General features: G+C 49.6%; 45 protein-coding genes, 1 tRNA gene and 2 pseudogenes. 16 read left to right on the forward strand and 32 right to left on the reverse strand.

Translation table 11 applies throughout. The annotated features are described in order from the left end of the window. Nucleotides 1-100: 100 nt before the first annotated feature. Complete coding sequence (locus tag RCO25_RS17925) at nucleotides 101-511, reverse strand: hypothetical protein (RefSeq protein ID WP_308997516.1); 411 nt, start codon at nucleotides 509-511, stop codon at nucleotides 101-103. Nucleotides 512-1,047: 536 nt separating this feature from the next. Here RCO25_RS17925 and RCO25_RS17930 point away from each other — a divergent pair. Next, nucleotides 1,048-1,314, forward strand: coding sequence for a hypothetical protein (locus RCO25_RS17930; protein ID WP_308997517.1), 267 nt, complete (start codon nucleotides 1,048-1,050; stop codon nucleotides 1,312-1,314). Here the strand turns inward: RCO25_RS17930 and RCO25_RS17935 are convergent. The 7 genes from RCO25_RS17935 to RCO25_RS17965 form a co-directional block, all read right to left on the reverse strand. Then, complete coding sequence (locus RCO25_RS17935; RefSeq protein ID WP_308997518.1) at nucleotides 1,311-3,020, reverse strand: ABC transporter ATP-binding protein; 1,710 nt, start codon at nucleotides 3,018-3,020, stop codon at nucleotides 1,311-1,313. The two genes, RCO25_RS17930 and RCO25_RS17935, sit on opposite strands and share 4 nt — an antisense overlap. Then, nucleotides 3,007-4,818, reverse strand: coding sequence for an ABC transporter ATP-binding protein (locus tag RCO25_RS17940; RefSeq protein WP_308997519.1), 1,812 nt, complete (start codon nucleotides 4,816-4,818; stop codon nucleotides 3,007-3,009). The genes RCO25_RS17935 and RCO25_RS17940 overlap by 14 nt, the downstream gene beginning before the upstream one ends. Before the next feature lie 246 nt (nucleotides 4,819-5,064). After that, nucleotides 5,065-6,078, reverse strand: a complete 1,014-nt coding sequence (locus RCO25_RS17945) for a zinc-binding alcohol dehydrogenase family protein (RefSeq protein ID WP_308997520.1) — start codon at nucleotides 6,076-6,078, stop codon at nucleotides 5,065-5,067. Between the two features lie 15 nt (nucleotides 6,079-6,093). Beyond that, entirely contained in the window at nucleotides 6,094-7,038 is a 945-nt protein-coding gene (locus RCO25_RS17950; RefSeq protein WP_308997521.1) for an aldo/keto reductase, read from the reverse strand. A 58-nt stretch (nucleotides 7,039-7,096) separates the two neighbouring features. Beyond that, on the reverse strand, nucleotides 7,097-8,596 hold the full coding sequence (locus tag RCO25_RS17955) for a UxaA family hydrolase (protein ID WP_308997522.1): 1,500 nt from the start codon (nucleotides 8,594-8,596) through the stop codon (nucleotides 7,097-7,099). Beyond that, nucleotides 8,589-10,085, reverse strand: a complete 1,497-nt coding sequence (locus RCO25_RS17960) for a tagaturonate reductase (RefSeq protein ID WP_308997523.1) — start codon at nucleotides 10,083-10,085, stop codon at nucleotides 8,589-8,591. Before RCO25_RS17960 ends, RCO25_RS17955 begins: the two co-directional genes overlap by 8 nt. Further along, the gene (locus RCO25_RS17965; protein WP_308997524.1) at nucleotides 10,082-10,912 is read right to left on the reverse strand and encodes an amidohydrolase family protein; all 831 of its coding nucleotides are present in this window, start codon (nucleotides 10,910-10,912) and stop codon (nucleotides 10,082-10,084) included. Before RCO25_RS17965 ends, RCO25_RS17960 begins: the two co-directional genes overlap by 4 nt. Nucleotides 10,913-11,060: 148 nt before the next feature. On the opposite strand from RCO25_RS17965, the gene RCO25_RS17970 reads away from it, so the two are divergent. The 3 genes from RCO25_RS17970 to RCO25_RS17980 all read left to right on the forward strand — a co-directional run bounded on the left by RCO25_RS17970 (nucleotide 11,061) and on the right by RCO25_RS17980 (nucleotide 12,404). Next, nucleotides 11,061-11,927: an AraC family transcriptional regulator gene (locus RCO25_RS17970; protein ID WP_308997525.1), complete on the forward strand. Its 867-nt coding sequence runs from the start codon at nucleotides 11,061-11,063 to the stop codon at nucleotides 11,925-11,927. A gap of 93 nt (nucleotides 11,928-12,020) precedes the next feature. Next, nucleotides 12,021-12,182, forward strand: a complete 162-nt coding sequence (locus RCO25_RS17975; RefSeq protein ID WP_308997526.1) for a hypothetical protein — start codon at nucleotides 12,021-12,023, stop codon at nucleotides 12,180-12,182. A 54-nt stretch (nucleotides 12,183-12,236) separates the two neighbouring features. Then, the gene (locus tag RCO25_RS17980; RefSeq protein WP_308997527.1) at nucleotides 12,237-12,404 is read left to right on the forward strand and encodes a hypothetical protein; all 168 of its coding nucleotides are present in this window, start codon (nucleotides 12,237-12,239) and stop codon (nucleotides 12,402-12,404) included. Between the two features lie 107 nt (nucleotides 12,405-12,511). Here RCO25_RS17980 and RCO25_RS17985 read toward each other — a convergent pair whose 3' ends face one another. Further along, a complete protein-coding gene (locus RCO25_RS17985; RefSeq protein ID WP_308997528.1) occupies nucleotides 12,512-13,462 on the reverse strand; it encodes an EamA family transporter in 951 nt (316 codons plus the stop codon). Nucleotides 13,463-13,765: 303 nt separating this feature from the next. On the opposite strand from RCO25_RS17985, the gene RCO25_RS17990 reads away from it, so the two are divergent. Both RCO25_RS17990 and RCO25_RS17995 read left to right on the forward strand, forming a co-directional pair. After that, nucleotides 13,766-14,956 (forward strand): acyltransferase, encoded by a 1,191-nt coding sequence (locus tag RCO25_RS17990; RefSeq protein WP_308997529.1) that lies wholly within the window; start codon nucleotides 13,766-13,768, stop codon nucleotides 14,954-14,956. A 278-nt stretch (nucleotides 14,957-15,234) separates the two neighbouring features. Next, nucleotides 15,235-16,107, forward strand: coding sequence for a VOC family protein (locus tag RCO25_RS17995; RefSeq protein ID WP_308997530.1), 873 nt, complete (start codon nucleotides 15,235-15,237; stop codon nucleotides 16,105-16,107). Here RCO25_RS17995 and RCO25_RS18000 read toward each other — a convergent pair. Next, entirely contained in the window at nucleotides 16,104-16,958 is an 855-nt protein-coding gene (locus RCO25_RS18000) for a helix-turn-helix transcriptional regulator (protein WP_308997531.1), read from the reverse strand. The two genes, RCO25_RS17995 and RCO25_RS18000, sit on opposite strands and share 4 nt — an antisense overlap. Before the next feature lie 158 nt (nucleotides 16,959-17,116). Here RCO25_RS18000 and RCO25_RS18005 point away from each other — a divergent pair, with 158 nt between their 5' ends. Then, nucleotides 17,117-19,171 carry a beta-galactosidase gene (locus RCO25_RS18005; RefSeq protein WP_308997532.1) on the forward strand — a complete coding sequence of 685 codons (2,055 nt, stop codon included), beginning with the start codon at nucleotides 17,117-17,119 and terminating at the stop codon, nucleotides 19,169-19,171. Nucleotides 19,172-19,230: 59 nt separating this feature from the next. On the opposite strand, the pseudogene RCO25_RS18010 reads toward RCO25_RS18005, so the two are convergent. From RCO25_RS18010 to RCO25_RS18065, 12 genes and pseudogenes are all read right to left on the reverse strand, one after another. Further along, nucleotides 19,231-19,726, reverse strand: a pseudogene (locus RCO25_RS18010) (DMT family transporter). A gap of 351 nt (nucleotides 19,727-20,077) precedes the next feature. Next, on the reverse strand, nucleotides 20,078-22,501 hold the full coding sequence (locus tag RCO25_RS18015) for a glycosyl hydrolase family 95 catalytic domain-containing protein (RefSeq protein ID WP_308997533.1): 2,424 nt from the start codon (nucleotides 22,499-22,501) through the stop codon (nucleotides 20,078-20,080). 42 nt (nucleotides 22,502-22,543) lie between these two features. Then, complete coding sequence (locus tag RCO25_RS18020; RefSeq protein ID WP_308997534.1) at nucleotides 22,544-23,695, reverse strand: glycoside hydrolase family 88/105 protein; 1,152 nt, start codon at nucleotides 23,693-23,695, stop codon at nucleotides 22,544-22,546. A 19-nt stretch (nucleotides 23,696-23,714) separates the two neighbouring features. Continuing rightward, nucleotides 23,715-24,857: an oligogalacturonate lyase family protein gene (locus RCO25_RS18025; RefSeq protein WP_308997535.1), complete on the reverse strand. Its 1,143-nt coding sequence runs from the start codon at nucleotides 24,855-24,857 to the stop codon at nucleotides 23,715-23,717. A gap of 36 nt (nucleotides 24,858-24,893) precedes the next feature. Next, complete coding sequence (locus RCO25_RS18030; protein WP_308997536.1) at nucleotides 24,894-26,969, reverse strand: glycoside hydrolase family 65; 2,076 nt, start codon at nucleotides 26,967-26,969, stop codon at nucleotides 24,894-24,896. A 45-nt stretch (nucleotides 26,970-27,014) separates the two neighbouring features. Next, nucleotides 27,015-28,454, reverse strand: coding sequence for a helix-turn-helix transcriptional regulator (locus RCO25_RS18035; protein ID WP_308997537.1), 1,440 nt, complete (start codon nucleotides 28,452-28,454; stop codon nucleotides 27,015-27,017). 107 nt (nucleotides 28,455-28,561) lie between these two features. Then, nucleotides 28,562-29,293 (reverse strand): hypothetical protein, encoded by a 732-nt coding sequence (locus RCO25_RS18040; RefSeq protein ID WP_308997538.1) that lies wholly within the window; start codon nucleotides 29,291-29,293, stop codon nucleotides 28,562-28,564. Nucleotides 29,294-29,391: 98 nt separating this feature from the next. Next, complete coding sequence (locus RCO25_RS18045; RefSeq protein ID WP_308997539.1) at nucleotides 29,392-31,587, reverse strand: glycoside hydrolase family 88/105 protein; 2,196 nt, start codon at nucleotides 31,585-31,587, stop codon at nucleotides 29,392-29,394. Then, nucleotides 31,587-32,945, reverse strand: coding sequence for a Gfo/Idh/MocA family protein (locus RCO25_RS18050; RefSeq protein WP_308997540.1), 1,359 nt, complete (start codon nucleotides 32,943-32,945; stop codon nucleotides 31,587-31,589). The genes RCO25_RS18045 and RCO25_RS18050 overlap by 1 nt, the downstream gene beginning before the upstream one ends. A gap of 52 nt (nucleotides 32,946-32,997) precedes the next feature. After that, nucleotides 32,998-34,542, reverse strand: coding sequence for an extracellular solute-binding protein (locus RCO25_RS18055; RefSeq protein WP_308997541.1), 1,545 nt, complete (start codon nucleotides 34,540-34,542; stop codon nucleotides 32,998-33,000). Nucleotides 34,543-34,631: 89 nt separating this feature from the next. Next, nucleotides 34,632-35,501, reverse strand: coding sequence for a carbohydrate ABC transporter permease (locus RCO25_RS18060; protein WP_308997542.1), 870 nt, complete (start codon nucleotides 35,499-35,501; stop codon nucleotides 34,632-34,634). Next, nucleotides 35,501-36,403, reverse strand: a complete 903-nt coding sequence (locus RCO25_RS18065) for an ABC transporter permease (RefSeq protein ID WP_308997599.1) — start codon at nucleotides 36,401-36,403, stop codon at nucleotides 35,501-35,503. Before RCO25_RS18065 ends, RCO25_RS18060 begins: the two co-directional genes overlap by 1 nt. 125 nt (nucleotides 36,404-36,528) lie before the next feature. On the opposite strand from RCO25_RS18065, the gene RCO25_RS18070 reads away from it, so the two are divergent. Then, a complete protein-coding gene (locus RCO25_RS18070) occupies nucleotides 36,529-36,831 on the forward strand; it encodes a hypothetical protein (protein ID WP_308997543.1) in 303 nt (100 codons plus the stop codon). 43 nt (nucleotides 36,832-36,874) lie between these two features. Here RCO25_RS18070 and RCO25_RS18075 read toward each other — a convergent pair whose 3' ends face one another. Both RCO25_RS18075 and RCO25_RS18080 read right to left on the reverse strand, forming a co-directional pair. Then, nucleotides 36,875-41,065, reverse strand: coding sequence for an S-layer homology domain-containing protein (locus RCO25_RS18075; protein WP_308997544.1), 4,191 nt, complete (start codon nucleotides 41,063-41,065; stop codon nucleotides 36,875-36,877). Between the two features lie 280 nt (nucleotides 41,066-41,345). Next, nucleotides 41,346-41,489, reverse strand: a complete 144-nt coding sequence (locus RCO25_RS18080; RefSeq protein ID WP_308997545.1) for a hypothetical protein — start codon at nucleotides 41,487-41,489, stop codon at nucleotides 41,346-41,348. 173 nt (nucleotides 41,490-41,662) lie between these two features. Between RCO25_RS18080 and RCO25_RS18085 the strand changes: the two genes are divergently transcribed. The 3 genes from RCO25_RS18085 (at nucleotide 41,663) to RCO25_RS18095 (ending at nucleotide 45,551) form a co-directional block, all read left to right on the forward strand. Beyond that, on the forward strand, nucleotides 41,663-42,724 hold the full coding sequence (locus tag RCO25_RS18085; RefSeq protein ID WP_308997546.1) for an S-layer homology domain-containing protein: 1,062 nt from the start codon (nucleotides 41,663-41,665) through the stop codon (nucleotides 42,722-42,724). A gap of 171 nt (nucleotides 42,725-42,895) precedes the next feature. After that, entirely contained in the window at nucleotides 42,896-44,374 is a 1,479-nt protein-coding gene (locus RCO25_RS18090) for a CehA/McbA family metallohydrolase domain-containing protein (RefSeq protein WP_308997547.1), read from the forward strand. 94 nt (nucleotides 44,375-44,468) lie between these two features. Beyond that, nucleotides 44,469-45,551, forward strand: coding sequence for a HupE/UreJ family protein (locus tag RCO25_RS18095; protein ID WP_308997548.1), 1,083 nt, complete (start codon nucleotides 44,469-44,471; stop codon nucleotides 45,549-45,551). Between the two features lie 10 nt (nucleotides 45,552-45,561). On the opposite strand, the gene RCO25_RS18100 is transcribed toward RCO25_RS18095, so the two are convergent. The 4 genes from RCO25_RS18100 to RCO25_RS18115 all read right to left on the reverse strand — a co-directional run bounded on the left by RCO25_RS18100 (nucleotide 45,562) and on the right by RCO25_RS18115 (nucleotide 49,777). Then, entirely contained in the window at nucleotides 45,562-46,206 is a 645-nt protein-coding gene (locus RCO25_RS18100) for a ThuA domain-containing protein (RefSeq protein ID WP_308997549.1), read from the reverse strand. Between the two features lie 12 nt (nucleotides 46,207-46,218). Beyond that, nucleotides 46,219-47,679 carry a GMC family oxidoreductase gene (locus RCO25_RS18105; protein ID WP_308997550.1) on the reverse strand — a complete coding sequence of 487 codons (1,461 nt, stop codon included), beginning with the start codon at nucleotides 47,677-47,679 and terminating at the stop codon, nucleotides 46,219-46,221. Between the two features lie 483 nt (nucleotides 47,680-48,162). Beyond that, nucleotides 48,163-48,678 carry an SF0329 family protein gene (locus RCO25_RS18110; RefSeq protein WP_308997551.1) on the reverse strand — a complete coding sequence of 172 codons (516 nt, stop codon included), beginning with the start codon at nucleotides 48,676-48,678 and terminating at the stop codon, nucleotides 48,163-48,165. A gap of 118 nt (nucleotides 48,679-48,796) precedes the next feature. Continuing rightward, on the reverse strand, nucleotides 48,797-49,777 hold the full coding sequence (locus RCO25_RS18115) for a phosphotransferase (protein WP_308997552.1): 981 nt from the start codon (nucleotides 49,775-49,777) through the stop codon (nucleotides 48,797-48,799). An 857-nt stretch (nucleotides 49,778-50,634) separates the two neighbouring features. On the opposite strand from RCO25_RS18115, the gene RCO25_RS18120 reads away from it, so the two are divergent. The 4 genes from RCO25_RS18120 (at nucleotide 50,635) to RCO25_RS18135 (ending at nucleotide 54,654) form a co-directional block, all read left to right on the forward strand. Next, nucleotides 50,635-52,305, forward strand: a complete 1,671-nt coding sequence (locus RCO25_RS18120) for a GMC oxidoreductase (RefSeq protein ID WP_308997600.1) — start codon at nucleotides 50,635-50,637, stop codon at nucleotides 52,303-52,305. 38 nt (nucleotides 52,306-52,343) lie between these two features. Continuing rightward, on the forward strand, nucleotides 52,344-53,126 hold the full coding sequence (locus RCO25_RS18125; RefSeq protein ID WP_308997553.1) for a hydroxypyruvate isomerase family protein: 783 nt from the start codon (nucleotides 52,344-52,346) through the stop codon (nucleotides 53,124-53,126). Between the two features lie 366 nt (nucleotides 53,127-53,492). Then, nucleotides 53,493-53,873 (forward strand): DUF6960 family protein, encoded by a 381-nt coding sequence (locus RCO25_RS18130; protein ID WP_308997554.1) that lies wholly within the window; start codon nucleotides 53,493-53,495, stop codon nucleotides 53,871-53,873. 223 nt (nucleotides 53,874-54,096) lie between these two features. After that, the gene (locus tag RCO25_RS18135; RefSeq protein ID WP_308997555.1) at nucleotides 54,097-54,654 is read left to right on the forward strand and encodes a VanZ family protein; all 558 of its coding nucleotides are present in this window, start codon (nucleotides 54,097-54,099) and stop codon (nucleotides 54,652-54,654) included. A gap of 428 nt (nucleotides 54,655-55,082) precedes the next feature. Here the strand turns inward: RCO25_RS18135 and RCO25_RS35110 are convergent. From RCO25_RS35110 to RCO25_RS18155, 4 genes and pseudogenes are all read right to left on the reverse strand, one after another. After that, a pseudogene (locus RCO25_RS35110) lies at nucleotides 55,083-55,235 on the reverse strand (IS110 family RNA-guided transposase); the annotation flags it as partial. A 178-nt stretch (nucleotides 55,236-55,413) separates the two neighbouring features. After that, nucleotides 55,414-55,785, reverse strand: a complete 372-nt coding sequence (locus RCO25_RS18145; RefSeq protein WP_308997556.1) for a hypothetical protein — start codon at nucleotides 55,783-55,785, stop codon at nucleotides 55,414-55,416. Between the two features lie 14 nt (nucleotides 55,786-55,799). Then, nucleotides 55,800-56,819, reverse strand: a complete 1,020-nt coding sequence (locus RCO25_RS18150; protein WP_308997557.1) for an HNH endonuclease — start codon at nucleotides 56,817-56,819, stop codon at nucleotides 55,800-55,802. A 303-nt stretch (nucleotides 56,820-57,122) separates the two neighbouring features. Next, nucleotides 57,123-57,196 (reverse strand) — tRNA-Pro (locus tag RCO25_RS18155). A gap of 83 nt (nucleotides 57,197-57,279) precedes the next feature. Here RCO25_RS18155 and RCO25_RS18160 point away from each other — a divergent pair. Beyond that, nucleotides 57,280-57,540, forward strand: a complete 261-nt coding sequence (locus tag RCO25_RS18160) for a hypothetical protein (protein WP_483874713.1) — start codon at nucleotides 57,280-57,282, stop codon at nucleotides 57,538-57,540. Nucleotides 57,541-57,671 lie beyond the last annotated feature (131 nt).

Genomic DNA, 57,671 nt, shown 5'->3' on the forward strand with positions numbered 1-57,671 from the left:
CGCTACGAAAGCTGGAAAGAAGATCACAAAGCTAATTCAGAGTCAACTCCAGTATTGGATTGCAGGTTTGCCTAATTACATCAAGGCTTATCTGTCAATTTCAAGCTGCGAAAGTTGAGATATTAAGGCCAACAAGACCAACGCCGATTGTAGAACTACCAAATCCAACGAGACTAACTGTATCGATTGCTCCCGTTAATAGCGATACTAATTCGACCGAAGCTATTCCTGATGCGTAAGCGACAATTGCGCCGCCTGCCGCTAGACCTGGATCGTCAGCCGCCGCTCCTGGCGCGCCAGTTAGTCCTCTTAATCCTCTCAGTCCTCGTGGGCCTGTCAGTCCACGCGGTCCTCGCGGTCCTCGCGGTCCTACAGATCCGCGGCTGCCATTTGCTCCTTTTTGAGCATCGACAATAATTTTGGGAGCGTTGATTTGCTTATTGACGATAATTGGGCAGCAAGCTTTAACTGGTTTTTTAACACAACGCTTTTTACAAGATTTGTAATTCATGTAAAGCACCTCCTTGTTATTTGTCTTATGATATGTTGTCCCTCTAGTTGTTGAGTGGATTAATAGTTGATATTTTCATAGACTATGAACTATATTTATGAAATTGTACTTTTGTATGCTATGAATTCGTCTACAAAGTCACCTTGTTTGTTTCGGAGAGATTGAAAGAAGGGAGTGATATTTTCGATGAATATCGGCCGTTGGCAGCCTAAACCGTTCGGAATCTCATCTTTAAAATATGAAATGAATCAACAATCGGATAAGTCTGTCCAATTAAGGGTAGCCCAAGGGGTTTATGTCACAAAGGATATCCGACCATTACCCGACCGAAAATCTCCTCGTCCCGGGAACTCCTTAGTGAGAATTTTCGATGCTTTTACATCCCTTCCATTTCCATTTTGGAGGCTCTTTTAGTTGCTTATGCTGTCGCCTTCAAACTGAAAGGGTGCTTTTTGAACAGCCTCTTTTAATAGAATCGGAATGAACTTTTCTTTTTAGAGGATGGACATTTCTATACGGCTTGGAGGTGCGACAGGTTGATGAACGGCGGCGCGGTTGACGGAATCGGGCAGCTCACAGGCGAGTGCTTTGGGCCTGATAGCAGCGGTAGGAGTAGCGGCTTGTCTGTCCGCAACATACATGGGATGGCAGTCAGCTTTCATGTTGCGCTGACAGGTAACGTTAACCAAACAAAACAAAACAGCGGCAGCCCGGGACGCACTATCCATGTCCCGTCTGCCGCTCGCAACTATAAAAAGGTTTCAAGAGGTTTCTTTATCGATTGGTTTGAGCTGCAATGCTAATGCTGCGCCATAAGCAGCTGCTGATAAACCCTGCCCCTAGACAGAAGCTCGTTATGCGTGCCCGTTTCCGCTAAAGCACCTTGATCCATTACAAATATGACGTCCGCATTCTCAATCGTAGACAGACGGTGCGCGATCATGATCGTTGTCAGCCCTTCCCGCCTTGCCTCCAGCGCGGCAAGCAGCTGGCGCTCCGTCTCCAGATCAAGCGCCGAGGTTGCTTCATCCAGCACTAGTATCTCCGGGTTGGTGACGATAGCGCGTGCTATGGCGATGCGCTGGCGCTGTCCGCCGGAGAGCTTAATCCCTCTTTCCCCGATATTGGTGGCATAACCACCCTGCATCCCTAGAATAAAGTCATGGATCTGCGCAATGCGGCAGGCTTCCTCGATATCCGCTTCCGTCACCCCGTCGCGGCCGAGCATCAGATTCTCGCGAATCGTATCCGAGAACATATACGGGTCTTGAAACACAATCGCTATCTTCCGGGCCCATTGTTCGCGGTTATAGGTATGGGCATCCCGTTCATTCAGCTTGAAGCTTCCCATCGGCACATCATAAAAGCGTACCAAGAGCTGGGCAATCGTCGATTTCCCGCCGCCGCTCGTCCCTACGAACGCAATTTTTCGTCCGATAGGCAAATCTGCGGTAAAGCCGCGGATAACCTCCGGAAGCTCTGGCGAATAGCGAAAGCTCGTATCGTGAAAGGATAAATGCTCGATTTTGCGCTCCATACCCTGTGAACCAGGATCATTCTGCTCCAGCTCCAAAATACGCTGTACCCTGTCCACATTCGCAAGCTGTGACGACATACTCATGATGAACTGAAACAAATTGTAAAAGGAATCCGACATTTGCGTTGAAAACTGAAACAAAATAACGAATGTTCCGATCGACATCTGATCATGAATAAGCTGTATGCCGCAGTAGCCCAGCACGAGAATGCCAATGCCCCATTTCATCGGATCGCTGTAACGAATTTGCCGATTAACGAGCTTGCCTTCTATCATGACCTGGTCGAAATATTCCGCAAACATTTTGTTATACAGCTTCTCTTCCCATTTTAACCGGTGGTATGCGACCACCTCGCGCGTAGATGCGACGCCTTCCTCGATTTGGATCAGAAGCGCGGTGCGTTTCTCCGCTACCTGTCTGGCCTGCGCTTTCAGCTTTGGCGTGAAATAATAACCGATCAATACATAAATCGTACATAGTCCTACGATCATTAGCAGCAGGATGGGGCTCGAGAAGCCGATGATCGCCATCAAAATGCATAGGTTCAGCGTCTCCTGCATCCCCCGCGGGATCTGCCAGCCGATTACGCTCGCCGATATGTACAGATCCTGCGTGAACGAATAGACGTATTTGCCGGTTCTTTCATTTTGAAACCGCTCGACCGGGACATTTTCAAGCCGCTTCAGCATACGGGAGAGCAGCGAGCGGCTGACCGCAAATTCATTGCGCACAAGGCTCCGGCTCGTCATCGTAAACATGAGCGAGTACACGATGCCCGCAATCGCAAAGATTCCGATTACCACGGGCATCAGCTCATAGTTCCCTTTCGTAAACACATCGTCGATTAAAATCTTTTGAACATAGACAAGTGTGTAATTGGATACCGATTCCAGCGCAAGATAGAGCAGCACAATCAGATAAGTGCCCTTTAGCAGAACCGAATTGGTCCAAAAGATTTTAAGATACTTCATGCGCAACCCTTCCTTCCGCTGCTTCCGATAGTCCGCTTTCCAGCTCATACAGCAGCCCTTTCCGGTCGAGCAGCTCCTCGTAGCTGCCTGCCTCCGCGACGCGGCCCTCATGAATGACGACGATTTTGTCAAAATGCTTTACCGTCGACAGACGATGCGCAATCGCGATCGTCGTTCGGTTCACAAGCACCTCATCCAGCGCCCGCTGCACCTCATACTCGCTCACATTATCAAGCGAAGAGGTCGCTTCATCGAGCAAAATAATAGCCGGCTGCTTCACGAACATGCGCGCAATCGATATGCGCTGCTTCTGTCCGCCTGACAGCTTAATGCCCCGCTCGCCGACAAGCGTGTCGTAGCCCTCCGGCAGCTGCATTATAAAATCATGCGCGTACGCGGCTTTTGCGGCCGCGATGACCTCTTCGTCGCTCGCTTCCGGCTTGCCGAAGCGAATGTTTTCTTTGACCGAGGATCCGAACAAATATGTCTCTTGAAACACGTAACCGATGGACTCGCGCAAACGCTCCAGCGTCATTTGCTGAATCGGCACGCCGTCGAGCTTGATGGTCCCCGCGGTCGGATCATAAAACCGTCCGATCATTTTGAACATCGTCGTTTTGCCGTTTCCGCTCGCCCCTACAAATGCCACCTTCTCGCCAGGCTTAATCGTTAGCGTGAAGCCGTTAATGACCGGAGGCTGCCCCGGATATTGGAAATGAACATTATGGAATACAAGTCCCCCGCGCACCTTTTCGAGAGTAATCGGCTCGGCCGGATCATCAATTTCAATCGGCTTATGCATGAACCGGAACAGCGGAATCGTCTGGTGGATAATGAGCTTCTGCTCGGTCAGCTGCGTGACGAGCAGGGTAAGGCGGAACATCGTTGTCATGTAGAGGAGGGTAAAGGCGATAAAACCGCCTAACGTAATCCACTGATTTTGCAAAGCGTAGTAGCCGGTAATAAACAAAGCGATTGCGCCCAAATAAAAGGTAAACCGCCGAAAGCTTCCTCTGCCGAAGCTGTACGTTGCGGCGAGCAAATAATAATGGGACCAGTTTTTGTGTTTCCCGAGCGTCCGCTCATGGTACCAGGGCTGGGAGCCAAAGGCGCGGAATTCGCGCAAGCCGGAAATGCTCTCGTATACCGCTTGATTATAGTCGATTCGGGATTGGCCGGATTGCCTGCCGTACAAAGCTGCTTTGCGCTCAAAATAAGGACCAAATAAATAATAAAGCCCGAATGTCGGCAGCATGATTAGACATAACCAGCCGCTGATGCTGAGCAGCAGCACGATTGCCACCGCTATGAAAAGTAAATTTTCGATGACGCTCGGCAGGACGTTACGGTAAATTTTCTGAACGGAAGCGACCTCGGAGTTGAACATCGACAGCGTCTCACCCGCCGGATGCCGTTCATAATGAGCAAACCCGAGCTTGCGCAGATGCTTGAAGATTGCCGTCTGCATATCGCGCGAGGCCAGCTCCCCAATCGTCCGCTGCAGCAGGTTGCGGTAGTTCTTGGCGATGAGCATGAGCAAATTGATGACGGTAAGCCCAGCTAAAATAGTGATAAACAATGACGTATCTTTGTTAACTACGACATGATCAATGACGTATTGGATCATCTTGGGCGTCAGCGTTTCTCCCGCGACCGCCATCGTGCCGCATGCCGCAAGCGCTGCGATTTGCTTCTTATAGGGCAGCAGAAACCGGAGCGCCCACACATAAGACCGCCTCGATTCGTCCAGCTCCGCTTTTTGCTTTGCTTTGCCTGCTTGCTTCTCTGTATTTAACATCGTTATCCCCCCTTATTCCTTCATCCGAATGTTTTTTACAATACCTAAATATTGGAAGTCAGCTTCCAATCATAATTCCGCCCGCCCTTTTTTGTCAACGTACTAATTTAGTATAAAAATTCTCTACCTGGTCATAGCAAATGCCCCTGATTCAAGGCCGCACTGACGGATAAACGCGTAGAAAGCCCGGCACAAGGCTGGATCGCCTTTTTTGCCGGACCTTCTATAATAGTGGCTATGCCTTGGCTATAATTCCACCATCGCTTTAATTACCTTCGATTCCGGCTTCAGCCAGCTGTCGAAATGGTTGATCATATCGGCAAAAGGAACACGGTGCGTGATGAAGCTGTTCACGTCTATGCTTCCGCTTGCCACAGCTTCCTGCACGGCGGCAAAATCCTCGATCGTCGCGTTGCGGCTGCCCATTAACGTCATTTCTCTTTTATGGAACTCCGGATCATTGAAGGACAGCTCCGCCTTGACGAGCCCTACGTAAACCAGCCTTCCGCCGTGTGCCACGAAGCCGAACGCATCCGCCATGGAGCGTGCATTGCCGGTAGCATCAAACACTGCCGTCGGATACTCGCCGTTCGTTAATTCGGCAAGCTTCTCCTTCGCGCCCTGCAATGCGTTTACCGTATCATCCACTTTAGCCCACTGCTTGCAAAAGGCAAGCCGTTCGTCTTGAATATCCATGGCGATGACGCGTGCCCCTCGGTGCTTAGCAAAAGCCATGACACCAAGCCCAATCGGCCCCGAGCCAATGACGAGCACCGTCTCTCCGGCTTGAAGCGCAGCCCGTCGAACGGCATGTGCGCCAATGCTCAGCGGCTCAAGCACAGCCGCCTGATCCAGCGTCAGCCCGTTTGCTGCGAGCAAATGCGTAACGGGAACGACAATGAGCTCCCGCATGCCTCCATCGATATGAACGCCAAGCACCTTCATATCCGTACAGCAGTTCGTCTTCCCGTTCCGGCAAGCAATGCATTCGCCGCAGTGCATATAGGGGATGATGCTTACCTGGTCGCCGGCATGAATCCTGCCATGCGGATCATCGATTTGTTCTACGACTCCTGCCAGCTCGTGTCCCAGCACGCGCGGGTAGGAGAAAAAAGGCTGGTTCCCCTTATACGCATGCAGATCGGTGCCGCATATGCCGATTCTGCGAATTCGAACGACAGCCGTTCCCGGCAGCAATGCCGGCTTTTCCTGCTCCACCAGTTTAAGCTGATCCACTTGCTCACATACGATTGCTCTCACCCTGCAGCTCTCCCTTTATACGACAATGCCCGTATTGTATTCTTCTCTGCCGCTTTCCCAGCTCCGGTTGTGAATCGGCGCCAGAATCGCAAGCACCTCTGCCAACAGCTCTTCATGGATCGGCTCGTCCGTCCATTCGATATTCTTGCGGATATTATCCGGGTTAGCCGTACTCACGAGCGTTGTCGGGATTCGCTCGTTAGCGGTGGCATATTGCACCGCAAGCTTAGCGATGTCCTCTCCTTTGGCCGCGCAGTATGCGGCAGCTTCTTGGCATGCAGCCCGTACCTCGGCGCCAGCGGGATGCCAATCGGCGAGGGCGCGATTGCCAAGCAAGCCCATCGAAAGCGGGGATGCGCTGATCAAGCCGACCTGCTGCCGCTCCAGCAGAGGCAGGATGTCCAGCAGGGACGTGTCATTCAACGAATAATGGCAATAAGAAAGCACGGCATCGAGCTCCGTGTAGGCGAGTGATTTCTCAAATACAGTCAGCGGCAGCCCCGATACGCCTGAAAATCTTATTTTCCCCGCCTGCTTCAGCTTCTCAAGCGCAAGGAACGCACCCTCGGCTACCTGCTCGAACGGCACAAATTCAATATCATGCAGAAACAAGATGTCGATGTAGTCCGTTTGCAGGCGCTGCAGGCTCTCGTCCACACTGCTGATGATGCGCTGCTCGGAAAAGTCGAACTTATCGGCGCCGTACCGGCCAGCTTTCGTCGTCAAAACAAAACGGTCTCGCTTCATCTCCGCTATCGCCTTGCCCAGCACCCTCTCCGCCTTCGTTAAGCCGTAATAGGGCGAAACGTCAATTAGATTAATGCCCATATCCACTGCAGTATGCACCGTACGCACGCTTTCCGCATCATCCGTCTCCCTAAACACAGACCCAAGCGATGATGCTCCAAAGCTGAGCGCCGACACCTCCAAACCCGTCTTGCCGAGCTTGCGGTATTTCATCTCTATCCACTCCTATTATGAGAATCCTTCCAGCTAATTTCTGCGCATGAGCATGCCTCTACAAAATAACGCCGTCCTTGAAAATGGCGATTTCCTTAAAGCCGTTGCGCTCATTGTTCGTTTGAGACTCACCCGATGCAAGGCTGATCAATTGCTCCCACAGCTCAGCGGTCAGCATTTCCATGCTCTTGTTTTCAAGCAGCTGTCCTGCATTAAAATCGATCCAGTTCTTCTTGCGTCCAGCCAGCTCGCTGTTCGTCGCAATCTTCACCGTCGGCACGGGTCCGCCAAACGGCGTTCCTCTTCCTGTCGTGAACAGCACGATATGCGCGCCTCCCGCGGATAACGCCGTAACCGAAACAAGGTCATTGCCCGGCGCCTCCAGCAGGTTGAGTCCGCTACTCGTTATGCGCTCCCCGTAAGGCACAACATCCCGCACGATCGCATGGCCGCCCTTTTGCGTGCAGCCGAGCGACTTCTCCTCCAGCGTGCTGATTCCTCCATCCTTGTTCCCAGGTGACGGATTCTCGTAAATCTCTTGGTCATGCTTAATGAAATATTGTTTAAAATCATTGATTAAATGAACGATTTTATGAAAAACCTGCTCGTCCGCGGCACGGCTCATGAGTATTGTCTCCGCGCCAAACATCTCCGGCACCTCGGTCAAAATCGCCGTTCCGCCCGCTGCGATCAAACGGTCGGATACCGCACCGACAAGCGGATTAGCCGTGATGCCCGACAGTCCGTCCGAGCCTCCGCATTTGAGACCCAGCTTCAGCTTCGACACCGGAACCGGTTCGCGCTTGAAGCGCTCGGCGTATCCCACCAGCTCTTCAACTAGCTCCAGCGCATCTTCGATTTCATCCTCCGCATCCTGCGACTTCAGAAATTTCACCCGCTCCGGGCTATGCTCGCCAATCGCCCGCTTGAAAGCATCAATCTGGTTATTCTCGCAGCCGAGTCCGATCACCAGCACGCCTGCCGCGTTCGGATGGTTCGCCAGCGAGGCAAGCAGCTTCTGCGTATGCACTAGGTCATCGCCAAGCTGCGAGCAGCCAAACGGATGCGCAAAATGATAAACGCCGTCCACCCGGCCTTCATACCTTGCATTCGCTTTTCTCGCTACGATTTCACAGGTTTTATTGATGCAGCCCACTGTGTTGATAATCCAAATTTCGTTGCGGATGCCGACATCTCCATTTTCGCGGATAAAGCCTTGGAAGGTGCGGCCTGCATCAAGCGACGGCGCCTTTATCTGCTCAGCAGCAGTCGGCTCAAAGGAGTAATCGAGAAAGCCCTTTAGGCCGGTGCCCATATTATGCGTATGCACCCAGCTCCCCGGCATGAGATCTTCCTTCGCCACGCCAATGGAATAACCGAATTTCAGCACATGCTCGCCTTTGCGGACAACGCTCGTCAGCACCTTATGTCCCTTTGGCACCGCATCCTGCAGCTCAAGCATAGCCCCGTTCTCAAGCGTAAGCTTATCCCCTTTGGCAAAAGGCTGAAGGGCAATCACGACATGATCCTGCTCATGCAACCTAACCCAGTTATTCATTGGCGTATCGCTCCATTTCTATTATTTTCGCGCTAAGCGCGGCTGTCAGATCCGGCCATTCGGCCGCCAAGTCGCGTCCCCAGACATTCGTTAGGCCAAGCAGCCTCATGGTTGTTTTCTCCTGCGGCCAATGCTGCTCCAGCGCCTCCGCCCATACTTCCGCAATCGACGCCAGCAGGCTGGCATCATCCCGCACCGTATAGGATACACCGCTCAAGGATCGGCCCTCGAAACCAGCTTCGGTCTTGCTCACCTTGTAATACCGCAGCAAGCCGGCAAACCCAGCGGCAAGACCGCTTGGCACCGCCTTGCCGCCTTCCGCATAATGCAGCAAGGACGGCAGCAGCCTCACTTTGAATTTACTCAGACTGTTCATTGCGATATCAGTCAGTCTATGACGGATGAACGGATTCAGGAAACGCTCATATACATCGCCAGCGTATGCCTTCAGCTCCGCCTCGGCGATGGACAGCGAAGGAATGATTTCCGACTCCACGGTATTCCGTACGAGCGGGCCAAGCACGGAATGCTCCATGGCCTCTCTCACCTGCTCGATATCATAAAGAAGTCCAAGCGGCGTCATAAGCGTGTGTGCGCCGTTTAGGATGCGGACCTTCCGAAGCTGAAACGGCTTCAGGTCCTTCACCCAATGAACATTCAGCCCCGCCTTGCGCAGCGGCAGCACCTCTTCAAGCTCCGGCTCCGCCTCGATAGCCCATAGATGATAAGGCTCCGCCGTGGTCAGCATCGGATCGGAATAGCCCCATTCGCCAAACCAGGCTTCAGCTTGCGCATCATCCGGGTAACCGGTTACGATTCGGTCCACCAGCGAATTCAAAAACCGGTTATGCTTGACGACCCAATCCTTAAAGGCTTCCGAATAACCCCAATCCTCGCTGTAACGCAAAATGCAGCTGCGAAGCTCGTCGCCGTTACGCTCAAGCAGCTCGCAAGGCAAGCAAATCAATCCGCGCTCCGGATCGCCGTTGAAATGGGTGAACCTGCGGTAAAGCAGCTGCGTCAGCTTGCCGGGAAACGACTGTATCGGCTGTCCTTCCACAAGCTCCTCAGGCCGGTATACAAGCCCCGCCTCTGTCGTATTCGATACGACAACCCGAAGATCGGCGTTTTCAGCCAAGGCAAGATAGCTCTCCCATTCGGAATAAGGGTCGAACACGCTGCCAAATACGGAGATGACTTCGGTCCGCTCCACGCTTTCTCCGTTCTCCAAGCCCCGGATGACCAGCGTATATAATCCGTCTTGGCCCGCTAGCGCGTCAATCTTCGGCTTCCCGCCAGGGCGCGGCTGCGTTACCGCAATACTGCCCTCATATAATCCTTGCTTCCTGCATTCATGCAGCATCCAGTCAAAAAAGCCGCGCAGAAAGTTACCCTCTCCGATCTGCAGCACCGTTATCTTCGCTTGCTTCATTTCGTCGTATAAGACGGCTTGCTCCTCGTTTAGCTGTTGATGATTTAAAGTTGTCATATGCGGTAGAACTCCTTTGCATTTAGTCCGAACAGCCGCTCACGATCCGCTTCCGTCCATGTCTCCGGCAATGCTTGTCCTAGCACAGAAACCACCTCGTCGTAGCTTGCTGCGAGCAAGCTGACCGGCCAGTCGCTGCCATACATCACTCGCCCGGGTCCGAATACGTCCAGCACATGCTCGATGTATGGCTTGAACGCAGCCGGCTCCCAGTTATTGTGGTCCGCCTCGGTCACCATGCCGGAAAGCTTGCAATAAATCCGAGGATGGGCCGCTATTTGGCTCATTTGCTCTTTCCATGGCTCCAGCACTCCGTCTTTTATTCGCGGCTTAGCGATATGGTCAATAACGGCATGCAGGTGAGGCACCTGATCCAGCAGCTTCACTAATGGCTCCAGCTGGTGTGATACAACCAGTAAATCAACAGGCACGCCCTTCTCCGCAAAAAAAGTGAGCGCTTCCACATAGGTCGGCGCTAGTATCGCGTTTGCGTCCGGCATCTCCTGTATCATCAATCGAAAGCCTACGAATTTAGGATGCTTCGCAAACCGTTCATAGTGAATCCGGTAGTCAGGGTCTGTTAAATCCAGCCATGCCACGACGCCTGCTATCGTTGGCTCAGTCTCGCTCAAAGCCAGCAAAAAATCGGTCTCAGCGAGCGTCGCCGCCGCTTGTACCACAATTGTTCCGTCAAGCTGATGTTTATTTAGAAGGGGCTCCAAATGCTGCGGCAAAAAATCCCGGTACAGCACCGGTAATGCCGGTGTAATCCAGCCGTAATCCCCTCGTTCTATGCTCCAATAATGCTGATGCGCATCCAATCTCATCTCTTCCGCCTCTTTTCTAGCAGATTAGGTTCCTCTTTATTATAAAAAACAATATCGATGTCTGAAATAATCAATTATCGCATATTTGTACTCTTTTTTGATATTTGCTACAATCAGGCTGACAAATGACATAAAGTGAGGTAAGCCCATGAATCCATATCGGAAAAGGTTCGACGCCATGACCCCGTTTCCATTCGAGTGCGTCTATCGGGATACCAAAAGCGCACAAAACGAGCTGCCCGACCATTTTCACGATTGGTATGAGCTTGTCTATATTTATAGCGGAAAAGGAACCTTTTTTATCGATCAAACTTTTTATGACGCTGTACCCGGCGACGTGTTCCTTATTCCCGGCAATACGATTCACCGTTCCTTTCCGGATCCGGATGATCCAAAAACTTCAACCGCGCTGTTTTTTAACGCATCGCTCGTCCATAGTCCGCCGCTCGGTGACGCCTTCTCCTATTTACGCTGCTTCGAGCAAGCCAAACGCCGGAAAGCCTATAAGCTTCCGGCTGCAGCTGCAGGCGATAAACAGCAGATGATCTCCTTAATCGATCGCATCCATTACGAGGAAACGGAGAAGCTTCCAGGCTATCGCCAGGCTGTTCTTCTTCATCTTCAGCAAATCTTGCTGCTGCTCGGCCGCACCCTTCACCCGGCAGAAGAAGGCCAAACCGCCGTATCCTCCTCCGCACCCGGCTGGATGACAGCGATTCTGACCTATATCGACGGGCATCCAGGCAGCCCTCTCGGTCTGTCGCAGCTAGCTAAACGCGCATCCGTTACGCCGGCGCATTTCTCCCGTGTCTTTAAGAAGCTGACCGGGATGAACGTTACGGAATATGTCACGACCAAACGAATTATTCGCGCCAAGGAGCTGCTGGTCGAGAGCGACACCAATATCGCCGGCATTGCGGAGCAATGCGGCTTCGAGAGCCTTCCGCATTTTCACCGCATGTTCAAGAAACTAACAGGCATGACTCCCTCGCATTACAAAAGGAACGATAATTGATAGATTTGACGGTTATCATTAGCGGATACAAGCGGTTTCCTTCTCTCATATAGTATCTAGCAAAGAGAAACTTGCCGGCAGGGAGGGAAACTAATGGTTCGTTCGAGTGTCAAAACCGTCAAGTACCGCGTAGGAAAAAACAATTACCTGATTATTAATATTTATCAAACCGCTGAAGCAAGCGCCCAGCAAGGCAACGTGCTTGCCAGCAATGCAGCTACCGTACAAATTTTCAAGAAACCCAAACGCCGCTAATTTTTCCCCCGTGCAATGCAGCATGGCGCCTTTCACTTGAAGGGGGGTGAGCAAATGTCACGTAAACATTCCAAACAAGGCAACTCGGTCAAAAAAGACAATGGCAAAACCTTCGTCAACGTCAAACAAGGCGCTAATGCATCCATCAATCAAGGCGGCAATGCATTCGCAATCAATGCAACAGACATCGGCGTCGTTCGTATTCGTCCTGGCCAGCAATAATTTGAAATCGCAGCAGCCCGCCCTTATCCTATTCTTCTAACTAACCGCACCGAAACGAAAAGGACTCACCCTGGGGTCAATGACCTTAAGGTGAGTCCTTTTTACCGTTACGCTCCGAACAGCCTCATCAGCAAAATACCCGCGAACGCAAGCGAGATCCCCGTGACCTCCGCCGGCGTAAACCGTTCCTTCACGACAAAGCGCGTATAAAGCAGTACGATCAGCACATTAAGCGCGGTCACCGCCGATACGAGTCCGGCTTTGCCGAGATCAAATGCCGTCAGAATAAACATCATGCCAACCGCATTCGTAATGCCCACAGCCAGACCAACGAGGTATGTACGTTTGCCGCTCCATGCCGCTCCATATGCAGCCGCTTTGCCTGCGCCGATTGAGGAAACCTGAGAAACCCGTACCTCGCCTCCTGCCATGCCCGAGCTTTGAACCGCCAGCGATCGGCTGCCCTGCTCGCTTTGCAAATCCCGCAGCCACCATAAACCAAAACAAACCGTTCCCGTTACGAACATAAAAAACATCGTTGGGAATATATCCGCCTCCATCAGCGTGGACCATTTGCCCGACAAATCATTTGCCGCGAACAGCAGCATCGCCAGCAGCCCCCACTGGGCTCCCTGCAAATTGCGAAGCGAGATGTCGTTAGATAAGCGAACCAGCAGCACGCCTCCTATAATCACGACAAAGGCAATGAGCTGCATAGCATGAAGCTTCTCCTGCCAAAGCCCAAAAGCAACGATGACGACTACTACGGACGGCAGCGCCGTTAATATTGCCACTAACGATGCCTTGCCAACCGCAAAGCCCTTGAACATGCTCGCATTCGCACCGAAGGAGAACAGTCCCATTTGTATTCCGATTAAAGCCGCTATTGTCCAATCTGACGAGAAGACGAGCGCGCAAATCCCATTTACGATGGCTCCCATGCTAAAAGTGCCGCATAACAGAAGATTTCGATTAAGCGGCTTTTGACTTGACCAATGATACAGAATGCCTCGTAAACCAAAAAAAATGGCGGCAAACACCGAATAAGTAAGCCACATTTGGGCAAAACGCTCCTTTCCTGCAAGCGTAAACTGCTGACGCCGTCCATAGCCATAGCGGCAAAAGCTCGTTTCGCGGTGAATTATAAGCATCATATAAGGTTAAAGTGTCACGAACATAATAGCACCTATCATATCAAGCTAAACCTCATTTGTCTTTACCTAATGCTAGCAATAGGCCTTAAGCCAACCAGTTAAAATAAAAGTATTGGCTGAAATTAACACTAAACGTATAATATCGATAGAGGCTGGTCCTTGACCTCAAGCAAGCGTTTGCATCTTATAAAAAATAAGGGGATTTTAATGGCACAAGCAGCAAAAAGACCGTATCTGCCCGAGCTCGATATCGTTAGAGCAATTGGCATACTCGCGGTCATCATGATTCATGCCACATCAGCGATCGTAGCGACCTACGATCACCATGCTACGCTTTATCCGCTTTACGTATTTCTAAACACCGTTACCAAATTCGCGGTTCCCGTTTTTATTTTTTTAAGCGGCTTCGTGCTATTTTACAACTACAATGACAAGCCTTTTACGGCAAAAACAATCGGACAGTTTTACAAGAAACGGATGTCCAAAATTTTAATCCCCTTTCTGCTATTCTCTTTATTTTATTTTGGCTTTACGAGATATGCGCAGTTTGGGTTTATTGACCTGCAAACCTTTATCGGTTATTTTACGACGGAGAAATTTCTTAAGATGCTCGTCTTCGGAAAAACATACACGCATCTCTATTTCGTCGTTATTATTATTCAATTTTATGCGCTCTCGCCGCTCATGCTTTATGCAATCAAACGGTTCCCGGCGCTCAGCAAGCATATTGCCTGGATAGGACTTCTTGTGCAGTGGCTGTTTATTTATAAGGTGATCGGTGAATTCCATATTAAAAGCCCCGGAAGCTATTGCTTTACATACATGTTTTATTTTACGGCAGGCGCGTTTATCGGCATCCACTATATGAAGCTCTCGTCATGGATCAACCTGGCCAGAACAAATGTTACGCCGCAAAAAATAGCGGCTTCAATTGCGCTATGGGTTCTGTTCCTATCCTCAAGCCTGATTTTGTTCTATTTTTATTACGAGAACCGGCTGTACAATACAAAGGTCATCAATACGAATCTTCTGGAGATCATTGATGAGATTCGCTGCGTTACGGCAGGCATCCTGCTGCTCCAGATTGCTTACTGGATTTATTCGATTTGGAACAAAACGATTGTGAAGGCGCTTCTGCATATCGGCGCCACCTCCTTCGGGATCTACCTGGTCCATCCGTTTATCTTGTTTTTATACCGTAAAACGAGCCTATCCGGCGATCCGCTTCTGTACCACGCTTGGGCGGCAGGAGGTTTCTTCATCGCACTTCTTATTCCATGGGCAATAGTATCGTTTAGCGCAAGGTTCAAATGGCACTGGCTTCTGTTTGGTCCGCTTCCTGCGAAGAAAAAACAGCCCGCTGCTCCCATTCAGCCGAAGCCGGGTATCGAGGCCTAAAGCAAAGGGCCGTCCGATCGCTTTCGATAGCGCGGACGGCTCTTTTCAAGCGTAAACGGCTGACGCCGTACTTGGCGGCAAAAGCTCGTTTCGCGATAAGTTAATTACTTTTAATAAGTTACTTTGTTTTAATAAATAAATATGATACGATAAATCCATGTATTCTCGATTAGTTTTTTCCCAGTCTTTTGTACATCATATAAACATTAGGTGTTTCTATTGAGGCTTAAAGCTTACGGAGCAAGCCTGCTTTACACTTATATAGAGGAGGAGTTACCATGTCGGCAGTACTAGATCCGCATATTTCGCTGGGCGAAGTGAAGCTGAAGGTTAGTCAATTGGAGAAATCGATTCAATTTTACGAGGAAATCGTCGGATTAAAGGTGCTTCAGCTGGATGAGGCTAAACGCGAGGTTTCTTTCACGGCTGACGGGAAGCAAACGCTGCTTGTGCTGGAGGAAATACCAAATGCCGTCGTGCCGCAAAGACGGTCTAACGCGGGACTTTACCATTTTGCCATATTGCTGCCGGATCGCCCATCTTTATCGCTAGCTTTGCGAAACTTGATTCGCAGCGGCATTCATATCGGACAAGCTGACCATCTCGTCAGCGAGGCGCTTTATATTGCCGATCCGGATAATAACGGAATTGAAATTTACAGGGACCGTCCGCGCGGTCAGTGGAAGCAGGATGCCAGCGGCAACTACGTGATGGCATCCGATCCGCTGGATTGGGAGAGCTTACTCGCAGAGAGCGAAGGACAAGAATGGAGCGGCCTGCCGGCAGGTACGGTCATTGGGCATATCCATCTTCATGTAGGCGATCTTCGTACATCGAGAGCTTTCTACGAGGGCAAGCTCGGCTTTGACGTGGTTGGGGACTATGCGCAGATGTCTGCCGTATTTGTCTCGGCCGGCGGCTACCACCATCATATCGGAATGAACATTTGGGCAGGCGTCGGCGCTGTTTTGCCGCCGGCTAATACGGTGGGCCTGTCTTATTACACAATCGTGTTTCCGACATCTGCTTCTCGTGAAGCATGGCTGGAGCAGCTGCGCAGCGAAGGCGTTGAGGCCGCAGAGCATGGAGATGCTTTTGTGGTTCATGACCCATCCGGCATTGCCATTCACGCGGCCGTTAAAGCCGGTTAATGCAGCGTCGCCCCTTGTCCATAAATGGTGCGGTACATTTTCGGCGATACACCTTCGGCTAAACGAAATACGCGTATAAAATAACTCGCTTGCGCGAACCCGCAACGCGCCGCAACTTCTGTCACGGATAATGCCGTTGTCGCCAGCAGCAGCTTCGCCGCATCGATGCGGCATTCCGTGACATAATGATTCGGCGTTTTTCCCATGACCTGCTGAAACAATCTTAGAAAGTGATAATGGCTGTAGCCTGCCAGCGCTGCCATTCGCTCCAAGCTCCAAGACTCCGCGCATCTGTGCCGTATCTGATCGGCAGCTACCCTTATCGCATTTTGTTTCTCCAGAGCGGAAGATCCCTCCAGCCGTTCGGAATGCTGCACAAGCTCCACCAAGATTTCATAAAGCAAAGCGGATAAACGCGGCTCATTGCCGGTCTCGAAAGGGCTGCAAAGCGCGTACATCTCCTCCGTCAGCTCCTTGAACCTCTTGCGGTTGGAGAACGTAAATAGCCACCCCCCGGTTTCATCCGCCTCTCTAAGCATCGGCAGCGGAATTTGCGTTTCAAAATGAATCCACCGCACATCCCAAGGATCATCCTCGCTCGAGCCGTACTGCTGGAAAGCATGCTTCGGAAACAAAAATCCGTCACCTGCCCGCAGCTGCAGCCGCTCACCGCCGCTTCCATTGATCAAATAGCCGCTTCCCTCATAAATAAGATGCAAATTATAATGCTTCAACTGCCCCTGCTCTCTCCGCTCCGCATGCTGCGGAAACGCATTGTATCGCCCAAATAGATCAGGGTAACATACATACTGGGAAAAAGCTGGACTCGGCACAATATAATGCTGACGCATCACTGCATCCCTCCTTGTTCAAGTTCGCAATATTGTATCATAGATCGCATTATTTTGTCATTTACGGTTGCTACGATTGATTTTACAATAAATAAGAAAAGTAATGATTCGCAATATATTCGTATGATATACATTCCGACTACTAGGAGGTACAGTTAATGAAGCCTATTGAAGCGTTAAAAGAATTTCGACTGGGCACCTGTTATTACCCGGAGCATTGGCCAGAATCACTATGGGAGGATGATTTCAGCCGCATGCGCGAGCTTGGTTTCTCGATCATTCGCGTAGCTGAATTTGCATGGTCGATTTTTGAGCCGGAGGAAGGCGTGTTTTCGTTCGAAAAGTTTGATCGTGCGCTTGACCTCGCCCATAAGCATGGGCTTAAGGTTATCGTCGGCACGCCGACGGCGACACCGCCAGCATGGCTTACCCATAAATATCCCGAGGTGCTGAATGTGTCGCAGGACGGCGTAACGCTGCATCACGGCCTGCGCCGTCATTACAACTACAGCAGCAAAAAATACCGCGAGCTGTCCGCGATTATTACGCGTCAGATGGCTGAGCATTATAAAAATCATCCTGCGGTGATCGGCTGGCAGATCGATAATGAATTCAACTGCGAGATCAGCGAGTTTTATGCGCCTGCCGACCACGACGCCTTCCGCGTATGGCTGCAGGAGAAATACGGCACGCTGGACAAGCTGAATGAGGCCTGGGGCACCGTTTTCTGGAGCCAGACGTATTCCGATTGGGAGCAGGTATTTCTGCCTCGTCCAACGCCCGCTAAGAAGCAGCCTAATCCACATCAGGCGCTTGATGAAAAACGGTTTATTTCCGACAACACAATTTCGTACGCGAAGGTGCAGGGCGATATTTTGCGCGAGGCTGCACCCGATCACTGGGTGACGACAAACGGCTTGTTCGGTCATTTGGACAGCCACCGGATGAACGATGAGCTGCTCGATTTTTTCAGCTACGATTCTTATCCGCAATTCTCTACGATTTATTATGATAAAAACGAAGAAAATCCGCTTGCCGACCGGGGCTGGAGCCAGACGCTCGGAACGGTTCGCTCCATCTCGCCGAACTTCGCCATTATGGAGCAGCAGTCGGGTCCGGGCGGCTGGGTTAACCGAATGGATATGCCGTCTCCTAAGCCGGGACAAATGCGGCTCTGGACGTACCAATCCATTGCCCACGGCGCAAACATGGTGCTTTATTTCCGCTGGCGGACGGCGACGGTTGGCAATGAAATCTATTGGCATGGCATCAATGATTATCACAATAGACCGAACCGCCGCGTTCGGGAGGCTGGACAAATCGGGGCGGAGCTAGCGCAAGCAGGAAACCGGATCGCGAATACGCAATTCAAGGCTGAGATTGCGCTGCTGCGCGACTATGATAATGACTGGGACGGCGAATATGATGTTTGGCATGGCCCGTTCTCATGGCAAAGCGGTAAATCATGGTTTAAAGCGCTCAACCATCGGCATATCCCAAGCGATACGCTGTATGTTCGAAGCAGCACAACCCTCGACGATCTGAAACGCTACAAGGTGCTGGTCTACCCGCATCCTGCTATTATGCGCGATGAAACGGCGGCACTGCTGGAGCAATACACCCGTGAGGGCGGCATTATTATTTTCGGCTGCCGGACCGGCTATAAGAATGAGCACGGACACTGCTACATGCGTCCTTTCCCTGGAGCGGCTGCAGGTCTATGCGGGATTTCCGTAGAGGAGTTTACGATGGTCAAGGGCACGCGTGCAGCAACCTCGATGAAATGGAGCGGCGGAGATGAAGCGTTGACAGGCGCGGATTCCTTCAACGATATTCTTTATGTGGAAAACGATTCGGTCGAGGTAGTCGCCCATTACGCTTCCGATTACTATGCAGGAAAACCTGCGGTAACAAAAAATGCGTTTGGCGAAGGTGAAGCCTGGTACTTCGGCGCCGTATTTAACGAAGCCTCGGCTGGACAAATCATCGAAAGGCTCGGCCTTGTTTCGCCGACAGCCGACTGGCTGACGCTCCCGCAAAGCATTGAGCTGACTATCCGCGAGGGTGAAGACGGACCGCTCTACTTCCTGCTCAACTACAGCGAGCAGCCTGCTGTATTAACGCTCGGCGAACAAAAAAATGATCTGCTTACCGGCACCTTACTGAGCGGGACCGTAACGCTCGAGGGCTACGGCGTTGTTGTTTTAAGTTAAATTCATTACTTGCGCAGCCAAGCTCGTTTTGAGCCTTGGCTGTTTTTGTTTCCACAGCTCTAAGTCATCTTAGCCGCCTTCAGAGCCTCGCGTCGACCGCTGATTTTAAATAGAAGAACGCCCCTGACGATTGCGAGCACGCCAATCAGCTTGGTGAACGTGAAAGGAACCTTTTCCAAACCCAACCAGCCAAATGAATCCCACATTAAAGTAAATCCGAGCTGTGAGGTCAAAGCGATCGAGACGGCGTATGTCGGACCAAGCAGCTTCATCCCCTGCACCAAGCTAATGACAACGCCAACGCCAATCACGCCGCTGACCCAATACCAGGGCTGCATATTTTGTAGGTTAAACATCTGTTTGCCTTCGAAGATGAAGCCTAAAGTCAGTGATGCAGCGAATCCCAAGCCCCGCACTAATGTTGTCGTTGCCCAAGATCCCGCGCGTTCATTTACTTTGCTGCCAAGTTCCGATATCCTGGCTAATCCGGGAATTGGCTACTCCTTGCAGCGTAATAAAAGCCCCGCCTAAAAAGGCGTATAAGCTCCCTCTCATGTTGTTTCTCTCCTTCAATAAGACTTATACCTTATTAAAGGATAGAATCGGACGCTATGGGAAGGACATATGTCCTTCGAAACCAAATCTTCCGATGGCGCCATCCCCTCGATTATCGGGAGCAGGCGCGCATTAGAAGATTGCTTACGCAAGCTTCCGGATATACCTAGTACGACCAGCCTTTTCTGTTCCATTCCGTTCACCAGCTTTCTGATTCCAATATGCAGTATAAACCATGACGCTAATGTCATGGTCTATTCGGTACTCGTAAACGGAGAAAGGCCGCCGTATACGGGCAGCCTTTCCATTTATAGAGCATTAGTTTCCTGTTACGCAGGAGATGAATTCCCCTCATTCAACCTTGGAAGATTCAAAGACAACCGATGGCGCGCCACTCTTCATTCGTACCGTGAAATACGCGGGCCCCAGCGGCGAAGGCTGCACTTCTCCGCCGGTTATACTGCATGTTCCCGCCCAATCCGGCAGCTTGACGATTGTGTCGGTATCCCTATCCGCCGTAAGCTCCGCTCTGAACGAGCCCGATTCCCGATTCCAAGATAGCGCCACTCTGCCCGTGTGGAACCTCCAATCGGCCAGACGTCCCCGCTTCCAACGGCCCGGCAGCGCCGGCAGCAAGGTAATGAGATTGTCCGATACCTGAAGCAGCAGCTCCTGCACGGCGTTCACCCACCCCATATTGGCGTCTAATTGCACTGGAGCCGCAGGCATTTGCATCGATACGCCCATTCCCCGCCAGTCATTATGGAGCGTGAACAGATTTGGCAGCAGACTCGATCTTGTGAGGATATCCAGACAATTCAAGGAGCTGTCTCCATCTCCAAAACGCGCATAAATAGCAGCCATGTGAGCCAGCGACCAGCCGCTTTGGGCACCGATCTCGCGCCGCTGAACCGCCGTTTCAAACGCGCCGAACAAGCTCGGGTCGCTCTCTTTCGTCACTTCCTGCCCGGGGAAAACCGGATACAGATGGGATAGATGACGGTGTGCATATCGATCTTCGAAAGCAGGATGAATCCATTCACTGACCGCGCCGTCCTTATTCAGCCGATACGCCGGCAAATGCGTCAGCATGCGGCTCCATTCCTTCTCTGCCTCCGGATCGCCGCCCGCCTTCCGGTTCGCTTCTATTAGGTGCTGCAGCAGTTCTTTTAGAATGGCAACATCCATCGTCGCATTGATCGCCGTAGGCATCGGGTGTGCAAGCGGTTTGCCATCCGCCGGCATGAAATTGAGCGGTGTGTTCTCCGGCGATACAGAGGGATAAATTTTGTGAAATCCATCCGCATCCATAACCAGGAAGTCCTCGTAAAACCGCAGCGCCTCAAGCATGAACGGCAGCGCCGTCTCGCGCAGAAATTGAAGATTGCCGGTAAAACGGAAATGTTCAAAATAGTGGCAGGCCAGCCAACCGGCCGCCCCGGTCCAATTTAGAATGACTGGCACAATCTGATTAGGAACACCGATGCCCGGCGTGGAGCCTGCTGGGATATAGATGCCGCGGCAGCCGTACAGCCTGCGTGCATTTTCACGAAAGTCATCCATTAATCCCTCATAATAACGGAATAAGGAAGGGACGAGCTCGCCCAGACCGCCAACATGGGCATGCCAGTACATCATCTGGATATTCTCGTTTGCCATATTGTGGCTCCATACCAGCCTGTAATCGCCTCCCCACAGCCCATACAAGCCGAAAGGCTCGGCCTCTTCCGCAGACGCGGTACCGCTCAAGAACAAATAACGGCCGTATGCCCACATCTTACGTACAAGCGCTGGCGGCGCCTCCCCCTCATACGCATCCAACAGCAGACGTTCATTAGAGCGCAAATCATCGTCTGCGTCATGAAGCTCCAGTGAGGCTGAACGGTACAGCGGTTGATGAAGGGCGAGATGGCGCTCAAGCAGTATTTCGTAGGAGGAATCGACCACAAGCCCGGCTAATTCCTTCTTCAGCCGTTCCCAGTCCGTGGAGCGCTCGCCCAGGACAAACAGCTTCACCAGCACCAGCAAACGCCTTGCTCCCTCGAACCGGATCATGCTTCCCTCCGCTTCGATGCTGCCGCCCTCCGGAATGACCCGCATAACTGCCCCGAAATCCGTTCCATCGTCATTCGTTCCGGCAAACCAGGCATAAGCATCGCCTGCTCCGGTTTCGATCGTTTGCTCGAGCTCCTTGAATTCCGGCGTATCTGCCCAGCGGTCGCTTGGGTGAAGAACAAGACCGATCTCGCCCGATACACGGGCATCCCCGTCCCCTCCAAGCTCATAGACAACCGCATCATCGGCCCGCGAAACGAATAGCCGCCGATAATACCGGCTCTGTCCGTCCGTCCAGCCTACCGTTACTTCTCCACTGTCCATCGCCAGCGTTCTGCTGTACCCGCGAAAGGCACTGCCGCAGGGCATGACAAGCCGGACCGCGGCCAGCGGGAATCTCGAAGCGAGCTTCGTCCCGTAACCGCGCTCCTTTAAAGCATTCGCGAGCTGCCAGCTGGCCTCGGCATATCGCTCGGCATCCATCAGCCTGCGGGTCGTGGCAAGCGTGCCGCTCACATCCGGCAGCTCATCCTTGCTCCCCCAATGCCATAGGCGAGCATGGTTAAGCAGCACCGTCTCCTCCTGAACGCCGCCGAATACGGATGCTCCAATGACGCCGTTGCCCGAGGGAAGCGCTTCGCGCCACATATTCCGCCACCATGACGCGGGATAATTCATCAACAGCTTATCGGCGCTTCGATTATCCTTATGCTGCCGCATCCATACCCTTCCTCCTTTGGTAGATCTCCCGCTTACCAACCTTTATATAGTGTCCGAATCCGTCTGCCCCCGAAGCCGCTCCAGCTCGACGCTCGCCAGCAGCAGTGGGGCGACGCCCATCAGCACATCGCTTACGACCTTCTCGCTCATATAATATTCATAGGAACCGTCGCGATACTTACGTCCACCCAAGCCGGCCCCGTTACAAATGCTATGGAGATGAACCCCTTGTTCATCCTCGGTTACGAAGCGCTCAAGAATACCGTCATATGCACGCTCCACTGCCTGCCTGTCAATCTCAGCCAAATAGCCGAGCCGAATGCCCTTAGCCAAGGCATACGTCAACATGCACGAGCCCGACGACTCCAAATAGTTTCCTTGGCGGCCGTTGCAGTCCAGCAGCTGGTACCATACGCCGCTCTCCTGATCCTGTACGCGCAGCAAGGCATTCGCCATCCGCTCGAAAATCCCCATCAGGTGTCCGCGTTTTGGATGATGAACGGGAAAATGCTCAAGCGAGTCTACGAGCGCCATGGCGTACCACCCCATCGCTCGCCCCCACACATACCGGGAGCGGCCCGTGCTGCCATCGCACCAGCGCTGCTCCCTGCTCTCGTCCCAAGCGTGATACAGCAATCCTGTTTGCGGGTTGCGCGTACGCCGTTCGATCAACAGCAGTTGATGCGCCGCTTCATCGAACCAACCGCTCTCGCCAAAGGTCTTGGCAAACTCGGCCATGAACGGAGAAGACATGTACAGTCCATCCAGCCACATTTGGAAGGGATATATTTTCTTATGCCAATATCCTCCTTCTTCCGTACGGGGCTGGCCGATCAATTGGGTAATAAGTAGCCGAGCCGCCTGCTCATACTTAGAATCGCCGCTCTCTCTCCATAGTCTCAGCAGGTTTTTTCCTTCGTTAATATGGTCGAGATTGTATTCCTCCAGCTTATAGCCGCGAATGGAGCCGTCCTCTTGGATGAAGACGTCCATATGCCGCTTCACCGTTGCTTGGTATTCGGACTCTTCCGTCCAGTCGCCGAGCCGGCCGATCGCCGTCAGCGCCATGCCAGCCACATAGCCCCATTTATTGGCGATATTCGGGTGATAGCCGTCTTGGCTTTGGGACAGGATCGTTTTGGCGACCCGAACGGAAATACGTTCGGCACTAACAATTTCAGTTGCGGTGTTCATAAGCCTTCCCCTCCTTCGGTTACGTTGCCATCAACGGCAAAGAACTAAATTCTTCTGGAATCTCAACTAAATACAAATTGCCATATCCATTCTTATCGCTTGTGAAGATCAGCCTTTTTCCGTCCGCATTAAAACGCGGGTGGGCATGCACCTTCTGCGAATGAAAGCTGCACCGCAGCTCGCACAGGATGCGCGGGCCCTCATATACGCCGTCAATCTTCCGCCATAGGCTCAGCGTCTTGACCGCTCCCTTGCCATCCACGATCGCCTGCCCCAATCCATCCGCGTATCCATGCCAAGTGTCGAAACCGAACTCCGTCTCTTCCATGCCCGTATTGTCATATCGAATATGACCGAAAAAGTTGGTACCATCCGCACGGAATCCATGATAGCCGACCGTTACGCCATCGGGATAAAAAAATTCATGCCCAACCTTCTCGCCATCCTCCAGCCGCTCCCTGATCTTCCAAGCCTGGCCGGTGCGCAGGTCCAGCCCCCAAATCCGATGGTCAACCAGATGCCATGGGCCTTCGTGGCAGAATGTCATCAGCCAAGGCTCCTTCGGGGATGTATTGATATGGGTAATGAACCGGTTCGCTTCATATACCTTCTCTCCGCCGCCTGCCAGTGCATCAATACGTACGATCATGCTGTGGGGCGCAGCCTCCATCAGCTCCCGATGGCCGACATAGCCGTTGCCTAGATCGAGCCGGATGCGATGCGACAAATCCTCTTGCACGCAGGTCATAACGAACTGGCCGTTGGCTGTCGCATTCGCATTGCCTAGATGATAGCCCTCCGGCGCTTCGTAGATCAGCTTCTCTTCAAGCGATTCCAGATCCAGGCGAATAAGGCTTCGTTCGATCTTGACGAACGCCGCGCTTCCGTCCGGCAGCAGGCAAGCATCCAATCGATCGACATCCTTGTAATCCGTCAGCTGGGTGATCAAACCGCTGTTCACATGCAGGCTGTACAGATTCGCGCAATTTCCCCTGTCCGAGATAAACAACAGCCGTTGTTCTCCGTCATACCAACCGTTCTCCGTAAAATATAAATGATAGCTATGCGCCTTATAATTGGTTAATTGCGTTACTTCAAGGCCTGTGAGCCGATCAGTCTCCGTCTTCCGTTCCGAGGGCCACACCGTTCCTTTTGCAGACATGCTCTCGCCTCCTGAATTTTGAGAACTTACAAACCTCTACAGCCAGGGCTTCAGCCCTTCCCATTTCACGGACCAGCTTCCATCCTGCGGGAAGCCCGGATTATGATCAGCCGAATTAGCCGCTGATTCTCCCGCTTCGTTATCCTTCCAGCCAGCAGCCATCATGGCAACCGCGGCCAGCAGCCCGCCGTTGCCCGGCAGATAAGCGGATAAGCCGGGGCGCTGATAATTATGTCCGTTGGTTAGGTACGTATTTTTGGCAGCATCCATCAACAGGAAATCCACCGCGAGATCCGGTTCTCCGAGTCTAGCGGCCGTCATGGCACACATCGGAAAATCCCAGCCCCATGCTGATTCCCAAATCCATACTTCCTTCACCTTCAGCAATGTGTTCAGCATGACCTTGCGGTCGATTAGCGTGCCCGGCAAAATGCCGAGTGCCCCCAGCATGGACGGATGATCGCGATTTTTCGTCAGAAATGTTTCCGGGCACAGCTCATGGGCTAGATATACGCCCTCCGCCTGCGGAGGCTCGGCTAACGAACCGGCAACCTCTGCCCAAAGCGGGTTCACGGGCTGCTGCATGCGTTCCGCCCAGTGAATCGCAATTTCCAAGCCGTATTTCCAGTATTCCAGCTCGTAAGGCGGATTTTTGCTGTCTTGCATCGAATGGCATTCCTGCGCCGGAATTAGTGGCGGGCCCAGATCATAAACTCGCTTTTCTTCATTCCAGTGGGCGAATGAAACCATGAAATCAGCCGATTCGAACACGATGCTGCTGAACCTCTCCAGCGTAGCGCTCGACGGGTCCGCCTGATAGCAAAGCTCGGCGAGCGTCATCGGATGCGGCTGCTGCCAGATGAGCCCGTTTGCAACCGGGGATGGGCAAGGCTTGCCGTCGAAGCCAACCATTTTGGGCCAACGCGCCCCTTCATAACCTTGAGACAGCGCCAATTCGCGCGCCACCGGTAAGATTCGCTCATACCAATCCATGCTGTTCAGCAAATAATTCTCTCTGCCCCACAATGGAAAATGAGCCGCATGCCACCAATGCATCTCCAGATGCGACTTGCCGAACCAGCTGTTGTACATCAAGCCGGTTTCTTGCGGCGGCAGCGAGCCGCCGCTGTGCAGCGCAAGCAAGAACTGCGACAATACGACGCGCCTCTCCAGCTCATAGGCTCTTGGATCGGCGCTTCCGGAGAAATCAATCGCCGCTCCGCTCATCCAGAACGACTCCCAGTGACGCGCGCTTGCGGCATGGATAGCGTCAACCTCTGCCGTCTGCGGCGATTCTTGCGCGAAACCGATTGCGAATGCCAGCGAATCGGTACCGGCATCCGGCAGCAGCGTAAACTCGTGCACGCCGGTCCGCTCCAGTCTCCCTGCACTCCAGGACCAGCTGACCTCATAGCGGTCCTCGTCCATGCTTCTTACGATATTCGCCTTATTCACGCCTGACTCGCCCAGCTCCGAAAGATGCCTGTCGTCATTGCCCAGATCCGGGAATACGGCTTTGGCCCATGTGGTAGAAGTCATATCCGGCGCAGGAAAACGAAGGAATACCTGCAGCCTTCCCTGCTGAATTAATGGCGAAACGACATTGACCCCGATCACGTCAATCGTCGGATGGCAGGCCGTCGTGACATGAACCGGTACACCGCACACGGCAAATTCACTTGTCAAAATGCCTGACCATAGATTCATTTTTTGGCTGATTTCCGTTATATCCGCGGCTTGTGCTTCTTCACCCGATTCACATAAGAATCGAAAAGAAATGCGGCCAAGCTGCAGGCGATGCGGGTTCTGACGAAGCCAGTGGTAAGCCTCTGCCTTGTCTCCCGGCTTCATTGCATACCCGACCGTTCTTCCATACGTATCGTAGCTCTGGTACGCGGCATCACGCTCGGTGAACCGCTCCGGGCTGCCTGTAAAATGCCATCCCCAATTGGACTGCGTGCCCAGCGGCACCTCATATTGATTCGGAAAAGTCTGCAGGCCGGTAATGTCGGCGCTGAAGGCAAACTCCCCATTGCCTACGGAAAACGGGGACACGGGGTCCCATTTATTCAACTCCGGTTGATGGCGTTCCACGATCTGTCGTCTGTCCATTGGCTCCTCCTATTTGCTGGAACCCAGAGGCCGCCCAACCCATCATTATTCGAACGGAAAATCCATCCGAGTTCTCATCATATCCCGGAACTTGCCCGGGGTAATATCTTTGTATTTACGGAAGCTGCGAATAAAGCTGTTCTCATGTTGATAGCCGACCATCAGACCGATATCCGAAATGCGGTCATCCGTCTTCAGCAGCAGCTCACTCGCCCGCTCGATACGAAGACGGGTCAAATAGTTATAGATTGTCTCGCCCGTTTCTTGTTTGAACAGCTGGCTGGCAAGACTGCTGCTAATGCCAATCGCTTCCGCGATTTCCGGTATGCCGATCGGCTCGTTAAGATTCTGCTTCAAGTAGTCGATCATCCGTTGGCACATAATAAAATCCTTGCTCTCGGCCAATCGGCGGAATCGCTGCGCCAGCAGGGTAACCCGGCTCTCCAGTTCACCTTTGATATCCTCCAGACGGAGGGTATCGAACCGGACATGGGTTTGACAATAGGAGCCGTCGGCGGCTGGCCGGATTTGCTCGATCCTCTCGATGGCCGACTGCAGGAATGATACGGCCTCCGATGGGTACCCATATTGAGTGCGGATATTATCGGTCATTCGACCGACTGCTTCCAGAGAGCCCGGCTCATCGCCTATTTCTATAGCGCCGATCAATTCATCCAGCGCGCTTTCATGCTGCAGCGGTTCGTTCACTTCATGCCCGGACACCTCTTGGAACGTGATTACCTGTCCATAACCTTGGTACAACCGGTATGTAAGCGCATTCTCCGCTTCCAGCATCACTTGCTTCAATCTTGTAATATCCGTCTGCGTGTTGCTGACCCCCGCCGATACGCTGAATTTCAATAAACGCGACACTACCTCTAGCGATTCCGCCAGTTTGCTCTCGCAGCGCAGCCCTTCTACACGCGGCTGCAGCAAGATTGCTGTCTTATCCGTTCCGAAATCGGCGCATACAATTCGCCACTGCGGCTCGAACAGTTCGGCCACAATATTGGCCAAAGCGAACTTTAACAGCGAATGATCGCCGCCGGTGAAGGTACGGGACCATTCCTCGTAACGGTCGATCGACAGAACGGCCACTGTCACCGGCGCCGCCGTCCATTCTCCGAAATAACGGTTCCACTTCTCTTCGATATCCCGCTTCCCGCTGAGATTGCCGGAATAAATATCAGTAAGCAGCTTCGAGGCTGCCTCCGACATCGACTCCCGGACAAGCTGTGCCAGATGCGCGTGATTAGTAAGCAATTCACCGGCAAGCTTCTCCAGATCCATGCCCTCCGGACCGCTCGTCTTGCGGTCATACCTGCTGAAGAGCTGCTTCAGCCTGCGCACGGGTCGGAAAGCCGCCGCATTAATATAGAAAATCGTCGCCCCGCCAAGCCCTAGAGCCGCAATAGATACCAGAAGAACCACCTTCGCCACCCGCTTGGACTTGGCCAGCAGGCTGTCCTGCTCAACGATCGACACATAGCTCCATCCCGTTACAGGCGATTTGAGCTGATTAATGAGCAATTGGCGATTCTGGATTGTGATATCCCCGCCATCGTCCTCTCTCAGCGTCTCAATCGCGCGGTCTACCGACTCTTGATCGAACGCATAGTTCGAAACAGAGTAGAGCAGTTCGTCATGCTCGTCGAGAAATATCGCATCCGGTTCAAATTGTTCATGATTGGCGGATTCAGCTTAGCGAATAATTCCTCGTTTTTAAGATTGATGGCGACGATTCCTTTGAACTCCCCTTGAATCATGATCTTACGGAACAGCGTAACGCTAGAGCCTTTGGCTCCTGCCCCTTTAGGCACCATCCGTTTCTTAATGAGCGTCGTCCTCTCCCCGAATTCAGAAACTACGCCGGTCCAGTCTGAATCGTCGAATGTCAGCCTATTGGAGCTGAAGCCCTGCGGAATCGCCAGGAAGCTCTCCCGGTTAAGATCATAGACATAAATGCTTTTGATATACTTGGAATTGCTGATTAATGTCGATAGAAACTGGTAGGCCTCCGTAATATTCATATAAGAGCCCTGTACTTTGCTGGTCAAAAACTTGTAGACATTATCGCTCAAAGCGACTTGAATCGCGACCTTGTCGCTCTCGCTGACCAACTCGTCGATCACGTTCATATCGAGCTTCAGCATCTGACGCTGCAATTCGCTGAGCTCTTCTTGCATCACCGACTTCGACGTGTTGTACGAGGTCAGACTTACAGCCAGAATAATGAGAAAGACGGAAACGGTCAAAATCAGCACGAGCCTAACTTGGGTATGTGCCAGATTATATTTCAACCATTTCTTGATAGACTGTGTCACGGTAAATCCCACCTTATGCCGAGGATCCTTCTATTATAACGTGATCCTGCCCTCGCAACATACTCAGCCCGATCTTCTTACCCACACTCCAGACCCGCTCAAGGCTTCTCTATCAACCATTCTTTCATTCGCTGCGTTTCAATGCCGGCTAGCAGTACGATGCCGATGCCATGCGTATCATTCAAATTCCAGCCTAAATCATGCTTATAGTAAGCATGGGAGTATGACCAGCTGGAGCCCTTGCATACGCCGTAGAGATTTCCTCTTTTGTCGACGGCCCGCTCGCATAATCCCTGCCACCCGGCCAGCGCCGCCTTAATGTACGGCTCTGGATTCTCGAGCCAGCTATGGCGAATCCCAAGCGCAAAACCGTAGATGAACATCGAGGTGCACGAGGATTCCTCATACGACTCCGCATCGACCAATACTTGATGCCACAGGCCATGCTTACCCTGCAGCCTGCGGTATCCTTCGGCCAGTTCACGGTAGAAAGCGAGAATGGACGGATAGCTCTCATGCGTCCTAGGCAATACTTCGAGCAATACGGCCAGCGAGAAAAACACCCAGCCGTTGCCCCTGCCCCAGACCGTTCCGGAAGGCTTGCTATTGCGAACATCATACACATGAGACATGACCTGCCGATCCGCCATGTACAAATACTTCTTATAAAGCAGAAGCTGCCTGGCGGCTTCATCCCTATAGCCCGGATCGCCGGTAAGCTCAGCATACCTGCACAGGAAAGGAACGCTCATGTACATATCGTCGCACCACATCGTGTTATGCATGCTTGGCGAGACACCGACCTTGCGGTAAAGCGCGCCGTCCTCCATGCGGTCCTGAACGTTCATAATATAATGGGCAATGTCATCCGCCACCGCACGCGAGCCTTTAAGCGGACGGAACCGTTCAGCCAAAATCGCCAACGCTCCGAAGGAACCGCAATCATCCAGGCTGTCGATATGCGACAGCTGATTATTCAAGCCTGCTGCTCCGAAACGCTCGCGGTCCCACAGCGAGTATGCATAAGTCGATGTCGCGAACTCGACATGGCCCGCAACGTAAACCGCCAGCTCTTCGCGCTGCAGCAGCCCGCCCGTACCGAGCAGCCCGGACAGCGTGACGCCAAGCGGATAATTCCAACGGCCGTACAGCTCGTTTTCGAGAAATGGACGCACATTTGCTCCCGGCTGGTCCGTCGTCCAGAAGACGTTCATGCGGAGGTCCGCTGCCACCTTGTCGAGTGCCAGATAATCAGCCGGATTAATATTCGCTTCCGGCGAGAGCGGACCCAGCAGCAGCCATTGACCTTTATAGCCATGCATGCGGCGTCCGAGAACCAGTTCAACGCCAGGCGCTGCAATGTCCCCAATCTGAAAGCCCCATCCTTGCCCATCGCAGCGGCACTGGGCGATGAGGTCGCTGATCCCCGGGTTTGCGTCAAGCTCGAAAGAGAAGTCTCCGGATTCTTGAACCGCGTACACTTCTTTTCCCTGCCATAATAACCGTAATGGACCATAGGCGGTTCCCGCGATCGTGACTTGCTGCTTTGAGGCGGTACGGTTGGCGATCGTCGTCCATGCATACGCCGAATACCCAGGCTGCATGCCATATAGAAGATCCAAACGCCCTTTCCCCTCTTCACGCACAGGCAGCCATTCCGCTCCGGTGGCTGCCTCCGCCTGATTCGCGCCCGGGATGCGATTCAGCGGCTCGGCCGACGGCGCCGTATAGATCCAGCCCTCCTCCCCTTCCCGCTCATCGGAAGGCGCCAGAAAGTGAAAAGGCTTATTTTTGCGGCTGCCAGTTCCGAAGGCTGCACCGCAGTTCCCTTCCCGGCCCTTCCCCAGCTCCAGAACAAAGTGATTCCAACCCCGTATCAGATTCACCTTCAGCTTGATCGGCAGCGCGGTTGCTCCTTGCGCCGCCTCGGAAATTTCCTCTTCCGGGGAAGATCCGAAGCGCTGATCCCCATTATGGTACAGCCTCACTGGCCCGAAGCAGCGAAGATGGAAGATGAACTCCTGCGGCTGCTCGATCCAAAGCTTTGCCCAGGCGTAAACCCGCTGGCCCTCTTCCATATCCTTGAACATGCTTTGCAGCGGAAATTCATATAAATGATCCGCTCCTTTGCGAATCGCGCTGGTCCGCGTCACCCGATACACCGGCTCATGCGGCGGATTGTCGCCGACATACCGCTGAGCGATGACCTTTAGCACATGGGGAATGCTGCCGCCCTCCGTCTGCGAGGCTATGCTCTCCATCGAATCGAAGTAACGGTTTAAATTCACTGCCATTACACTCCTCCTCCCTGGCCGCTTAGGCTCTCTTGACGTTCCTGCGATCCACTGCCAGAGTTGCCGGTACCGCTTTCCATTACCTCCTCGATCGTAACCAGGCGATGCTCCTTCACCGAACGCCAGACCGCTTCGCCCGTCGCCACCGAATAAGCGCCGTCAACCGCGCCCGACAAGATACGGAACGGCCGTCTGCGGTCCTCGCCCATGAATAGGTCTTCCAGCAGCAGCGGATCGCCCCCGCCATGTCCGCCTTCCCGGTGCACGACATGTATCGTTTCCTTCGAGCCGAACAATGGAAAGTAGTCGATCGTTTGGACAGGCGTAGGGAAAGGTGTTCTGCCAGGCATATGATATTCCACCGTCTCGAGCCTCCCTTTCGTCCCGTTAATGGCCAACCTATAGCCTTCATAAGGCAGCGAGAAGTTAACGGAATAACTGAGCAGCGCACCGCCGCTGTATTTCACGGTCGCGGTATACGTATCTTCAATTTCAATTTCCGAATCGAAGATGCAGCGGTCCGGACGGTAATCCGAATAGGGAAACGCCGAAGGCTTTCCTGCTTCGAGAGACCCAAGATGATCATCCGGCACTTTAAGATTCCGGCTGCGGGCATTCCACCGCGAGTAATATGAGCAATCCTCGGTATGTGCACAGGTGCTGCAAAACCGCCCGTCCTCCTTCTTCGGATTCGCCTCGCCCTCGGCGCCATAATAATTCAAAGCGCCAAATGCGAATACTTCTACCGGCCTTTGATCAATCCACCAATTGACCAAATCGAAATGATGCGTGCTCTTGTGCACGGACAAACCGCCCGACAACTCGCGGTCCCGGTTCCACCTTTTGAAGTAGCTGGAGCCGTGATACGTATCCAAGTACCAATTCAAGTCAATCGACGTTATTCTGCCAAGCTTCCCATCCTGCATAATCTCCTTGATCTTCGTATGAATCGGGGCATAACGGTAGTTGAATGTCACAATGACAGAGCCCTTGCTCGCTTTCTCCGCTTCGATAACGCGCTTGCTGTCCGCCCCGGTCGTCACCATCGGTTTCTCCGTAATGGCGTCTAGATCACGCTCAAGTGCGGCAATCAAGTACTGCGCATGCGTGTCGTCGCGGCCTGCGACGATAATTACGTCAGGCTTCGTCTCATCCACCATACGATCAAACTCGTTCTCGCCGTAGGTTCTTATGCCGGCATGCTCCGGGTATCTCGAACGGTACAGCTCAAAGCGCATCGGATCGCGGTCGAGCAGGCCGACAAGCTCGCAGCTACCGGCGAAAGTAGTCAGGATAGGCTTGGCGAACATGCCCAGCGCACGTCCGCTCACTCCGCAAATGGCGTATCGTTTTCTCATCTGATCCAATCCTTTCTTGCATTTACGCGATCATGAAGACTGCCGCAGATGCTTATTTCTTCACTTTCGCATACCATTCTTGAACACGCTTGGTGACGGCCTCGCCTCCAGCTTTATTCCAACGGTCCACGAACTCGTCAAATTTCTCTAACGGCCATTCGCCAATGACGATCTTCGTCAGATATTCTTGGAAAAGCTTATGCGATTGAATATCCGGGAAGCCTTCGTACACCGTATTCGGCAATCCGTCGCCGGCGATTCGACGCGCATCGGATGTGCTGACCGCGAAAACATCCTGAACCATCTTCTGCATGTCTTCCGGGATCGTCTCCTTGATCCGTACATCCATGTCTTCCTTGGTTGTCAGATTGCGCATCCCAAGCGCGATCGGGCGGCTGTCCTCCGGAGGCAATATGACCTTCTTGCCGTTTACGACTTCATGCTGCTGCCCCTCGATGCCAAAGCGAATGAATTCATCGTTGCTTTGGTCATAGAAGAAATCGAGCAGCTTAAGCGAATATTCAGCTTTATCCTTTGCGACAGTCGGAATCATCCACTCTGGCTCGCCCATGCTTTTCTGCGTAACAAAACCTTCAAAACCTTCAGCCTTAGGTACCGGCATTCCGACTACGTAAGCATCCGGCGCTCCTTTGAGCATCGCGGTATAGCGGTCGCGAAGGTTAGCCGGAAGGTGATACCAGCTGCCGACCAAGTTATTGTTGATTTTGGCCTGCCAAACATCGCCTTTGTTCAGGAACGTCTCATTGTCTAACAGCTTTTCTTCGTATAGCTCGCGAATATAGGCGATAGCGGCCTTCATATTTTTCGAAACGCCTGCGTATTGAATCTCTCCTTCATAGATATCCCATTCCGGTACGCCTTCCCACATCGCGACACCATACATGCCGAACAGGTGGTCCATCCACTTTCCAAACTCGCGTCCAGAGGTAGGCAGCTCATCCGCTTTGCCATTGCCGTTCGGGTCCTTGTCCCGGAATGCCCGCAGCACCTCTTTATATTCCTCTGTTGTTTTCGGAATAGACAATCCTACTTTGTCGAGCCAGTCCTGACGGATCATCGGCGCCCGCTCGGGTACGAGAAACACCTTTGGCACGTAGTAGATATGGCCGTCCGGGGAAGCTGATCTTACGATATCCCATGCTTCTTCCGGAATGTTCTTCCAAACATTAGGCGCGTACTTTGGCAGCAATTCATCGAGCGCCAAAGCGCCGCCTTGCTTGATTAACGTCTGCTCGATGCCCCCAATCGGACGGAGAATGTCCGGCAGGTCATCGGAAGCTATCATCAAATTCAGAAATTCCGTCGGCTCCGAACCTGGTGCCGTCGTCACCAGTTCGTATACGACCCCCGTCTTCTCCTCCACATATTTCACATGCTCATTATCTTTGTCTGGAATGGTTCCTACGCCCATATGGCTTTTGAATACTTTCACCGTAACGGGCTTGTTCTTCTCCGCGTCATTCACCGAAGCCGTTTGTTTCTCTCCATTGTTGGAGCAGCCGGTGAGGATCGAAACGACCAGCAGCGATACCAAAGCGGATACTTTGACCGATTTTCCAAATACATGTTTCATCATGTGTTCAGTCCCCCTTTTAAGTGTATTAATGCTATATATCAAGCCGGCGATCCGGCCTCATACCGCTTTTTCTTCCGCCTTAAGACCCGTTATTCTTTCAAGGAGCCCAGCATCGAGCCTTTCACGAAATATTTTTGCAAATAAGGATATACGAGAACGATCGGGATCGTAGCGAATAAAATTGTGGCCGCTTTCAACGTTGTCGTATTGAAATCGTAGTCGCCAAGAACCAGATTGACTGCGGCAAGCTCCTCCGGCGAGGTTAAATAAGCACGAAGCTTTGTTTGCAGCGGCCATTTCTCCGGATCGCGGATGAACAGCACCGCCCGCTGAAAGGTATTCCAATAACCTACCGCATAAAACAGGCTTACGGTGGCCATAACCGGCTTTGAGAGCGGCAAATAAATTCGGAATAAGATGCCTGCCTCATTGCAGCCGTCGATCCTTGCAGAATCATCAAGCTCTTTCGGAATACCCATAAAGAAGGTACGGATAATGATCATGTTGAACGTACCGATCACCCCCGGCAAAATGAGTGACCATAGCGAGTTCATCAGGCCAAGCTCACGCACCGTCAGAAAGAACGGGATCATCGGCGCATTGAAGATCATGGTAATGATAATACCGAGCATGATCTGCTTGCGGATGAGAAATTGCTTATGCGATAACGGATAAGCCGTCAGCACCGTGAACAGCATGCTCAGAAATGTTCCGGCCACCGTTATATAAACGGTGATACCGAATGACCTCCACAGTCCCGTATTCTGCAAAATGTGCGACCAGGATGCCGTCGTGAATTCAACCGGGAACAGGAACACCTGCTTGGAATCCGCCGCGATCGGCGAGCTGAAGGAGACGGCCAGCAGCTGAAGGAGCGGAAGCAGCATTGTGGCAGCTGCTGCGATTAGAAACGCGTAATTGAAAAACTGGAATAGTTGATCTCCTGTAGTCCTTCTCATCACCACAACCCCTGTTCTGTTTTTCGAGCCATGCGGTTAAATATCCACAATAACACGAATCCGATGACCGATTGGAATAATCCGATCGCTGTCGTGACGCTGTACTGCCCTTGCAGCACGCCCGCCCGGTATACATACGTCTCGATGATGTCACCGACCGAATACGTCATCGGCGTCAATAAATTATAAATCTGATCAAAGCCAAGCTCCAAGAAATTCCCAATATTCAATAGGAACAGTACGAGTATGGTTGGGAACATAGTAGGCAGCGTAATATGAATCGTCTGCTTCCACCGGTTTGCCCCGTCCATGACGGCCGCTTCATATAAGCTCGGATTAATGCCTGCGATCGCGGCCAAGTAGATGATCGTTCCCCAGCCTACATCCTTCCATATGCCGGAGATGACGACGATGGCGCGAAAATATCGTTGTTCCTGCATGAACAGAATCGTTTCCTGCCCGAACCATCCTCGCATCATATTAATGACGCCCTGACTCGACAGCAATTCGAATACGATGCCCCCTACGACGACCCAGGATAGAAAATGCGGGAGATAAAATAAACTTTGCATGACCCGTTTGGCAAGCATCAACCTGACTTCATTAAAGAGAAGTGCGAGGATAATCGGTGCCGGGAACCCAAATACAAGTTGATAAAGGGCGATTGTCGCCGTATTCCTTAATACTAAATAGAAGTCTTCATACGTGAAAATAAATTTGAAGTTGTCGAGTCCAATCCATGAGCTAGACAGCATGCCTTTAAAAATCTGATAGTCTTGAAACGCGATCACGCTGCCGGCCAGCGGTAAATATTTAAATACGAGATAATAGATAATGCCAGGCAGTATCATGACGTAGAGCATCCAATACTTACGCATATTAACGAGATAACGATTCTCCATCAAGTTGAATCTCCCGATCGATACGCGAGTGGAGCCAGGCTCCAAATGATCTTGCGTATTTGCCATCGTGAACCTCCTTCGCTTCTTGTACCGCCATCTTACCTGTTCAAGCACTCTATAAACAATTGATCAATTCAACATGGCACACACAAATCCGCGATCCCGCCCAAATTGGACGAATAGCGCACTCAACCCGCGATAAGTTGATGAATAAATACGGCTTCCCCACCGTTCGGATGCTCTTCCTCCAGCATAAAAAAAGCCGCAGCAGCAAGGCTTCAGCGGATTTGTTGATGCTGTGGCGGATTGGTTTGTTGACGCCGGACGACATTTCCGGCTTCGTCCTTTTCTCCTGCCGCATGCGTGGTAACTTCCGCATACAAAAGAAGACTGCCGAGATTCCTTCGGCAGTCTTCTGGGGCGTATAGTAATCACCTATCCTATTTTCCGGCTTGTTCGATCGTTATCCGCTTACTTATTGTATACCCTGTAAAGAAGGACTGCGGCTTCTGCTCTGGTCGTATTCGCAAGAGGTTGAAGCTTGCCTCCGCTTCCAGCAATAAGGCCTTCTTTAACCATTTTGGCTAATTCTTCTGCTGCATAGTCTGCGACATCCTCCCGGTCGGCAAAGTTATCTAGGCTGTTATCCATTCCGGTTATGTTTAGCTTCTTCGCGATTGCCATAGCTCTTGCGGTCAATACCATCATATCCTGCCTTGCTATCGGCTCTTCCGGATTAAAGCGGTTTTCGCCTTTTCCTTTTGCAAGACCAAGCGCCTTAGCGATACCTACGGCTTCATAGTAATAGTCTTCTGTATTCAGATCATCAAAATTCGAATCGGCTTTTGCCGTTAGTCCAAGCGTCTTGATCAGTAATAAGGTAAAATCTGCTCGGGTAACCGCGGCAGCGGGTTCGAACGTATTCTCTCCGGTTCCATTAATAATGCCTTTGGACGCCAAGATGTTTACCGAATCTTTTGCCCATGCGTACCGTTCTAGATCGGCAAAGGTTTTAAAAACAGACACTACGGCGAATGTCCCCGTCCCGGCGGCTGCAAATGCGACCCTTCCTGCTGCCGTATCATACCTTCCACTAGGTACAGGCTGGGTATTTCCCTGTCCGTCTATAAACCATACCGTAATATGCTCCGGACTCTTCAATTCCTCGGCTGTCGGTTTGTAAGGTACAGATAAGATTACGGGCTTTTCTGGATTGTTATATTCTATTTTTTTCCCGTCTGCGATTACATTCAAATAGATGAACGGGTTTTGGCCAACTTTCTCCTTTACCGGTGAAGGAAGAACCGTTATATCCCCGATACCGATGCTTAAGCCGATTTCTTTGGCAGAGACAGCAGCGCCCGTGAGCATCCCCGCCGGCACGACTATTGTTCCTAGTGCTGTTTTTATTTCTATTTTTCGGACTGCATCGGTTTTGGTGAAAAACTCGGCAGGAAGCACCGCGGTATAGGCCTTTGCTCCTTCTACCTTAGGGATATCGAATGTGAATAGCTTATTGCCGTCTTTATCCACTTTTGCTTGTTCAAAAGCATCTGTCATGTCTTCCATTGCCAGTATCAACTTTGCTTCTCCTGTTTTGGGGTCTAAGACCGGGTTGGAAGTTCCTGCCTCAGGCTGGCCCGTATTATCCGGTACTGCGGGCGTCCCCAATGTCCTAACCTTTACGGTATTGGACTTTTCTGATTCTCCGCTGGCATTCTGGGCTACGATGTAATAGGTGTAATCGACACCAGGCTTTACCGTGCGGTCATAATACGCCCCTACCTTGGCCGAACCGGGATTGTATACACTCTCGCCAACGGATTCCCTGTAAATGTTGTATTGAGTTGCATCGCCATGGGCTGCCCAGATGAGCCCGACGAAGGATTCACCCACTAATCCAGTAATCAGATCGGAAGAAGCGGAGGGAACGGGCACTGCAATAGTAAGAGCATCGCTTTGTGCCGACTCTCCCATTTCGTTCACAGCCGTTATTTTGTAGCTGTAGCCTGTCTCCGTCACACTAATGCCGTCGTCGATAAAGTCGGCCGACTCACTGCTGCCTACTTGGGCATAACCATTTTCGCTATTTCCTTTTCTATAAAGGTTGTAACGTTCTGCCCCTTCTACCGGATTCCATTGCATTTCGAAAGCGGAGGTCGTAACTGTACCTGCTAGAATGCCTGAAGGTACTTGCGGAAGAAGCACTGGCTGATTAGTCGCGGCACTCACGCTGTCTGACTTGCCTGACTCGCCGCCAATTCCTACCGTCGATACCTTATAGAAATAGGCAGAGGAAGGACTCACCGTTTTATCGGTATATTCTGCTGTTAACGAACTGCCAACCTTATGGTAAGGGCCTTCCGGAGCTGCCGCTCTGTAGATGTTGTAGCTTGTGGCTCCGTCCGCCGCTGCCCAGCTAAGCTCCACACTCATGCTCCTTGCTATGGATACCTTTAACCCCGCAGGCACAGGTGGTACGGGATGCGCAGGATCAAAAGTAACCACTTCCGCAATATCGGAGTATGGAGATTCGCCTCCGGCATTCACAGCTGACACTTTATATTGATAGGTAATCCCTTGAACGATCACCGTATCCTCGTACTCTGCCGCTGCGGAACTGGCAACGGCTTTAAAAACATCGTTAACAGAAGAGGAACGATAGATAAGATAAGAAGCCGCGTCACTCGCCGGTGACCATTTTAGCGAAACAGAGGTACCTGCTGCGAAAGCTGCCGTAAACCCGGATGGACCGCCGGATGGAGGTTCTGTTTGCGGATTTGTCGGCTTTAGGATAACATAATAGCTGCCTTTCGAAGTGCTGCCATTCGCCCCCATCGTTACCAATGACCCTGCAGAATAATGCTTCTTGTATAGCCGGTACTGCACCGGTTGATCATCCTCTATCGTCTCACCAGTATCCTCATAGGCGGATAACCATGCAGGAATCTCAGGAATCCTCGTATCGTAAACCACATATACATCCGCATCGGCAGCCAGATAAAAGGAAAGCAGGTCGCTGCTTGCAGAGCTTCTAGACTCCATCGCTGCCCGAATCCATTCCATGCCTTTCAGCGCATCCGGAATGGTTACGAGCTTGTAAATTTTGGAGCCGGTCGTTCGATCTCCGTACTCCACGTCTCCCGGCTGAAAATTTTGCTGAACTGACCATTTGGATGCATTTACGCCTCCGTTTTTACTATTATCGTTTATGACGACATTTCTGACCGATTTCCCGTCCATACTGGCTGTTGGCGTTGGAACGGGCGTTGGTGCCGGTTCTGTCGGCGGTATGAACGGCGGACCGGACCATGCTGCGGGGGTTAAGGGATAATTCGCAGGGAAGCCGACTGCCGCCAGCTCATTCAAATAATCCTCCAGATGGGTATAGCCGTCTCCATTGCTGTCACCGTTTCCGTCGCTCGAATCATTCGGATTCAATCCTTTGGCTTGTTCCCAGGCATCGGGCATGCCGTCCCGGTCCGTATCGGCTGGGGCTGTTTCTTTTTTCAATACAGAATACCCGCCTACATCATTCTCATGCCCAATAAGCGCTCCGGTCTGGTTCCTTACATTATCAACAATCCGCTGATCAACCGCATCCCTTGCCAGAGACGATCCGGAGTGGTTCAAAACATGGTTGTATGCAGCTTCCGGCAATTCCGTATGGACGAGGGGATATTCAAACCGCTCTGGCACCATAATGCTCGGCCTGTCAGCCTCCATCATGCCCGCCCCCGTATCTGTACCGTCCAGAATGCCGTTTTTATTGCTGTCGATCAGATTGTTATGGAGATAAAGCTTGTAGTTCTCGTTTCCGCGCACAATCGCGTATTGGGGGTCTACCGAATTAATACCTGCAATAAAATAGTTCCCGACGACATTGCCGTACCCTTTGGTACCGGATTCCCCGCCAGCTACATACGGAAACTGGCCCCAGTTGTATACGACATTGTTAACAAAGTCCATCTGTCCTTTCGTTTTCGGATTTCTGTCGTTATTATGCGCATAGAGATTATGGTGCATGGTGATGGTATTCATTTCAATCAGCCCGCCCATAGAATGGGTAAGAAGAGCCTCCGATATAATCGACCACTGAACCGTTATGTTTTTCGATCTGGGATTTTCGTAATCCTTGCTTTTTATGGACAAGACTTCGTCCGTCGCCCATGAAAACGAAGAGTGATCGATGATCACATTTTGGCAGTCTTCAAAATACATGGCATCATCTTTAACGCTTAGCTCACCCATCCGAAAGGTTAAATACCTAATGACGATATCACTGCAGTCATAGAAACGAATATTGTTAGAACGGATGGTTACGCCGTCCCCCGGCGCAGTCTGCCCCGCTATAGTGATATTGGACTTATTTCTTAATATAATCTGGGGCGTAGTAATTTCTCCCGAAATATCAAATACGATCGTGCGAGGCGTGTCCCCCACTGTCGTAAGCGCATCATAGAATGTTCCTGGTCCTGTAAGCTCATAGCTCGTGACATGATAAACCTCGCCGCCGCGCCCCCCTAAGGCAGCATATCCGAAACCTTCTGCACCTGGAAATGCCGGCAGTACGGGACTTGCCGCTTTTACCGTGGAATTCTGGAGCGGGATTATAGAAAAACACAGAACGATACAAATAATTTGTGCCAAAAACCTCTTCATCTTGCACCTCCGCTAAACGAGTAATGTAATCGCTTTCAAAAATTTGTTTTGAAATTCATCTCCTAACAAGTACATGTCATTCACTTAAGATGATTCAGCGGCTATATCATCTCTCCCGCCCCCTTCTGCTTATAGTCACGGTCATCATAACCCTAGTGAAGGGGCTGCTCAATTGATACATCCTCCACGGAATGCACAATTCCGATAATTCATTGGAATTGAAGAAATTGTATATTCCTGCGGCAATCGGTTGGTCTCTTCTGGTTCTCAAAAAATATCTTCATACTCTTTCTCCGACAAATCCTACCCCAAGCTCCAAGTTTGTTTGCTGCATCATTGGATCAATCGTCCATTCTCTAGCGATTAACAAGACATGTTCTTCATCGGGAAGTATGGGATCGTCATCCTCTATCTCCGTAAACACTAACCCATGCTCCAACTCTTCAGTTGTTAATGCGCCTTGGTTAATTATCGTTTCTCCGCTTTCTCCTACATAGCTATACGCTCTGTATTACCCTTATTTTCCCACTAGAATAAGCTATTTTATTTTGATATTCTCATAGAGGAAATTTCTTCAACCAAGAGAGGAACATCAAAATGAAAAATGTTTATTTTCGCAGTTCAATCTTCTTCCTTCTATCCCTGTTTCTGATTTCTCCCCTGTATTCCACACAAGTAAAGGCGGCCGAAATATCCCCTTTGGAAATGTACTTTCCGACAGATATAGAAGAACACTGGGCATATTATGAGCTGGACAATTTTGTGAATGCAGATTTGCTGCGGGGCTATGTGGATCAAGAAGGACTGGTAACGGTAAAGCCAAATAATCCAATAAGCCGTGCGGAGTTTGTTTCGATTTTGGTTCGCGCATTAGATTTGACAAGTGACTCGTCTGGAACAACGTTTTCGGATGTCGAGCAAGGAAAATGGTACGCCGATTCGGTTCGGATTGCCAACTCATTAGGTATCGTTAACGGGATTGGCGAAACGAAATTCGGGCCTAATCAACTGATTAAACGCGGCGAAATCGCTGCTCTAGTGGTTAGAGCTTTTTCTACCTCTGTACAATTTGAAGGAGAGAGAGACACCTATCCCGATGTACCGGATTATTACGCTAAACCATTCATTTCGCAGGCAAGCCAAGCCGGCATTGTGCGTGGAGCGAGCAATACGGAATTCAAGCCTTTCGCCAATGCAAAACGATCTGAAGCTGTTGTCATGCTGCAGCGTGCCTTAGATTTGCAAAACAGTGAAATCCCCGAAGACAGCCTGCTCACTGCTGCCGTTTTAGGTTCAGAGGAGAAGGAAAATCAAATATTCAAAGAAAAAACATACGATCAATTTGATGCTGCATATGCGCAATTTTATACGGGTTATTATTTAGCGTTAAGTAAAACCTCTTCGGAAGAACTGCTTGCGCTTATCGATCAAGGCTATGAAATTGAAATGGAAAAAATCAGCGATCAAAAACTTACCGTCGTAGAAAAATCGGATCGGTTCGCCGTCATTGAGTCGTCAGGCGGAAGCTATAAGGCAACTACGACGATAGACAATGAATCAAACACAGAAACAGTGGCAACCGACGGCATTTATTATTTGAAAAAAATGAACGACGACAGCTGGAAAATCTATATGTACTATCAAGATGAACAGCAATAATAGACAGCATAAAAAGGAGTGTGAACAGCAAATGTTCACGCTCCTTTTTTTTGCATTCACACGATGAATGCTTTACGAGCTTACAATATTACAACATATTGAATGATTTAAGATAACAAACTGTAGTTATCATAGAAACCGAACATAGAAAACAAGAGGAGTTGAGAGATTTTGAAATTGAAACGTAAGGCTTTGCCAATGTTGGCGGTAACCGTGCTAGCCACGGCAGCGTTAACTGCGCAAGGTTTTAACAACGGCTTCAAAACACCCACTGTGGAAGCAAAATCTATTACCAAGAACCTTTCTTGGCTCGCAGGTGATCACCATGTTCATAGTGAATGGAGTGTAGGATGGGACAATACTACGAATCCTCCAACCGCTATCAAAGGCGGAGATGCCATTTACCCAATTACTAAAAATGCTCAAATGGCAGAGTCATACGGACTGGATTGGATGGTCTCTACCGACCACGGCGGCCCGAATCATTCGAAAGTAAATTTAGAGCAAGCTTATCCCGAAGTGCTCAAAGCACGTGAAGCTGTTCCAGGCCTGACTTTATTCTATGGCATGGAATTTGATACTCCACAAGCTGATCACAGTTCTTTAATCATTCCTAAGAATGATCAAGAATCACAAATACTTTATGATATCGAAAGTAAATTTAATAAGCGCGATCCGTTTCCTACCGATCCGAGCCGGGATACAGAATCCAATATGATCGCTGCTTTAAACTACATGAAAAATTTAGCTGAGCCTCCTGTTCTTTTTGCAAACCACCCTGCCCGCTCAGCCAGCGGTGCAAGCGTTTGGGGCCAGGATACTCCGCAAGAATTCCGCAATTGGAACGATGCAGCACCAAATGTATCCGTTGGTATGGAAGGGGCACCCGGTCATCAGGCTGGTGCGATCAATTCAGACGGTTCCATTGATCCGAATGGCAGTCGAGGCGGATATGGCAACTTCGCAACCATGGGCGGTTTTGATCAAATGAGCGCTAAAGTGGGCGGTCTTTGGGATTCCATGCTCGGCGAAGGAAGACACTGGTGGATTACGTCTACATCGGATTCCCATGTAAACTGGCGTGATGGCGGCAGTGACTTCTGGCCAGGGGAGTATTCCAAAACCTATGTGAAGGCAGAGAATACTCATGCGGATATTTTGGACGGATTAAGAAACGGTCGCGTGTTTGTAACGACGGGCGGTTTAGTCAATGAATTGGATGTAGATGTGAAATCTAATGGTAACCGTGCGAGCATCGGTGAAACAGTAGAGATCAAGAAGAGCGGTAAAAGCGATGTGACGGTTACCATTACATTCAAAGACCCGAACGCAAAAAACAGCCATGGCGATAATCCGAAAGTGAACCGCGTGGATCTTATCACGGGTGAGATAACAGGAATAGCGGAAGACCGTTCAACGGCCGTAAACCCAACTACAAAAGTCATAGCCAGGTTCGACAAGAGCGATTGGAAGCAAAAAGGCGAGTATGTGACAATCACCTATAAATTGAAAGACGTGGACGAAGATAGCTATCTTCGAGTTCGAGGAACAAATACCAGTGAGCTTGAACCAAGCCTTGATCCTAAAGGGGAAGACCCGTGGACTGATCTTTGGTTCTATTCCAATCCGATCTTCATGAATGTGAAATAATATTAAACGCACTCTATTGGTCAAAGACGGGGAGTCCTGTTCATTCGCTCCTCGTCCTTTCATTATGAACGTACAAAAAGGATGTGTCCCAGCATTGAAGTTTACATGGTTATTCTTATTATTAGGCCTTGTTCTCGTAAACGCGTCGCCTGATGTGAGCGCACACAGCAATAACAGTGAGGGCTATTCTACGATAGATGTTCATGATCAAAGGATTAGTTATCGGCTTCAACTCGATTTCATTGAACTAAGCCATGCCATTGGTTTCGAGGTGGATGAACAGAAAATTGACAACCTTGAGGAATTAAACAAAATCATCTCTCAAAACAAGTTTCCACTCGAACAATATTTGGATACTCATCTACTCTTATACGCAAATAATCATCCCGTTGAAGGAACGCTCAATCAAGCGGATGTTACATTGGTCAATGGCCGGCCATTTATTGATATCATGCTATCCTACTCCATTAGTAAAGAACCTGAAATTTTAATAGTTGATTACAACGTTTTTTTTGAAGATAGTGATCCGAGCCATGCGAACATGGCAAAGGTTCAGATGGGAGGAAAACAACAGGAGTTTATTTTCACCTATGAAGTTAGAGAATTGAACGTTGGAGAGATGAGTTTTATAACCCAAGCGAAACAATTTCTTTCGTTAGGATTAAAACATATCTTCACGGGTTATGATCATATCTTATTCGTTATCAGTTTACTTATTGGTGCCAAAACGATTCGACATATCTTTTACCTCGTTACATCCTTTACGATTGCTCACAGTATCACGCTAGCCTTAGCAACCTTAAATATTGTTCAATTGCCTGGGAGACTGGTTGAATCTGCAATCGCATTAAGTATTGTCTATGTCGCACTCAAAAATATCTTCCAACCCGAATCCAAACACGCTCCTTGGATTGCCTTCGCCTTTGGATTAATTCATGGCTTTGGGTTTGCTGGAATCTTGTCAGAACTAAATTTAGGCGGAAGCCATTTAGCGGTCTCACTACTGTTTTTTAACCTTGGGATTGAAGTTGGGCAGATCCTTATTGTATCTTTGGTTTTCCCGCTTTTTCTCTTCTTAAGTAAACGCTTGGTTAGCATAAATAAGTGGTTTATGCCGAGTGTATCCATTGTAGTGTTACTCTTTGGATTCGTATGGTTTGTTCAAAGAGCATTCTAACCAGACGAAATCACCTTGCAGCCCACAACATTCCCCTTTGCATAAGCGTCAACACTTCCGGCAGCTTGACGATATCCGCCGTATGACCGATTGCATTGTAAAAAACGCGTCCCTTGCCATAGTTCTTAATCCACACGACCGGCATCATGACAGGCCGCCATACTTCCGGGGAAATACATTTATAATACGAAGTCGCAAGGACGCAAATAGAGGGATCGATCAGCATAAAATAATGCTCGGTCGTCAGAGTGAAATCGGGCAAGTTTTTGGTTATAAAATGATTTCGATCCATGATCCTGACCGTAAAATGATAATTGGGATGTGCGGCAAAAACGCCCCCAACCATTAATTGATAGCGCTGCTCACATGGAAAGGCATAGCCCATCCCTCCATGCAGACCAGCGACGCCCGTACCATTAGAGACCGCATGCAAGAAGTTATCAAGCTGATTTTTTGTAATCGTCCCATCCGTATAGTTGGGGATGATAAGGTCAAGCTGATCGATTTTTTCCTTATCGTCCATTACATCCCAGCTTGTATGCTGCTCCACCTCGAAGCCTTCGGATAGCAATAATCCCGTCAACAGCGCCCCTACCTCCTGAGGCTGATGCGGCTCAAGGCCACCCGAGACAATGAGCGCTTTTTTCTTTGTCATGGATAGCCCCCCTTACCTTTGCGGCAGACTTGAGCTTTGTATAATATAATCCGCCGTTCGTATGGCCAGCGCTACAGTGGTTAACGTCGGATTTGCGGTTCCACTGGACGGAATAACGCTATTATCGGCAATAAACAAACCGGAGACTCCATGCACCTCACCGTAGGGATTTGTCACAGAAACGGCGGGATCAACCCCCATCCTGCAGGTCCCCCCGTCATGAATCGCCTCGATAAGAGGCCCTTCCGTTTGATCGACCCTATTTGCATGCATTGCCGCGAACAGCTGACTGACACCCAGCCTCATTTGCCGGATAACGTCTTTATCCCTCTCGCTATATGAAAAGTCCACCTTAATGACCGGGACGCCGTACTCGTCCTTTTCTATTTTGTCCAGCGTCACCTGATTCTCATAACGTGATTCCACTTCGCCAAAAGCGCCTGCAACTACTCTTAATTCCTCCTGCAGCGGTTTAACGAGATACTGTTGATAGGCATTAAATTCCTCCGGCGGACCGCCTATCATCACTTGATAAGGACGACCCGGTTGACCTGGCAGCAAAATACCGAGTGCGCCGAGCACTTCGGGAAATTGCCTCCGGTCGAAATAACCCGTCAATCCAAGCAGGGAATGCGTAGTCAGGTAATGGCCAATGGCTTGGCCTGGTATGCCGGAAGCTAACAAAAGGCGCGGACTTTGAAATGTACTCGCCGATAAGATGACCTTTTTCGCTTTTAACGTATATGATTTCTTATCGGGTGACATTACTCTTACGCCTGCGACCCGTTTTCCTTCGGTTAAAATTTCCACAGCATTCGCATGAACCGCCAGATCATACGGCCTGCTGTTTAACGCCTCGGCAAGATGGATAATGGAGCTGAAAGCGGCATTGGAGTATAGCTGCCCGTATTTGGTTGATTCTCGGTCAACCGCAATGGGCATAGAAACGGCTTCCGGAAACCCGTATGCATGAAGACGGTCCAATAAAATAGAGGTATAGTAAGAGCCTGATTGGTAGGATGAGGAAACCCTCATTGCCCTCTCGGCGACGGAATAATAGTAAGCCAGCTCCTTAGCTGGAACAGGCCAGTCAACCGTTTCTGATGCAGGCATTTGCGGTGCCACCAGCTGCCATGCGAGCGTTCTGCCTCCTAAGGCGAACAGCTCTCTAAAGAGGGTTTGTTTTACGGGAGACGAGACCTGATCAAAGTATCGTTTAAAGCGCGGTAGAGAATAGGTAGAAATATTGTAAAAATGAGTAGGAAGCAGCAATCCACCCTTTTCGACCATGCCGATTTTCTTTCCGTTTAACCCCCAGCTCCGGCATAAACGGGAGAGAACGGCCCCGCCTCCCGCTCCCGAACCGACAATAAGGACATCATATTCGGTTTGTTCCATTTGCTCCAAAGGAGTGAGCGGAATCCATTCATTGTTTAGTTCCGTGTCGTTCCGCTGTGAATTATTCGGTACCATGCTCCATCCCCCTTTCAGCCTAAATCCCGCCTTCAACAAGATAATGGGCTAATAACCTAAACAAACCATATGCTTAGCGAAAAGAATATATGCTTTACTTTTCGTTTCAAAGCTCGTCCCGAATGTGAAAATCGACCGTCGCTGTTCCTCCACCCCGTCATCTCTCACGCGTATTCTATCTAATAAAAATTACTTCTTGTTAACAGACTAAAATTCACAAATCCTTCCGAAGGATATAGGTAGATGTAAATGCGCAGCCAGCCAGAGGTGATCAATCTTAGGAGGGGAAAGCATGAATATCATGGTAAACATTCGATATCTATGGCATGATTGCTGGTTTAATTATTACTTAAATCTATTCAACTCTTGTTTGTGTGAAAGACATAAGTCCTATCTGCTGAGAAAATCAGAATATCATCACTCTAGAAAAGGCCATCCTGTTTAAGGATGGCTTGTTAAAATTGTTCGGGCTGGTTTTCCCCATCAGGATAAATTTATCTCTTGGAGGTCGAAATACTCAACAAGAAGCCTTATTATTAGTAATTTATTAACGATGGGATGATCGTCACGTATGCTTATCAGTCTTCGTTTTCCCAATCTCCTATCTAATATGGATAATGCTCTTATGATAGGATTTGTTGACGTTAAGGCTTCATTTGTGGAAAGGTTAAGATACTCTTCCACAGCATTATAAAATTCATGTTGACTATGGATACCTTGCCTTACCATTTCTTTATCTGCAAAACGAGAAGCACGATAGTAGTTTTCTCTTTGTGCAGGTTCCGAATCATTCGTTGAATGGCTTTGCTTTCTTAATTCTGAAGCAAGCGTATTACGTTTATATTTTCTATTTATAGTATAAAAATCTTGAATCATTTCATTATCAAAAGTAATCCACGCTTTTCCTACCTGATCATGTGTCCCTCTATATCTGGTACTGTGAAATACAATCCGCTTTCTCAAGGAGCTGCATATTCTAGAATCCAGTTGGTTTTTCAAATTACTCCACTGCAAGTATTTTCACCACACTCGTTTGATCAACTCCTTAATCGTTCTAAGGTTGAGTTATCCATATCATCTCGATCTCCATTGGACTTGAACTTTTAGGCGCGAATGTTTATAAGTCACCAAGCATTACAGGAAGCTGCTCATCATTTTCAGCTAGCCAAGTCATTTCCTCAGCAAACCTGGCCTGAACCCTATTATGGTGTTCCATACTTGCGTTAATCCACCAAACAGACTCCAAATACCATAACATCCTTAACGAGCTAACTATCTTTCCGACGGGAAATTCATTTACCGTACGGTAACCCTGAAGAAAGGCCGAAGCGAGTTCGGTTCGGAAGTTCCCATTATGTAATGACCAGGACAAGATAGCTCTGGCAACATCTAATTCCGGATAGTCATAATTTAACCGATCAAAGTCGAGCAAAGCGGAAACCTGATCCTTATCAAACAATAGGTTATCTACCCATAGGTCACGATGAGCCCAGCCAGGTATGGATTTCCCAAAAGATTCGATGTCTATCGTCTTGGATAAATTCATTTGCAGCTCGAGATGGCTAATTAAATTCGTGTTATTCTTACTTTTTATTTCCTCGATTACGTTGCTCCAGTGGCTGATTCTCTCTTGGCGATTTTGTAGTATAAATTGCGTGTTTCCTTCTTCGCGGAGAGAACCATCATTCAACAACCGATGCATCATGCCAGTGACCCGGCCGAGATCATACATTTTGTCTATGTTCATGTCTTTTGGTTTCACGATTTCCCCGGTACAAAATTGCATAATAACAAACTTTTCATCCGAAAAGGCATGCAGAATTGTCCCATTTATAGCTAGCAATTGTGGACAAGGCATACCCGACTCAGACAATCTTTGCTGCTGTTCCAGCGCCCGAATCAAAACATTTTCGTTCTTATATCTTTTGGTATGGTATTGCTTAAGCAAAAACTCGCCTTGATCGGTTTCCAGCTTCCATTTTAAATTCAGCCAGCCGAGCGAAATCGGCACCCATGAAATGATTTTAAAACCAAATAATTGCTCTGATTTCTCTTGCAATGTTAATAATAACGGATGAATGACGGCTTGCTGATTCATGTTTGTTCACCTAGCTTCAGAATATTTTTCAAGACAAACATCTCTGCAGGAAGCTCTCCACTATTTCAAGAGTTTCGTCCGACCAGAAAGCAGGTCCAATAAATAGCCTCTTCATCGAAAGATAATGTTTTCATCCCGTCCGCAGTTGCACGAAAAGCTGGGAAATCCTTATAGCTTAATTTTCGCGGTTCGATCATCATCCTACATTCCCCCTGATTCATTCCCATCATGGTACCATCTATTTCTTCCATTTACTTCAATAAAACAGATAGAAAAATAACATTTCCTCAGCCTGTTATTTCGTAGCTCACACTAATTATATGCTTAACAAAACAAACAAAAAGAGTAAGATGTTTGTACATAATTTCATATTTTACACTCAACAGCCATGAGAAAAGGCAGCCGATCCTAGTTGGAGCGGCTGCCTTTCAGGACGCCTATAGATAGCGACACCATTAGTGCTAGTTGTTTAAAGAAAATAAAGTATTAGACTAACGATGCGTCACTAAGCTAAAGGTAATGTAAAATATCTATATTTCAATTAGAGGTATAAGCCAAGAGCCTGTTTTTATTTGTCAAGATAAGTTATTTGCAAACCGTTAATCGGCATGTAATTTATATAAAGGGCGAATGAGAGATCACCTCCCTGCTGACATAAATCGAAAGTCCTATAAATAAAAATGATTGTAAGATGAATATCACAGCCGTACCCGCCGTGGAAGCCGTGCGGTTATCCGTAATGGAACAGGCAGGGGATCGTATGGTCAAGAATGGATGAACTATGGATTGTCGATTGTATTTTCTGCTCGTTATCGCATCTATCGGATAGTGATTAGTCGAAAGGATAGGTGAATGTGATGCGGATTTACATTGCCCATGACGGGGAAACGATACGAACGATTTCACAAAAATATGACATTGCTATCGAGGATCTGCTTTCATGGAATCCGGTCATTGCGCATCCCGATCGGAACGTGGCCGGTTTACAGATCCGTTTCCCATCCTCTCACGGATCGTCTACGCTGCCGAATATGTCCTTCCAAGGCACCCCGGTTCCTCCCGATCCCGGAGAATATTTGGAGCAATGGATTCCGCTCACGCCGCTAGAGCAGATGGCCCAAACCGATTATGATGTCATCATTGTAGGCACAGGGCCCGGAGGAGGCGCTGTGCTCTGGCGATTATGCGAGCAATGGGGAAAAAGCGGCAAACGAATTGCCATCGTCGAAGCCGGCGATTTGTTATTACCCACTCACGCGCAAAATGTGCCTACCTTAAACGGCGACCGCTTACAACGTTTTATTAGAAACCCGAAGCTTTGGAAGCCGGTAGCTACAGCAAAACCGGGTGGCATGGGCGATCTTTCGCCGCCTTCGTCGGCACCTCACTATTTTGAGTCATTTATTGCGTTAGGCGGAAGAAGCATGCTTTGGAACGGGGTCACTCCGCGGATGCACCAGGTGGATATCGCGCAATGGCCCGTTTCTCCGGCGGAAATGGACAGTTATTACACGATAGCCGAGCAGGTCATGACCGTTTCTTCCGACTACAGCAAAAACTCGTCATTTTCAGAAATCATTCTAAGCCGCATACTGGCGGGCGGATTCCCCGAAACCGTTCCCCAGCCGCTGGCTGCCGACATGCAGCCATCCAAATACGGCTATATTCGCTCCAATGTCTTTTTCAGCTCTATGGCATTTTTTGCTTGGGCTTTAAGCTTTGGGAGCTTTGACCTGGCGGTGAAAGCCCGCGTGACCGAGGTGCTTGCCGACAAGGGGAAAGCAGCTGGCGTGAAGGTGATGACCCGGGATAAAAAAACGTATGTCCTGAAAGGGAAAACCGTCGTTTTATCGGCAAGCACGTTCGAGACGCCGCGCATTTTATTAAATTCGGGCATTCCAGGAAGAGCGATCGGCCATTATTTAACGACGCATACCAGGATAACCGGCGTAGGAAACATTCGCACCGCCGGTTTCCCGGAGACACTTGGGGTACTGGCTCTTTTGGTTCCGCGTACGGCAGAGCGCGATTATCAAATTCAGCTTAGTGGATCTTATTTTAATTATTTGTATGAATTAAAGCCGATGCTTGAGCAAGTGAACGTCGGATACGGCGCTTCCGGAGCAGTTGAATCCCGGTATGAGAATTACGTCGCGCTGAACCCGCGCAGAGTGGACGATTACGGCGTTCCCGAATTGGAGGTTGAGTTCTCGTACAGCGCCAAAGACAAGGAGGTATTTCGGCGGATGGGCGAAGGCGTTAAGCGGGCGCTTGAGGCTTCGCAAGCAACGCAAACATCGCTTAGTTCGCTTACTGCCGGACTGGTGTATCATGATATGGGAACTTGCAGGATGGGCTATGACCCAGCAACCTCCGCAACCGATCCTTACGGCCAGATTCACGGCGTGCAGGGCCTTTACGTAGCGGATAACAGCGTCATCCCGACGAGCGGTGCGGCGAACCCTACGCTCACCACCGTCGCTCTTGCTATCCGCACTGCGGACCATTTGATGAAACAGCTTCGCTAGAAGCGGATCGGCATGTCTTTTATAAGATAATGGAGGTGATGACGCTGAAATTTTCCGTTTCCATTGAAGCAGTGTATGCAGGCAAAGATTTTGTCCAAAGCATGGTGGAGGTTAAACGGGCAGGCTTTAACGCATTTGAGTTTTGGATCTGGTGGGAAAAAGATTTGTATGCGATTAAAGCTGCGAAGGAGGCGCTGCAGCTTACACTGGCCAGCATTGTTACGAAATTTATCAGCTTGACCGACCCTTCCAAAAGGAAGGAATATATGGAAGGCCTTCGGCAAACGATTGCGGCTGCCCAGATGCTTGGGTGCAAGCACATTATTTCGCAGGTCGGACAAGAATTGCAAGGTGTCCCCAGAGAGGTACAGCATCGCAGCATTGTAGAAGGGCTGAAGGAATGCGTACCCATGCTGAGGCAGGCGGGAATGATGCTGGTGATTGAACCGCTTAATACACAGGTCGACCATCCGGGCTATTATTTATACCACTCTGAGGAGGCGTTTCAGATTGTCGACGAAGTCGGCAGCCCTTATGTCAGAGTGCTGTACGACATCTATCATATGCAGATTATGGAAGGGAATATTATATCCACTATAACTCGGAATATCGATAAAATCGGGTATTTCCACGTTGCAGGGGTTCCTGGAAGACACGAGCCGTATACAGGGGAGCTATATTATTTGAACATCTTTAAAGCAATTGAAGCTACCGGGTTTAGAGGATATGTAGGACTGGAATATTTTCCGATGGAAGACGCTGCGTTGGGACTAATGAAGTTTCTTAACTGGGTAAAGTCCGGAGGCATTCGCTTGGACTGAAAATGGTTTTGTGTGTACACAATTAATGGTTAAATATTAAGAGGTGTTGATGATTTTGAAAAGTTCAGAGAGTATATTGCACATTATTATGGGAGTTTAAAAAAATCCAATAATTATGTGCAATTCTGTCGGAAGACAAGAACATTGCCCCATTCCCGACAGAGAAATGATGCAGTACTATGTAGTCCATTCTAATACAAAAGTACTGCCGTAGTATTCATGAGTAAGTTGTGAATAGAGAAAATAAAGCATTAGATTGAAGATGCGTCATTAAGCTAGCGGGCAGGATAGCTTAATCGTTTCACGAATAATACAAGTATAAAACGATAGCTAAATTACTATTAATCCAACAAGGAAGAGCTCAAAATGAATAAATATATTAATACATGGGGATTGTACCCCTGGTTTGTTGAATACGGAGTTGAGTTTTTACATCCTGATGAAGTTGGATTATTCGAACCCAATAATTCAAAAGTTTTTTTCTGTAAGGACTATATTGATGGATATTTATTGCTTCAAAGCGGGACAAAGGAATTTAGGGTTAAACCTAACAATTACAAATTACTTGGTAGCCCTAAATATAATTTTGGCGAACAGGTTTATATGAAAGGAAAAGAACTAATCGGGACTATAGATGAGATTCAATGGCATGATAAAGACAAAAAACATATATTTTTGTTAACTTTTAACGGAAAAAGAAAAACACGAAGATACTACGAAGAAGAATTGTCCAAGGTTGATAAATGATTCACGTTTCTGTCCATTTAACATGCCTCATTACTCTAACGGGAAACGATAGTTGAACGGAAAATGGAGCAGTTTGCCGCGGCAGCTGCTCCATTTATTATTAAGCTAACGGGCAGTATAGCGTGAGTATCAATCGGATTTACTTAACTTTCAATGAAGGTAAATACTGTAAACGCGACGAATTAAGTCTAAGAAATTTCTTAGATAGGATGGAGAACGAGGAATGCTTGAAACCAGCTTTGCCTTTATTACAATAGTTGTGATAGGAGTACCGATTCTCATCATCTTTAACTTGCTCTACAAAAAACGAATATTCTTCCATGTTATCAGCGTGTTGGCTTTGGTTTACGGTGCCGCGGTTATTTCAGTGACGTTCTTTCCTATGCCTATTGACCCGGGGCTAATTGCGGATATAAAGACAAACGGTGTTGTCCTTTCTTATAACCTCATCCCGTTTAAGAGTATATCCGGATCGCTCAATCATTTTTATTATATGGTTGGTATTCGAAATGTCTTGGGAAATCTTCTGTTGCTGCTTCCTTTTGGCATACTCTTGAGGATTATGAAGGTCAAGACGACGGGGAGGGCGCTCCTATACGGACTATTGGTATCTCTCGCAATTGAGACGATCCAGTTGACCATTTCACTTCTTTCCCTCGGTACAAGGTCTGTCGATGTTGATGATTTGATACTAAACAGCGCGGGGGCACTGTCCGGATTCTTATTATATAAAGTAGTTCATCAGGTCTTAAGGAACTTAAAGGGCACGACCGTTAATTAAATCATAAAGTAACTAGAGTGAGCTTTGAGAGGACCAGGTCGTTACGCTCCCTCGGTATGATTTGATTTACTCACGCAAGCTCGTGTATTCGCAGGATTTCACCCGCCTTGAGATTTGGTAGATGAATGAAGAGAGCCAGGTTTGCTAAGATGTGCCGTCAGAAGGCGTGCGGGAATAGAGGAGGGAGTAGCCCCACCCAATTCGTTCCATATGCTGCACGTATTCTCCACGTAGCCCTTAGCGATTTTCACTCCCATGTCTCAACGGGTCATATGCCCTTTCATTCCTTCGTTACACCTATCTAAGGGGTGGAGGTCGGTCTTTCTAACGGAACGGGTCGGAGCCCTTTTGCGTAACATATCCCGATACTCCGTGCTTTCTTTGTAATCCTGCGAATAAACCAGCTTGCGTGAGTTGGTCTTTAGTTTTTAAGCTGCCAGTGCAAAGACTTTATTCGGGTCGTAAGCTTCCTCGCTGCGTGCCATTCCGACTAAAAGGCGGGCCAGCTTTCCGCATAACTTCATGATGGACTTCATCTTTTTAAGCTTTTTAACCTGGACGTTATGTTGATGCAAAGCCTTGGTCCGGTTTTTTCATGTTATGAATTGCTTAGCGTACGATTTTTTCCGTTTCGTGAAGTGCCCCCTATTAAAGGGTTAAAATTAATCCTCGTCTTTTTTGATACTCCGAAAAATTCTTTTTAAAGGGGTACCGCCATGGCGGTACCCCTTATAGGCGATAAGTCGATTTTCTACTCCCCTATTTCAAAATGACACATAATACATCTAACGAATCTGCGACAGACTTTGTTGTACCGCTCCAAAATATGTTATAGCCGAATCGATGTGGTTCAATTTCGATAATCTCACCCTCATTCTCACCTTGAATGCAAAGTAATTGAATCGGTTTATCAATACTTCCAATAATGCTTATTGCCATTATCGGTTCCTCATCTTCAATATCGTAAAAGGAAAGCGACTTGACTGTCTGCACCTGATCTTCCCCATCAAAAAGAACGTCTGCTTCCTCATCTTCAACGGCAACGTTACCGTCATCTAGCCTAACGAGATAACCGAATTTTCTAAGATCTGGATCATAGATACGGCCCTCGAATTGTTTAGATGGATTCATTTTGACATCTCCCCTTACATTGGCAAAAGTTCATCGATATTCTTCTCATCTTTAGCTTCCTTCTTTGCTTTCTCTTCCTCTTCAATCAGCATATCGACAACATCATTTAAGGCTTTCTGATCGATCAAATCCTCATCCAGTTCTTCATTAATCATTTTTTCGATTTCTTCAAAGTCACGGTCGATCTGACTCATTTCTGCATCGCCTCCTGGAATGGACTGATCTTCTTGCTTACCGAGCAACAGGTTTAATTCTTCTTCGCTGATTTCTTCTTCGGGCTCTTCATTTTCAGCGATTGCTTCCAGTTCGGCCATTTGCGTTTCTATTTCCTCTTCTTGAATCCGATCTGAAGCAGCTGGTGTTAAGTCTTGATCGATTTGATGGTCCACGACCTCCTCTGCCACCGCAACTTCCGCTTCTAGTTGATCTGCCGCCACGGCAAGCGTCTTTCTTCTCATCGCAATCATGCGCTTCATCCATTCGGGTTTGTCTGTTCTACCGTTATTTTCAAGGTCTTTCTGCTTCTTGATGTGGTGCATTTCGATGTTGCCTTTAGCCCCACATAATTCACATGTGTCATTCAACAATCGGTCAATCAGTTGGCTCTTGATACTGAACACTTTTCCTGTTGGTGGAGCATCCACAATGATGGCATCTTTCTTGTATCCGAGCTTAAACCCGCCGAAAAAAGCGACCAGCGGCTTTTTTCCTTCGCGTTTCACTTCAGTTTGAAGCACCTTATAGCTTTGTCCATCCGTTTCACGAGTCATTTTGTACTTCTTGAACATTTTATTAGCCGTTGTTTTGAACTTATTCGCGAGCGTACGTGCTAAAGACACTTCCATCGTTCGTTTGAGACTATGCAACTGATGAGCGTTGTAAGCAATCAGATAGTACTGAGCAAATCCCCGAAACTCTGACTGGTATTGGGCAATAATATCAAAATCAGAGTTGATCGTTCGTTCTTTTCGATGTGTAGGTTTACCGCCCTTTTTGTATTGCTTTGCTTTATCCTTTATCTTCTCACCTACCATTCAAGTCCAGTTCCATATAACTCCGAACCTCTATAACATTCATTTTGAGCAAACTCTTTTTAGTTCGTATTTTTAATGTTAAAACCAGTACCGTGTTATAGAGTCGTTGAGGTACCGTCCCCATTAAATCTAAACAAGGTAACGAAATCGTTTAAGGCGTCGATGTTTGCTGCATACCGAGTGCGTTACAGTGTTGAAGTAAATGGGGAGAAAAGCTGCAAGCAATCGCTCCACTGTGCTATTATATACCTTAAAACATAACGAGCCCTTTATCCAAATTGGATAAAGGGCTCGTTATATAAATCGGGATGACACGATTCGAACATGCGACCCCCTGGTCCCAAGCCAGGTGCTCTACCAAGCTGAGCTACATCCCGTAAGAAATGGCGTGCTCGAATGGGCAACCCCGCTCACGACGCTCGTATACGACGCGCCGTAAGCGGGGCTGCTGCTGAAAGTATTGGCGCCGATGTATTTCCTGCATTATTTCGACGCTCCGCTGCATGCGATTCTGCTCGGACTCGGGCGCACGAAAGCTACGCTGTGGAACTACGTCACGGCCATGGTATTCAAGGGCGTCTCCATCTTCGTATTCGGCAGTCAATTCGGTATTATCGACGTTGCGTACGGCATCGGCATCGGGATTATCATGCAGACGCTGCTAAACTTCTTCTCGATCTCAAGCTCGATCGGTTTTAACAGGAGCTCCGGCCCTATGTGAAGGTCGGCATCTGCATGCTCCTGATGGCGATATGTGGGCACAGGAGCTTTGACTATCTTACGGCTCAAGGCCTGCCGATGATTTGGAGCGTCATCGGTTCATAGCCGGTTCCTTGCTTCTCTACTTCGCAG

Origin of the sequence: Paenibacillus sp. LHD-38 (genome assembly GCF_031157315.1) — a bacterium.
In the GTDB taxonomy this organism is placed as follows: Bacteria; Bacillota; Bacilli; order Paenibacillales; family Paenibacillaceae; genus Pristimantibacillus.

Bases quoted from the DNA above. Each gene is read 5' to 3' on its own strand.
- RCO25_RS18145 (WP_308997556.1), bottom strand. From the start codon at position 55,785: ATGAATCCATCTAAACAATTCGAGGGCCGTATCTATGATCCAGATCTT.
- RCO25_RS17985 (WP_308997528.1), bottom strand. From the start codon at position 13,462: ATGTGGCTTACTTATTCGGTGTTTGCCGCCATTTTTTTTGGTTTACGA.
- RCO25_RS18100 (WP_308997549.1), bottom strand. From the start codon at position 46,206: ATGACAAAGAAAAAAGCGCTCATTGTCTCGGGTGGCCTTGAGCCGCAT.
- RCO25_RS18105 (WP_308997550.1), bottom strand. From the start codon at position 47,679: ATGGTACCGAATAATTCACAGCGGAACGACACGGAACTAAACAATGAA.
- RCO25_RS18015 (WP_308997533.1), bottom strand. From the start codon at position 22,501: ATGCGGCAGCATAAGGATAATCGAAGCGCCGATAAGCTGTTGATGAAT.
- RCO25_RS17995 (WP_308997530.1), top strand. From the start codon at position 15,235: ATGTCGGCAGTACTAGATCCGCATATTTCGCTGGGCGAAGTGAAGCTG.
- RCO25_RS17980 (WP_308997527.1), top strand. From the start codon at position 12,237: ATGTCACGTAAACATTCCAAACAAGGCAACTCGGTCAAAAAAGACAAT.
- RCO25_RS18045 (WP_308997539.1), bottom strand. From the start codon at position 31,587: ATGGCAGTGAATTTAAACCGTTACTTCGATTCGATGGAGAGCATAGCC.
- RCO25_RS18030 (WP_308997536.1), bottom strand. From the start codon at position 26,969: ATGGACAGACGACAGATCGTGGAACGCCATCAACCGGAGTTGAATAAA.
- RCO25_RS17975 (WP_308997526.1), top strand. From the start codon at position 12,021: ATGGTTCGTTCGAGTGTCAAAACCGTCAAGTACCGCGTAGGAAAAAAC.
- RCO25_RS18060 (WP_308997542.1), bottom strand. From the start codon at position 35,501: ATGAGAAGGACTACAGGAGATCAACTATTCCAGTTTTTCAATTACGCG.
- RCO25_RS18150 (WP_308997557.1), bottom strand. From the start codon at position 56,819: ATGGTAGGTGAGAAGATAAAGGATAAAGCAAAGCAATACAAAAAGGGC.
- RCO25_RS17935 (WP_308997518.1), bottom strand. From the start codon at position 3,020: ATGAAGTATCTTAAAATCTTTTGGACCAATTCGGTTCTGCTAAAGGGC.
- RCO25_RS18055 (WP_308997541.1), bottom strand. From the start codon at position 34,542: ATGATGAAACATGTATTTGGAAAATCGGTCAAAGTATCCGCTTTGGTA.
- RCO25_RS17990 (WP_308997529.1), top strand. From the start codon at position 13,766: ATGGCACAAGCAGCAAAAAGACCGTATCTGCCCGAGCTCGATATCGTT.
- RCO25_RS18130 (WP_308997554.1), top strand. From the start codon at position 53,493: ATGAATAAATATATTAATACATGGGGATTGTACCCCTGGTTTGTTGAA.
- RCO25_RS18065 (WP_308997599.1), bottom strand. From the start codon at position 36,403: ATGGAGAATCGTTATCTCGTTAATATGCGTAAGTATTGGATGCTCTAC.
- RCO25_RS18025 (WP_308997535.1), bottom strand. From the start codon at position 24,857: ATGTCTGCAAAAGGAACGGTGTGGCCCTCGGAACGGAAGACGGAGACT.
- RCO25_RS17970 (WP_308997525.1), top strand. From the start codon at position 11,061: ATGAATCCATATCGGAAAAGGTTCGACGCCATGACCCCGTTTCCATTC.
- RCO25_RS18120 (WP_308997600.1), top strand. From the start codon at position 50,635: ATGCGGATTTACATTGCCCATGACGGGGAAACGATACGAACGATTTCA.
- RCO25_RS18125 (WP_308997553.1), top strand. From the start codon at position 52,344: ATGACGCTGAAATTTTCCGTTTCCATTGAAGCAGTGTATGCAGGCAAA.
- RCO25_RS18115 (WP_308997552.1), bottom strand. From the start codon at position 49,777: ATGAATCAGCAAGCCGTCATTCATCCGTTATTATTAACATTGCAAGAG.
- RCO25_RS18050 (WP_308997540.1), bottom strand. From the start codon at position 32,945: ATGAGAAAACGATACGCCATTTGCGGAGTGAGCGGACGTGCGCTGGGC.
- RCO25_RS17940 (WP_308997519.1), bottom strand. From the start codon at position 4,818: ATGTTAAATACAGAGAAGCAAGCAGGCAAAGCAAAGCAAAAAGCGGAG.
- RCO25_RS18135 (WP_308997555.1), top strand. From the start codon at position 54,097: ATGCTTGAAACCAGCTTTGCCTTTATTACAATAGTTGTGATAGGAGTA.
- RCO25_RS17955 (WP_308997522.1), bottom strand. From the start codon at position 8,596: ATGAATAACTGGGTTAGGTTGCATGAGCAGGATCATGTCGTGATTGCC.
- RCO25_RS18005 (WP_308997532.1), top strand. From the start codon at position 17,117: ATGAAGCCTATTGAAGCGTTAAAAGAATTTCGACTGGGCACCTGTTAT.
- RCO25_RS18085 (WP_308997546.1), top strand. From the start codon at position 41,663: ATGAAAAATGTTTATTTTCGCAGTTCAATCTTCTTCCTTCTATCCCTG.
- RCO25_RS18000 (WP_308997531.1), bottom strand. From the start codon at position 16,958: ATGCGTCAGCATTATATTGTGCCGAGTCCAGCTTTTTCCCAGTATGTA.
- RCO25_RS18020 (WP_308997534.1), bottom strand. From the start codon at position 23,695: ATGAACACCGCAACTGAAATTGTTAGTGCCGAACGTATTTCCGTTCGG.
- RCO25_RS17965 (WP_308997524.1), bottom strand. From the start codon at position 10,912: ATGAGATTGGATGCGCATCAGCATTATTGGAGCATAGAACGAGGGGAT.
- RCO25_RS17960 (WP_308997523.1), bottom strand. From the start codon at position 10,085: ATGACAACTTTAAATCATCAACAGCTAAACGAGGAGCAAGCCGTCTTA.
- RCO25_RS18075 (WP_308997544.1), bottom strand. From the start codon at position 41,065: ATGAAGAGGTTTTTGGCACAAATTATTTGTATCGTTCTGTGTTTTTCT.
- RCO25_RS17925 (WP_308997516.1), bottom strand. From the start codon at position 511: ATGAATTACAAATCTTGTAAAAAGCGTTGTGTTAAAAAACCAGTTAAA.
- RCO25_RS17950 (WP_308997521.1), bottom strand. From the start codon at position 7,038: ATGAAATACCGCAAGCTCGGCAAGACGGGTTTGGAGGTGTCGGCGCTC.